The following is a 57,671-nucleotide window of genomic DNA, read 5'->3' as shown; positions in this document are numbered from 1 at the left end:
ATCTTGATGGTCATCGCGGTTCCCAGGACGGACCCGGCGTCAGCTCCGGCGAGGTCGTAGGCCAGAAGGGACAGGGCGACCGTCGCCAGGCCCGTTCCCAGCAAAGCGATCACTTGGGCCGTGAACAACCGCCGGTAGGTGCGGTCGCGCAACACACTGAGCATGGTGGGACACCTTCCCCGCGGCGGAGCAGGACAGCAGCAACCATACGTTAAGTGCGCAAGTGCGCACATGACAATACCCGTTGTCGGACAGACAGCCTTTCCTGGCGGCGCACGACGGCGGCGGCCCAGCCGAGGGCCGAAAAGGCGGGACGCGGGCGGGCTGCCACGTCCGCGTCCCGCACCTCACGGGGCGTCCGAGCGGGCGGGGACGCACCCCAGGGCGACCGCGGTGGCCCCGGCCAGCAGCGGCACCACGGCCAGAGCCCAGAACCCGGCGTGCGCTCCGGTCGCGGCGGCGACCACCACGGTCGAGGCCAGCTGCACGAGGGCACCGAGCAGGTAGATCCGGGCCATCCCCACCCCGCGAGTCCGGGAATCGTGAACGCGGAGACGAGCGAGCCCAGGCACAGCGGGAGCAGCGCGAACCCGGTCCCCAGCGGGGACATGTGGTGGGCGTTCTGTAGGTAGTTGCTCGCCAGGTACAGCGCCCCGAGCATGAGCGTGGCCGCCAGCAGCAGTCCGGATCCGGCCCACGCGTAGGCGCGGTCGCGCAGCGGGAAGACCGGCAGCAGAGGGTCGTCGTCGCGGACCCCGTGCCGTACGAGCAGAGCGATGAGCGTGGCCGAGGCTGCGAGCGAGACCCGCGGCCACGGCCGCTACCATCGAGGTCGCCGCCGCTCCTCCCCACGCGTCCAGCGCGGTCGCCACCGCGGGGGCGGGCACCCGCGGCGATGCCGGACCGCCGCCGGGCAGGCCGGACACCACCCCCATCCTCCGAAAGAACTGCTCATGACCACCGCGTTCGACCCGATCGACCTGGGCGGCGTCCGCCTGGCCAACCGCATCGCCATGGCACCGATGACCCGCAGCCGAGCACACGGTCCGGGGTCCACCGTGACGGAGCTGACGGCCACCTACTACGCGCAGCGCGCGGGTGCCGGCCTGATCATCACCGAGGGCGTCCAGCCATCGGTGGTCGGCCAGGGCTACCCCGACACCCCGGGCCTGCACTCCGCGGCACAGGTCGATGCCTGGCGGCGGGTCACCGACGCGGTCCACGCCGAGGGCGGGAGGATCTTCGCCCAGCTGATGCACACGGGCCGGATCGGCCACCCAGCTCTGCTGCCCGACGGCCTGGTCCCTGTGGGGCCCTCCCCTGTCGCGGCGAAGGGTCGGGTGTTCACTCACCAGGGCCCTCGGGACTTCGTCACGCCGAGGGAACTGAGCCCGGACGAGATCGACGAAACGATCGCCGACTTCACCGGCGCGGCGCGCAACGCGATCTCCGCAGGATTCGACGGGGTGGAGGTCCACGGCGCGAACGGCTACCTCATCCACCAGTTCCTCGCCCCCAACGCCAACCGGCGCACCGACGGCTGGGGAGGCTCGGTCTCCGGCCGGGTACGCCTCGGCATCGAGGTGGCCGAGCGCGTCTCGGACGCGATCGGAGCGCACCGGACCGGCTTTCGGATCTCGCCCGGCAACCCCTTCAACGACATCGCCGAGACCGACCCCGCAGACGTCGAGGACACCTACACCGCTCTGGTGGCCGGTCTGGCCCGCCTGGACCTGGCCTACCTCCACATGATCGAGGGCCCTGACCGCGACCTGACGCACAGGCTGCGCGAGGACTGGCCCGGCGTGTTCGTCCTCAACCCGTTCACCCACCCCGAGCACACCGGTCCGGACGCCCCCGACCTGGTCCGGGACGGCATCGCGGACGTGGTCACCTTCGGAACACTGTTCCTGGCCAATCCCGACCTGCCCGCCCGCCTCGCGGCCGGCGGCCCGTTCAACACGCCCGACCGGGCCACCTTCTACGGCGGCGACCACCGCGGCTACACCGACTATCCCCGCCTGCGACAGGCTCGGTAGGAGCGCACCCGCCATCGCGGCGCCCCCCACAGGCCGGGAAGGCCCCTCCGGCCCTCCCGGCCCCGCCCGATGCCCCGGGCAAAGCGACTGAACCCGTGGTGTCCGCGCGGGTGGAGGCGTCGGACCGCCCGCCGGACATGTGCGGGTGGAGGAGCCGCGCACGCCCCTGCGCCCCACCGCACCCCGATAGCACCGCCGCGCGAGGCAGGCGCAAGGAACGGGTCCTGGACCCCGCACGCGCTGACCCCCGGGCCCGGCGGGTCCCCCGCCGGGCCCGGGGCCCGCACGGCGCGGCCCGCCAGTGCCCTTCACCCCGCCACAGGCCAGCCTCCTCCCGCGCGGCTCGTCCCGGTCGGCCGGGCCCTCCCAGCGGGTCCCGAACGTCGCCGAACCGCGTTCGGGGACGGCGGCCGCCCCCTGCCATCCCGACGCTATCGATGTGCAAGACGTCCTTCGGATGATCGTGTGTGCATTCCACGCCGAAGGAGCGTGGCGCGGGGTCCTCCACGACGAGGAGAACGCGTCGCGCCGCCGCCAGAGACACCGAGCCTCGTGAGCAGGGGACGACAGCCATGCAGCAGGCAGAGCCCAGGGACCAGCCGCCGGACGTTTCCGGTTCCGACGGGGAGACGGACCCCGTCTGGGAGAGCCGCCCACGACTTCGACACGACGTCCTGTTCGCCGATACCGGGGCCGGGGTACTACTCCGGCACGCCGACGCCAGCTTCGTCGTCAAGGGACGCGCGGCATACCGCTTCTTCTCCGCCCTGGCCCCCTTCCTCACCGGCGAGGTCACCGTCGCGGAGCTGGCCGAGGCGATTCCCCAGCAACAGCGGCCGATGCTGCGCAGCCTCATGGGCACTCTGCTCGAACGCGGCTTCGCGCGCGATTCCCAGCCCTCCCCCGAGAACACGCTGGACGAGGGGACCAGGTCCCGGTTCCAGCGCCAGATCGACTACGTCGAGCACTACGCCGACGGTGCGGAGGAGCGGTTCGCGCGCTTTCGCGACCTGCGGGTGCTCGTCGTCGGGGACGGTCCGATCGCTGAGTGGGCCGCGCTCGGCCTGGTCCGCAACGGCGCGGCGGTCGTCGACACGGCGGGCGGCACCGCGCTCGCGGACGCGCTCCTGACCGAGGCCGACCGCCTGAAGGCGGACGGCTGCCCGGTCGAGCTGCGCGCCACCGACCTCTCCCCGTCCACGCTGACCGGAGAGGACCTCTCCGGGTACGGACTCGTCCTGTTCGCCGCGGGCGACCGGTCCCTGCCGGACGTGTGGAGGCTGTGCGCGAACGGCGACACGCCGCCCCTGCTGCCCGCGGTGGTTCTCGACGGCCGCGCGGTGGTCGGCCCGCTCAGCGCGCACAGCACGGACTCCTGCTGGATCTGCGCCGTCCTGCGCTACACCGAGGCCGCCGACGACGCGGCGGCGGCCCGGATCTGGCGCCGCCTCCAGATCGACGACGGACGCCCGGAGGACATCCGGGTGTCCGATCCGCAGGCGGCGATGATCGGCAACGCCCTCGCCTTCGAGGCGTTCCGCTGGGCGACGGGGGTGCTGGAGGGCGAAACCCTCGAAGCGGCCCTCATCCAGGACCTGCGCACCCTCGACAGTTCCTCCGAGAGGGTCCTGCCCCACCCGTCCTGCCCGAACCGCCACGGGACCGGCGTCGACCCCCGGCCGGTGCCGGCGCTGACCGAGATCGACGCCGAGCCCGAGGACGAAGACTCCGTGGGCGAGGCGTACCGGGCCGCCGAGTCCCTGGTCGGCGTCCGGCTGGGCCTCATCCAGGACCACCTGGACCTGGACCTGCCGCAGTCTCCCCTGAAGGTGAGCAGGGTCGGCTTCGCGGGACACGGCCGAGACGGCCTGAGGGTCGCACGGGCGGACCTGCACACCACTCTCCGGGCGCGTCTGCGGACGATGCGCGCCGCGGCCCTGCGCCACGTCGGCGCGGGTGCCGTCAGCGTTCCCCCGGCCGGGGCGACGGCACCGGTCCGGTTGGACGCCGCCCGGATCGCCACGGCCACCGGGGTACCCGACCCGTCGCCCTCGGTGTCACTCGCGCACGGCGTCGGACTGGTCGACCGCGTCGTCTACCAGGTGCCCGTCGCCGCCGTTCACCCCTTTTCGAGCTTCAACTCCGGCGGAGTGTTCGAACGGACCGTCGCGGGCGAGGGCGCGGGCTCCACGGCCGCCCACGCGGTCCATTCCGCCCTGTTCGGCGCGGGCGCCTTCGACGCTCTGCGGGAGGCGGTCTCGGGCCGCCCCGCCGTGCGGATCGAGCCGCCCAGGCCCCCGAACGGGAGCGAACTGGAGTTCCTGACCAGCGTCGCCGCGACGATGGACCTGGAGGTGGAGCTGCTTCGGCTCACCGGCCCGGTCCCCGCGGTCATCGCCCGCCAGTCGGAGGGAACCTCCTGGGCACTGGGGTACGGCGCCTCCCCGACGGAGGCCGTGACCGCGGCACTGCGCGATCTGGTGGCCCGCGTCCAACTCGCGGACGGCGGTGTTCCGGACGGGGAGACGGTCGACACATGGCTGGAGGCCCTCGATCCGCGCTCCCTCGTGCTCGACGACCAGGTTTCGCGGGACGCGCTGGATGAGGAGCCCACCACGCCCGCGCAGGTGTGCGAGGCCCTGTCCCGGGACGGCCGGGACGCCGTCGTCGTCCCCACCAGCACGTCCGACCTGGAGCGCTGCGGTGTCCACACCGTCAGGGTGCTGTTCACGGTGACGGACGAGACCTCTCCGGACGACGCGGCCCAATGACGGGAACGGCGGAACGGCGGCACATGAACGGCGAGGCGACCGCGGGGGAGGACCCGTTGGAGTGGACGCGGGCGCGGTTGGAGGAGGCCCTGCGCGGGTCCCGGACCGCCTCCGCGTCCGGGATGGACGTCGCGGTGCGCACTCTGGGCGAACGCGATCTCCTGTGGGAGCCGCACGCACGGTGGTGGGAGGGCCTCGACGGGGACTCCCCCCTGCTCCCGGTCCTGCTCCACGACCGGTCCGTGCTGGTCGGACCGGTCCGGCGGGCCCCGGCCCTGGCCTCCGGCTGCCTCGTGTGCCTGGCGCGCAGGTGGCAGCAGCTGCGCCCGGACGAGTACCGGGACACGCTGGAGAAGGGTTCCCGGATGCGGGCACGGCACCCGTCCCCGTACCTGACCGGATTCGCGGTCGACGCGGTTCGCTCGTTGGTCGAGGCGCTCTCGTCCGACGGGTTCCCGGACGCGACCGACGACGGCGGCAACCCGTACGTCTACCGCCTGGACCTGACGGACCTGCGGGTCGGCCGCCACCCCCTGGTCCCCGACGCGCACTGCCCGGCCTGCTCAGGCTTCACCCCCGACGGGCCCGGGAACACCGTGGCGGGGCTGCGTCCGCGCCCCAAGCCCTCCGCTGACGCTATGCGCGTGCGGTCGGTGTCCGAGTACCGGATCTCCGAGGCCGCCCTGGCCAACCCCGTGTGCGGGGTCCTCGCGGCGCGGGGCGTACTGCGGCTCGAGAACACCACGACCGCTCCGGCGGTGGGATACGCGTCCGTGCGCGGCTCGGGCTACCTGCACGCGTCCTACTGGGGCGGCCACGCCGACACCTACCGCGACAGTCTCCGCCTCGGCCTGCTGGAGGGGCTGGAGCGGTCAGCGGGTCTCGCGCCGAGGAGGTACGGACCCACGGTCAGGGGTTCCCTCCGCGAGCTCGCGGCGGACGCGCTCGACCCCCGGAGGCTGGGAACCTACGACAGCGTCTTCTACGAGCACAACCCCGACTACCAGCCCTTCACGGAGGACACCCGGCTGACCTGGTTCTGGGGGTACTCCCTGGGAGAGCGCCGCCCGGTGCTCGTTCCCGAGGTCTCGGTCTACTACCACGGGCTCGGAGGCGACCGGAAGATCGTCCAGGAGTGCTCCAACGGGTGTGCGACCGGGGGCAGCGAGGAGGAGGCGATCCTGCACGGGCTCTTCGAGCGCGTCGAGCGGGATGCCTTCCTCCTGGCCTGGTACGGGCGGTTCCCGCTGACCGAGATCGACGCCGACAGCTGGGAGTCCCCGTCGATCCGGTGGATGGTACGGCGGCTCGCGATGTACGGGTACCGCGCGCGGTTCTTCGACGCCCGTGTGGCCTTCGCCATCCCTGTCGTGGTCTGCGTCGCCGAGCGCGAGGACGGCGGCCCGGGAACCCTCTGCTTCGGCGCGGGGGCCAGCCTGGACCCCGAGTCCGCGGCGGACTCGGCACTACGCGAGGTGGCCTTCGAGGTTCCCAACGCCGAGGCCTACGCCACGCACTCGCGGGAGCGGCTGCTCGGAATGGCCGCCGACTTCCGGCGCGTGCGGGAGCTGGCGGACCACCCACGGCTGTACGGGCTGCCCGAGATGCGCCGCCACGCGGACCACCTCCTGGGGCCCCGCGGTGCCCCCCGGACGACCGCCCCCGCGGACCGGGTCTATCGGGAGTGGTACCGGGACCGGCCACGCCACGACGACCTCACCGACGACCTGCGCTACTGCCGGGACGAGCTCGCCGAAGCCGGAATCGACTGCGTGGCGGTGGACCAGACGTCCCCCGAACAGCTCCAGAGCGGTGTGCACACGGTGTGTGTGCTGACTCCCGGACTCCTGCCGATCGACTTCGGCTGGGACCGGCAGCGCGCGCTCCTCATGCCGAGGATCGGCCGGGTCGCACGGGAGCGCGGCTGGCCCCGGTCCCGCGTCGAGGAGGCCCTGGACGCCGCCGTGCCCCACCCGTTCCCGTGACCCGTCCGCGGTGCGCCCGCCACGTACACAGCCAGGAGGAGCCTGCCATGACAGCAGTGGATACCTACGTCGACGCCATCGTGCGTCGGGCGAGGGAACCCATGGAGCCACGGGGGTTCGAACCCGACTGGGGCGACCAGCCCCGTCGGCACAAGTACTACCCGACGGCACCGCACCACCCGCTGCCGTCCGCCGAACCCCTGACCGGGACCGTCCGCGGCGGTCTGACCACCGGAGGCGAGGGCGAGGGGGCCTGGTCCCTGCCGGAGCTCGCCTCCCTGCTCCGCGACTCCTACGGTCTGACCGGTCGGCGCCTCGCCGTGCACGGAAACCCCGACCTGCGGGGAATGCCGTGGTTTCCGTCGGCCACCTGGTCGCGGGGCGTGGCCTCCGGCGGCGGTCTCTACCCGCTGGAGGTCTACTGGGTCACCGGGGCCTCCGGTCCCCTGACTCCCGGGGTCTACAGCTACAGCACCCCGCACCACTCCATGCAGAGGCTGCTAGCGGGCGACGTCACCTCCGAGGTACGCGCGGCGCTGCCCGAGGAGGCCGGGGACACCGACCAGTACCTGCTGGTCAGCGTCAAGTTCTGGAAGAACTCCTTCAAGTACAACAGCTTCTCCTACCACGCCGTCACCATGGACGTGGGCACGCTGATCGGTTCGTGGCGCATCGCGGCCCGCGCGGCCGGGCTCGCGTTCAGTCCCCGTTTCTGGTTCGACGAACCGGAGCTGGACCGGCTGCTGGGCCTGGACCCGCAGGACGAGAGCGTCATGGCCGTCGTACCCCTGCCCTGGGCGGGGAGCTCCCCGCCGTCCGACGGAGTTCCGGCGGGACGGCCCTCGGTCTCGGCCCCGGAGTCCGAGCGCTCGCGTGAGGTCGTCCGCTTCCCCCAGTGGTCCGGGGTCCACCGGGAGATCTTGTCGTCGCGACGGGAGGAGCCCGGTGACGACGAGCTCGCGGACGCCCGCGCGCTGCCCCCGACCCCCTCCATGTCCCCCCGGCCCCTGCCGTCCCCGCACCCGCTCGACGTCCCCGTCACGACCGCGCTGCGGGAGCGGCGCAGCAGCTTCGGGAGGTTCAGCGCGAACCAGCCGCTGGCGCAACGCGACCTGTCGACGATCCTGTCGGCGGCGAGCGACGCGTCGGGTCTGCTCAACGGGGTGGGCCTCAGCCGCCTCTCCGTGTTCGCCAACCACGTCGCCGACCTGCCCGCGGGGAGCTACGACTTCGCTCCGCAGGAGGGGGAGCTGCGGCCCGTGCACGAGCAGTACGTGGCTGACTTCCTACAGCGCAACTACTTCCTGAACAACTACAACCTGGAGCAGTGCGCCGCCGTGATCACGGTGGTCGCCCGCCCCAAGGCGGCGACGGCGGCGGTGGGGCCGCGCGGCTACCGCCTGGTGAACGCCGAGGTCGGCGCGGTCACGCAGAGCGCGTACCTGGCCTGTGCGGCGCTCGGTGTCGGCTGCGGCGCGGCCCTCGGGTTCGACAACGTCTCGTACCAGGAGGAGCTGGGGATCACCGACGAGGCCGAGTGGCCGCTGCTGATCCTGATGATCGGCCACGAGCGCGGCGGCCAACCGGAGTTCGTGTACCGAAATGTCTGACGCAATCGACGGTGGAGTCTCAATGACCGAGAACGCGACGGCGGCGCCGGCCCGGCCGCTGGTCGAGGACGGCTGGACCAACACGGACGTGTTCATGCTCAGGGTGGGCGGGCTGCCGTGGTCGGCCGTACAGCCGCTCTCCTGCGACACGACGGCCGAGTGGGCGACCTCGGCCCTGAGCAGCGAGGCCGGACTGCGGGACCGGGCCCAGCCGGTCAGCGACATGATCGGCCCCCTGGTGACGGAGTACGACAACGACGCCCGGCGGGTGCTCCTGTCCCTGCGGCGGGACATCTACAACTTCCGGGTCCCCCGGAACCGGTCCCGGCTCGCCCCGGTGCTGGAGCGGTTGCCAGGCGCCGTGCGCGAGGCGGTCGGCGGCTGGATCGAGGAGCGGGAGGCGCTGGAGCGGCAGCTGGCCGAGGGCGACGCGCTCCTCGCCGACGAGCTGTCCCGCCAGCGCGACCACCTCAGGGAGCTCGCGGACGACCCCAGGCTCCGGCACGGGCTCCTGCTCGCGTCGCCCTCCCTGGAGCGGTACCTGCCCGCCTACCTCGACGCCGCTCCCGGCCCCCTGCCCAAACGCGCGCGCAAGATCGAGCGCTCGCTCCTGGAGTACGTGTTCCGCACGGCCTGCAAGACCAGCCCGTTCAGCAGCCTGACCACTGTGGCGGCCGGGACGTTCGGTTCGCTGGGGGGCCGGCCGCTGAGCGCGAACCCGCACGGCCTCACTGGACGCAGCCACGTCAGGGTGAACATGGGCGCGCTCGGCAGGCTCGCCTCAGCCGCCAGCGACGACTGGGACCGGCTCACCGACCTGCCCGTGGTCCTGTCCTCGGGACACAGCCTGGACCGCGAGCGGGTCCGGTACGTGCGCCGCACCAAGTCCAACGGTGACGCCGACGACCCCGTCGCCTTCGAGTCGCTGCGCGAGGAGCTCTTCTTCATCTCGCACAGCGGACTCCTCAACGAGGTCATGGAGGTCCTGGAGGGTGAGCCCGGCATGCGCCTGGGGGAACTCCTGGACCGGTTGGCCGCCCCCGGGGACAGGAAGCGCGAGGAGCTGCGCACCTACCTCCAGGCCCTGATCAGGTTGAGCCTGCTGACGCTGCCGAGCCTGGACATCGACATCCACAGCGACGACCCGCTCCGGTCCTTCCGCGACGGCCTGGCCTCGCTCGACCGCTCGTGGGCGGACACGCTCGTGAAGGAGCTCGACCAGGTCGACGAACTCGTCGCGGCCTACCCCGGTGCCGGGACGGACGAACGCCGCGGTCTGCGCGACGCGGTCCACGCCTCGCTGAGCAGGGCACTGGAATCGCTCGACCCGGACTCCGCGCCGATCCCCGCGGGGGTGCTCTACGAGGACGTCTCCCTGCCCGAGCTCGACGTTCGCGCCGACAGGGAGCTCTGGGACGACACGCTCCTGCGCGACCTGCGCAAGCTCACCGGCATCCTGCCGCTGTTCGACATGCTGCTCCCGCACCGGCTCGTCCTGCTCGGTTTCTTCCGCGCGCGCTACGGGGACGAGGGGGCCTGCGACGACGTCCTGAAGTTCGTCCACGAGTTCCACCTGGACATCTACGACCAGTTCCTCCAGGCCAGCGCCCGGCGCAAGGACTTCGACGAGCAGGGCGACTACGTCCCCCTGGACAACTGGCTGCGCATGCCGGAGATCGACGCCCTCAACGACGCGCGCACGGAGCTGATCGGCCGCATGCGCGGGGCGTACGCGGCGCTGCCCGACCCCGACGGGGAACTCGTCCTCGACGACGACTTCATGGAGTCCGTCGCCGAGCGGCTGCCCCCGGCGGTCCACCAGCTCGACTCGCGCAGCTTCTTCCTCCAGGCCGCCATGCGGGAGGACCGGGCGCTGGGTGTGGTCAACCGCTCCTACAGCGGCCTGACGCTGCTGTACTCGCGTTTCCTGCACTGCTTCCAGCAGACGCGGGAACCGGCGCTCGTCGACGAACTCCGGGAGACCCTGTCCCGGGTGTGCCCGGAGGACGCGGTCCTCGCCGAGCTGACGGGGGGATACGACAGCACCAACCTCAACCTGCACCCGCCCGTCACCGAGTTCGAGATCGTCTGCCCCGGTGAGTCCAGCTCACGCCCCGACGCGGAGTGCATCCGGGTCGAGGAGCTCCAGATCCGGCACAGCGCCGGGAAGGGCCTGTACCTGTACTGCCCTCGGATCGACCGCACCGTGGTCCCGGTGTACCTGGGCTTCCTCATGCCCCTGGCGCTCCCGGAGGTACAGCGGGCGCTGCTCCTTTTCTCCCCCACGGCGATGGCCCCGCTGGACCTGTGGCAGGGCACCGACAAACCCCTTGGCGACGCACCGATCGGCGGCCACCCCCGGGTGCGCTACCGCGACCTGGTCCTCGCCAGGCACACGTGGAAGATGACGCCCTCCCACCTGCCGCGCAGGGAGAAGGGACAGGGGGACGCCGACTGGTTCCTGTCCTGGCAGCGCTGGCGCAAGGAGAACGGGCTCCCCCGGAGGGTGTTCGCCGCCGTCGACTCGGGGCGGGGCGGCGAGGGCGACGACGCCGGGGAGAACGAGGCCACGCACCCGACGAAGCCCCAGTACGTGGACTTCGACAGTTTCTTCTCACTGCAGCTGCTGGACTACATGACCTCCGGCGCGGAGCGGCGCGTGGTGATGACCGAGATGCTCCCCGGCCCCGACGAACTGTGGCTGCGGGGAGAGGACGGCGCGTACGTCACCGAGCAGACCGTGGAGATCACCAGGACTCCGAGGGCCGGGTCCGACCGACGCGAAGGCGAGGCGTGAACGATGAGAACAGCCGACGGCGGCGCCGAGTGGATGGCCATCCACATCTTCTACGCGGCCGACTCCCGTCCCGTGCTGACGGAGTGCATCCGGCCCCTGGTCCGCGAGCTGCGTGAGCGCGACCTCCTGGAGCGCTTCTTCTTCATCAACTACTGGTTGGAGGGGCAGCACGTACGGTTCCGCGTCAAGCCCCGTACACCGGAGCTGGCGGAGGAGGTACGCGGCACCGTGGAGGAGGCCATCGGGGCCTACCTGCGGCGGCGGCCCGCGCTGTACGACTACGACTCCGAGTTCCTGCTCGACATGTACGAGGACATGTTCCGGCTGGAGTACTCCGAGGAGGAGCGGGTCGAGCGCTACGGCAGCGACGGACCGATGCCGCTGCGGGAGAACAACTCCTACGCCTTCCTCCCCTACGATCCCGAGTACGCCAAGTACGGGGGACCCCGGGGGATCGAACTCGCCGAGTGGCACTTCGAGCACTCCAGCGACCTCATCCTGCAAATCGTCGACCAGGCGAACACACACCTGCGCACGGTCCTACTCGGCATCGCGTCCCAGCTGATGATGGTCATGGGGACGACGTTCCTCCCCGAGCGCTCCGACCTGCGGGACTTCTACCACAGCTACCACGAGTTCTGGCAGCACGCCTTCAAGATCACCGACCTGGCGACCGTCGACAAGTACGAGGAGAACTTCGGCCGCATGTCCGAGCGGCTGTCCCAGCGCTTCCACGACATCGAGACGGTCGTCCACGGGATCGGGGACTCCCGGCTGAGCTCGTTCGCCCAGGCGTGGGCCGACCACTGCCGGGAGCTGCGCGCCCGGGTGGTCGACCTCTCCGAGAGGGGCGAACTGCTCTTTCCCTCATGGGACCCGGAGCGGCTCCGCCACTCACGCACCGACGACGACTTCCACCCGGTGACCGATCCGGACATGGCGCTGCGCATCCTGCTGTCGCCCTACATGCACATGACCAACAACCGCCTGGGCGCGACCATCGTCGATGAGGCCTACCTGTCCTATCTGCTCGGGAGGGTCGTCGGCGACCAGCGGGCCGTCGCGGAGCCAGCGCCTTGACCTCCGGAACCGACTTCGCCTCCGCGCGCCCCCGGGTCCGCGGCGACGTGGTCGTCGGTCCCGCCCTGATCAGGGGCGGGAAGGACGTCCACGTCGTCAAGGACCCGGTGTCGGGGCGGTTGATGGCGGTGGGCGGCCGCGAGCACTTCATCATCTCCCGCCTGGACGGCGAGCGCAGTCTGGCCGACATCACCTCCGAGTACAGGACGGAGTTCGGCCGGATCCTCGACGACCGGGCGTGGGGCGCCATCATGACCACGCTGGCCCAGCGGCGCCTCCTGGAGGGGACGGCTCCCGAGCCCGGTCCGCCCGCCGCCAGCACGCGGAACCCGGCCACTCCGCTGCGGGCCAACCTTCCCCTCTTCTTCCCGGACGCGTGGATGGGGCGCATGGCGGCGCGGATGGCCCCGGTGTTCTCGCCGGGCTTCGTCATCCCCGCGCTCACCGCGGTCATCGCCGCGTGCGCCGTCATCGCCTGGAACCTCCCGTCGCTGGTGGAGTCCGCCCTGGAGGCGTGGGAGCGCCCCTGGATCGGAGGCCTCGCCCTGGCGGTCCTCTGGGGGATCGTCGCCCTGCACGAGATGGGGCACGGCCTGGCCGCGAAGCGGTTCGGAGCGCGGGTGGGCGACATCGGGATCCGCTGGCGCTTCCCGCTCCTGGCCCCCTACTGCTCGGTCGAGGAGATCCAGCTCCTGCCCAGGAGGCGTCGGGTGTACATCGCCTTCGCGGGGGTGTTCGTCAGCCTGCTGGCACTGCTGCCGGTGCTGCCCTTCTGGCTGGCGGCGTCCGAGGGCACGGCGGCGCACACGTTCACCTCGGCACTGCTGCTCTTCGGAGCAGCCGCCGCGCTGGCCAACTTCGTGCCGTTCCTGCGTCTGGACGGCTACGCGATGCTGAACCACGTCCTGGGCATGGAGAACCTGGCGCGCGACTCCGCCGCCCACGTGACCGCCTCCCTGGGCGCGGCCCTGCGCCGCCGGGATCCGGCGCCCCGGCCTCCCCGATGGGTCCGGAGCGTCTACGTCACCTATGCCGTCCTCGCCGCGATCTTCTACACGGCGCTGGCGGCGCTGGCCCTGGCGTGGTGGTTCGCACTGCTGGAACACCTGTTCGGCGCGCTGGCGGCGACGCTGGTCCTCGTCGCCACGGCCGTACTGACCACCGCCCTCTACCGCCTCGTCGCCGTACGGCAGCGCAGGCGCGCGGCGGACGGAGCGGCGGCTCCGAAGGACCAGGCGGGGGAACACGACACGCGACACCGGTTCACAGGCAAGGAAGGAACATGACCAAAGAGAACGACGGCGACACGGTCGCCGTAACCGTACATGGCCTGTCCAAGGCCTACGGGGGCAAGACGGTGGTGGACGACGTGTCGTTCACCGTCCGCGGGGGCGAGTTCTTCGGGCTCCTCGGCCCCAACGGCGCGGGCAAGACCACGACGCTGGAGATGATCGAGGGCCTGCGCCGGGCGGACGGCGGCTCGGTGTCCCTCCTGGGGGCATCACCCTGGCCGAGGAACACCGCGCTCCTGCCGAGGATCGGGGTACAGCTTCAGTCCTCGGCCTTCTTCGAGCGCCTGACCGCACGCGAGCAGCTGGTCACCTTCGGCGCGCTCTACGGGGTCGGCGGCGACCGGGCCGACGACGTGCTCGCCCTGGTCGGGCTCACCGAACAGGCGGGTATCCGCGAGGACAAGCTCTCCGGCGGCCAGCGGCAGCGGCTGTCGATCGCATGCGCCCTGGTGCACGACCCCGAGCTGCTGTTCCTGGACGAGCCGACGGCGTCCCTGGACCCGCAAGCGCGCCGCAACCTGTGGGACGTGCTGCGCGGCATCAAGGAACGTGGGAAGACGATCGTCTACACCACGCACTACATCGAGGAAGCCGAGCGCCTGTGCGACAGGGTCGCGATCCTCGACAACGGCCGTGTGATCGCGATGGACACACCGGGCCAGCTCATCAGCGGGCTGGGGCGGCCGACGAGCATGGAACTGCCCAAGCACGTGATCGGGCCCGACCAGGTCCGGGAACTCCCCGGGGTCGACACGGTGACCGTGGAGGGCGACCAGGTGCGTTTCAGCGCCTCGGACCCGGGCCCCGTCATGAAGGAGCTCACCGACCGGGGGGCGGCAGGCTCCCTCCAGATCCGCGCGACCTCCCTGGAGGACGTCTTCCTCGAACTCACCGGAAGGGAGTACCGGTCGTGACCGCCTTCCAGCAGCTCTCCGTCGCCGTCTCCAAGGGCTTCGTCAGGGACCGGGCGGCCCTGTTCTTCACGTTCCTCCTGCCCCTCTTCTTCCTGGTCCTGTTCGGGATCCTCTTCAAGAACATGGAGGGCGGGCAGGGCACCCTTGAGTCGATCCAGTACATCGCCCCGGGCATCCTCTCGTTCGGCATCGCGATGTCCGCGGTCACCGCCTCCGCGCTGGCCCTGGTCAACTGGCGCCAGAGCGGCCTGCTGCGCCGACTCCAGCTGGCCCCCGTGAACCCGTCGGTCATCATGACGTCGCGGTTCGCGGTGACGGTGGTGGTGGCCGTCATCCAGGCGGCCCTGTTCCTCGCCGTGGCCTTCCTGCCGTTCTTCGGCCTGCGCCTGGAGAGCGGGTGGTGGATGGCGATCCCGCTCTTCCTCCTCGGCGTGCTCTCCTTCTTCTCCCTCGGCATCCTCATCGGTTCCCTCTTCCAGACCGAGCAGGCGGCCTCCGCCGCCACCAACCTGCTCGTCCTGCCGCTCGGCTTCCTCTCCGGGACCTTCTTCCCGCTGGACTTCGCGCCCTCCTGGATGGACACGGTGTCGATGGTGAGCCCGCTCCGGCACATGAACGACGGAATGCTGGCCCTCATGGTGCGCGGCGAGGGACCGGAGGCACTCATCACCCCCAGCATCGCGCTCCTGCTATTCATGCTGGTAACAGCGGGCCTGGCGAGCTTCTTCTTCTCCAAATCGGAGAAGTGATCCCCTCCTGGAGCCCTCAGGAAGGCAAGGACACTGCCAGGAGAGTGCAAGCCGCCGCCGACATCCTCTGTATCAGGGGTCACGGCTCGGTCCCCACGAACCACAGCCGGGCGGGCCCCCGCCGGACAAGCAGTCACACAGAAGGAGAGACATATGCACAACGGCAACAAGCCGTCCGCGCTGGCCAGTCTCCAGGGCGAGCTCGAGCTCCTGGAGTCGGAGACCTTCGAGGTCCTCGACCTCGTGGAGGCCCGCGAGGAGATGCTGGGCAGCACCACCTCCACCACGAGCTGCTGCTCCAGCTGCTCCAGCAGCAGCTGCTCCAGCACCAGCTGCGCCTGATCCGGGAAAGGCGGACGACCATGGCTGGCAACATCCACGCGCTCCGCAACGAGCTCGAGCAGCTCGAGTCCGAGACCTTCGAGGTCCTCGACTTCGCGGACTCCCCCGAGGAAATGCTCTCCGGCACCACCTCCACCAGCAGCACCAGCTGCTGCTCCAGCTGCACGAGCTGCACCAGCACGGCCAGCAGCTGCGCCTAGCTCACCACCGCCGTGCCGGCCTCCGGGCCGGCACGGCGCCTTCGCCCCACCACGAGTCCGAGCCGAGGAATAGGTGCACAGCATGGGATCCGCCGCGAGCGGGAGCGGAGCGTTGCTCCAGGACGGGCTGGACCGGCGGTGGTCCGACACGGGCAGACCCGGCGAACAGCGTCCGAGGGTCCGCGTGCTCGGAGTGCTCGACGCGACCGGGACCGACGTCGGAACCGACCGTCCCGCGCTCTTCCTCACCCCCCGCTCGGTCCTGATCGGCCCGGTCGGCGACGGGGGCCGCGGACCGTGCGCGCGCTGTCTCGTCTCCCGCTGGCAGCGGCTCCGCCCACAGGCCGAACGCGCGGTCCTGGAGTCCGGCGGGAGCTTCGCGGGCCGCTTCCCCGCTCCCTACCTCACCGACTTCGCCGTCGACGCCGTCCACCGCCTGTACACCGAGGTGGCCGACGGGCGCCGGCGGACCTCCGAGGGCTCCGGGACCGCCGAGGTGGTCGAGCTGTCCCTGGCCTCCCTCACCGTGCGGTCCTTCCCCCTGCTGGCCGACTCGGGCTGCCCGCGCTGCGCCGATCCCGTGCCCGCCACCGCCGAACGGGGCCTTCCCCCGCTCGTGTCGAGGCCCAAGCCGGACCCCGACGGTTTCCGGCTCCGCCCTGCGAGCGACCACGACACGGACACCGCCGTCTTCGCCAATCCGGTCTGCGGTGCCCTGGGGGACGGCATCCACCTGGACCTGACGTCCCCGACCATGGCACCCGCGACCGGGAACATGCGGATCTCGGCGGGCGGACAGCTCCTGGACGTGGGGTGGTCCGGCCAGACCGACTCCTACCGCAGGAGTCAGCTGTCCGCCGTCTTCGAAGGGCTCGAACGGCACGCGGGCACCCAGCAGAGGCGGCACGCGAAGCTGGTGACCGGAAGCTACCGGGGGCTCACCGGCCAGGGGCTGCACGTGCTGGACCCCCGGGAGTGCGGGACCTACGACAGCGCCTTCTACGCCGAGTCCGAACGGCTGGTCCCGTTCGACCCCGACCAGGAGATGGCCTGGGTCTGGGGCAGGTCACTCCGTGACGAGCGCCCCGTCCTCGTACCGGAGCAGCTGGTCTACTACGTCCGAGACGGCTCCCCCGGCTCGTTCGTGGACGAGTGCTCCAACGGGTGCGCGGTCGGCAGCGTCCCGGAGGAGGCGATCCTGCACGCCCTCCTCGAACTGGTGGAGAGGGACGCCTTCGTGCTCGGCTGGTACGGCGCCGTTCCGCTTCCCGAGATCGCCGTCGACTCCCTGCGCTCGCCGAGGACGCGCCACATGGTGGACCGCATCCGCCTGCACGGATACGACGTCCGGCTCTTCGACAACCGGATCGACCTGCCGTTCCCGGTGGTCAACGCGGTGGGGATACGCCGTGACGGAGGACTGGGCAATCTCTGCTTCGCCGCGGGCTCGGACATGGACCCCGAGGGCGCCGTCCACTCCGCGCTGTCGGAGATCGCGACCTACATCCCCTCGCTCCCCACGCGCGCCGATCGGCGCGGGCGCGAACTGGAGGCGATGGCGGACGACTACGGCCTGGTGAGGGAGCTCAAGGACCACCCGCTGCTGTTCGCCCTTCCCGGGATGGCCCCGAGCGCGGACTTCCTCCTCAGGGACGGCCCGGCCGGCTCCCTGCCGGACATGTACCAGGACTGGGACGACAGGCGCCCCCGCAACGAGGACCTGCTCGACGACCTGCGGTTCTGCGTGTCGGTGCTGACCGACGAGGGATTCGACGTGATCGCCGTGGACCAGACCTCGTCCGAGCAGGAGTCCGCCGGACTCTCCAACGTCTGCGTCATCGTCCCGGGCCTGTCCCCCATCGACTTCGGCTGGAGCAAGCAGCGGGTCCTGACGATGCCGAGGTTCCACGACCTGGTGGAGCGCATGACGGTGGGGGCGGCCCCGGCGGGTGTGCCCAACCCGGTTCCGCACCCCTTCCCCTGACCGCCTCCGGAAGCCCTACCCCCTGCGCCGTCGCGCCATGGTGACGGCGAAGGCGGGGATACCCCAGAAACCGCAGAACAACGCCCAGCCGAGCAGGCCCATGGGGTAACCCATGACCAGCGCGGGGACGGCCCATACGACGAACATGACCGCGGTGAAGATGCCCCAGACCGCCATCGGGTTCATCTGCGACTTCTCCGAACTCTCCGAAGGCGGCTCGGGTGCCGTCTCCGCCCGGTCAACGGTCGCGGGGAGATCGCCGAGCACGACCTGGAGTTCCCCCCGGGTCTGTGCGCCGAACGCCTCGGCGACCCTTCTCTCGTGCTCTTCCTGGTCCAGCCTTCCTTCCTCGAAGGCGGTACGCAGCCGTGTCACGGCCTCGTCCCGTTCTCCGTCCGAAGCACGCTGCCGGCCTTCGGGCAAATTCTGCGTCACGTGTCATCCTCCTGTTTCGTTGGGTATCAGTAGCGCGGCGGTTCTGTCCACGCATTCGGAGGCGACGTCCCGCAGCAGCCGGAAAACACCGAGGCGACCGGCTCCGCAGTGGTGGATCAGGGACGCGTCGTACAGCTCGCCCAGCGCCTGGTCGAACTCGGTCGGCGTACCGGAGAAGCCATCGAAGAGCTCCGTCACCAACCTCCCCTGCCGCTCCGCCAGGGCGAGCTCCCGGAAGATGCGCTGCGCGGTCACGCCCACCTCCTCATAGCACTGGCGCAGCTGCTCGCGCATGGAGAACTCCGACTCCGAGGCCGCGGAGAGCTGGTCGAGCGGGGACAGCTCCAGCAGAGCCGCGAACTGGGACAGGGTGAGGTGCGGGGTGGACACGTACTTCGCCCCGGCCAGGCGCAGCGCTCCGGGAAGCCCGCCGCAGGTGTCGGAGATCCGTTGCAGGGTCTCGGGCTTCTCGTCCTCCGCCTCGGCCCCGATGATCCTGGTGATCAGCTGGACCGAGTGGAACCGGCTCAGCGGGAAGACGCTGTGGGGACGGGCGCCGTGGAAAGCGATCAGACGTGGCAGGAAGTTGCGGCTGGTGACGATCACACGCGACTCGGGTGACCGGGGGAAGAGGGGAACGCAGTCGGTGAAGGTCCTGACTCCGTCGACGACGACGAGGCACGGGCGGTCCACCATGACGGACTTCCAGTGCCGCAGGAGCTGTGCCTCCAGACCGCCGTCCCCCGCCGGATGGCTCTCCGGCGGCTCGGCTCCCGCCTGGAGGAGAAGGTCCCACAGCACCGCCGACCTGTCCCGGCGTGTTCCGTCCGGTTTGAGCAGCTGCGCGAAGTAGACGCCCCCCGCGAACCTGTCCGAGCACCGCTTCGCCGTCTGGAGCGCGATCTCCGTCTTGCCGACGAGGGGAGGACCGGAGAGGGTCAGCACCGGGGTGTCCGAATCATTGATCTCCTCGACCAGGGTCTCGACGATCTCGCTCCTGCCGACGAAGTCCTGGGCCAGCGGCAGGTACGTCGCCGCCCGGCCCGTCTCCGGCGCGCTCACAGCGGCCGTCTCGGGCCTGTTGACCTGGGTGCCCCTCGGTACGGCGCGGACCGGTCCGACCTGCTCGGGCGTGATCTCGGCCTGTCGGAGTACCTGAAGGTGCAGGCGTTGGAGGCTCGTGCGGGGCTCGATCCCGAGTTCGCTCGTCATGTACTCGTGGACCTTGCGGTACTCGTTCAGCGCCTCGGTGGTCCGCCCGGTCCTGTAGAGCGCCTCGATGAGCTGCTCCCAGTAGCGCTCGCGCTCGGGCCTGTGCGCGATGGCCTGTCTGACCTGGGGTGCCATCCCGTCGATGTCCCCCAGGGAGAGGTCGATGGTGAAGCGGCGCTCCAGTACGTCGAACCACTGGTCGTTCAGCCGGGGGGTCTCCTCCCTGTGCAGGGTCTCCGACGGGATATTGGACAGGGCGGGGCCCTTCCACAGTTTCTCCGCCCTTTGGAGGGCCGAGCGCTCGTTCTCCACCTCCCCGGAGGAGCGGTAGTTGGCGGCTTTACCGAGGAGCCGTTGGAACACCAGGAGGTCGAGTGCGTCGCTGTTCGGGGGGAAGGCGATGCGGTATCCCCGCGGCATGGTGTCGATGGGGTCGGATCCGTTGTCGTACTTCCGCAGCAGACGACGGAGCCGGAGTATGTACGTCGGCAGGGTCACGTCCGCGTTGACGGGCGGTTCCTCGCCCCACAGCGCGTACTTCAGGTACTCAAGGGAAACGAAGGCGTTGCACTTGAGGAGGAGGCTCGCGAGGATCGCGCTCGGCTTCGTCGAGGGAAGGACGGCGTCCTCACCGTCCGAGACGATGGTCGCGGGACCGAGGACTTCAAATCTGTAGTTCATACCGATCCGGTACCGTACCTTTTAATTCGGGGGTCAGCATTGCCGGACAACGACCACACAATTCCCCTGTGAGAGCAAAATTGCATATGGCAGGGACAATGGCACTCGATTCCGGTTACCGGGATACGTCAGCCGGAAATTACGGGGTCTCCACGTGCTCGGCTTGACTTGAACAGGAAACTGGTCGCCCAACACCTCACACGGACTCATAGGGAAGAACAATACTACGGTCAAATCATCAAGTATCCTATCCACTTGGTGTTGAGCTAACCCTTGTATCCACAGGTGTTCCACGTGGGCCGAAACAGTCGGCGCGGGGCGCGGGGCGCCTCCAGGACTTGGGGACAGAGCCTGGATGCACGCCTGAGGCTACCGATCCGGTAGAGAACAAGCGGTTGACTCCCGGTGACGTAGACATGACGGAGTAAAGGGCGTAACCGCAGATCGCGCACAGCCGGACCGAATACTCCAGGTTAGTTTCCATGCTCGTTCCGTCGCCTTTGCAATTCCCATCCCACCTCATCAGTCGGAAACCCATTAACACGTAGTGGGACGCCACCGGAAGGATATGGGTTCGCGCCCGTTCACCGTATTTCCCGGCGGCTGGCCGGACACGCGTCCACCTCGGAGTATCTCCGTCCGGCCATACTGGCGAACGCCCCCCGTCACCTGCGAAAAAGCTGTGGCGGAGCCCGGCACCGCACCGTTTACACGTTCCCCCCGCGGGTAGCGGCAAGCACGTTCTTCGCAGCGGTGAGAGAGGTGGTGTCGGTGCCGTCGAGAGATCGAATCGCTGACCCGTGGGGTTCCCGGACTCCGTACGGGCCGGGGCAGGAGTGGCCGACCAGGGTGGACAGCCACCTTGCCGAAGGAGTGGAACCCGACCAGGTGGACCGCTGGGTGCAGTCCGCGACGATCCTGCACTCCAACGGCGACGCGCTCGACATCGCGGTCAGGGACGGACAGATCGTGGGGGTACGCGGCAGGGAGGACGACCGGGTCAACCACGGGCGCCTCGGGCCCAAGGACCTCTACGGGTGGCAGGCCAACAACTCACCGGACCGGCTCACCCGGCCGCTGGTCCGCCGGGACGGCGAGCTGGTCGAGACCGACTGGGACACCGCGATGGACCTCGTCGTGCGGCGCAGCGGGGAGCTGCTCGACGAGCAGGGGGCCAGCGCGCTGGCCTTCTACACCAGCGGACAGCTGTTCCTGGAGGAGTACTACACACTCGCCGCCATCGGCCACGGCGCGATCGGCACCAACCACATGGACGGCAACACCCGGCTGTGTACGGCGACCGCGGCCGCGGCGCTCAAGGAGTCGTTCGGATGCGACGGCCAACCCGGCTCCTACACCGACGTCGACCACGCCGACGTCATCGCCGTCTACGGCCACAACATCGCCGAGACGCAGACGGTGCTGTGGGCACGTATGCTCGACCGCCTGGCCGGACCCGATCCGCCCCGGATCCTGTGCGTCGACCCGCGGACGACCCCGGTGGCACGGGAGGCCACGGTGCACCTCGCTCCGCGCCTGGGGACCAATGTCGCTCTGATGAACGGCATTCTGCACGAGATCATCCGCATGGGCCGGGTCGACCACGGCTACGTCGACACCCACACCGTCGGCTACGACGCACTGGTCGAGAGGGTCTCCGAGTACACGCCCGAGCGCGTCGCTGACGTCTGCGGCGTTCCTGCGGAGAGTATCCGCGAGGCGGCGGAACTGCTCGGGAGCGCCGAACGACTGTTGTCGACCGTGCTGCAGGGCTTCTACCAGTCCCACCAGGCGACCGCCGCCTCCGTACAGGTCAACAACACCCACCTGATCCGCGGCATGCTCGGCAGACCCGGAGCGGGCATCCTCCAGATGAACGGACAGCCCACGGCGCAGAACACACGTGAGTGCGGTGCCGACGGCGACCTCACGGGCTTTCGCAACTGGAACAACGACGAACACATCGAGGACCTCGCCGCGCTGTGGAACCTCGACCCGATGCGGATCCCGCACTACGCCCCGCCCACCCACGCGATGCAGATCATGCGCTATGCCGAGAAGGGCTCCGTGCGGTTCCTGTGGATCAGCGCCACCAACCCGGCGGTGTCGCTGCCGGAGTTGAAGCGGATCCGCTCACTGCTCGCGCGGCGGGGCCTGTTCCTGGTGGTGCAGGACATCTTCATGACCGAGACCGCCGAACTCGCCGACGTGGTGCTGCCCGCCGCGACCTGGGGGGAGAAGACGGGCACGCTCACCAACGCCGACCGCACCGTCCACCTGTCCGAAAAGGCCGTCGACCCGCCCGGCGAGGCCCGGCCGGACCTCGACATCCTCCTGGACTACGCGCGGCGGATGGACTTTCGCGACAAGGACGGAGCGGCGTTTCCGCAGTGGCACGACCCGGAGTCGGCCTTCGAGGCCTGGAAACGGGCCAGCGCCGGCCAGCTGTGCGACTACACCGGCATCACCTACGCCAAGCTACGCGGCGGCAGCGGCGTGCAGTGGCCCTGCAACGACGACAACCCGGACGGCACCGAGCGGCTCTACGCCGACGGCCGTTTCTGGGCCGCGCCGGATGTCTGCGAGAGCTACGGCCGGGACCTGGTCACCGGCGCACCGACGGAGCCCACCGAGTACAAGGCGATGAACCCCGAGGGCAAGGCGCTCATCAAGTCCGCCGAGTACCTGCCCCCGCACGAGGCGCCGGACGCGGAGTACCCCTTCGCGCTCACCACCGGCCGCACGCTGTACCACTTCCACACGCGTACCAAGACCGGGCGCGCCCCACAGCTACAGCGGACGGCCCCCGAGGTCTGGGTGGAGGTCTCGGCCTCCGACGCGCGGGAGGCCGGGGTGACCGAGGGCGACCCCGTGGAGGTGGCCTCGCCGCGCGGAATGATCCGGGCTCGGGCACGGATCAGCGATATCCGGCCCGGGGTGCTGTTCGTCCCGTTCCACTACGGCTACTGGGACACCGGCAAGGAAGAGGACGGGGACCGGGACAGGGCGGCCAACGAGACGACCGTCACCGACTGGGATCCGGTGTCCAAACAGCCTCTGTTCAAGACCTCGGCGGCCCGGCTGCGGCCGCTGGGCTCGGGCAACGGCTCACCAGCACCCGCGCCCACGACGGCCGCGTCCCGACCGGTCAGCGCCGGCGTGCCCAGAACCCGGGGCGGACCCGACGCCGCGGCCGAGGAGACCGTTGGAGGTGGGCGATGAGGATCGGCGTGGCACTGCGCGAACTGCACGGCTCGGAGAGCGCTCTGGCGGGTGAGCTGCTCAGAGTGGCCGACCGGCACGCGAAGGAGCACGAGGTCCACCACGTGGCCACGGACCTGGCCCGGTGGTCGCGGGAGCACGTGCGCGGGCTCGCCGAGGCCGGGGGCCGCTACGGCCTGGAGCTGGACGGCTCCAAGGCGGAGAACCCGGACCCGCCCACCGAGGAGGCGGGTGAGCTGCCAGGGGACGGTTCCGACCAGGACCTGCTGCTCCTGGCGGACCTGCGGCGGCTGCACCGCATGGCCGCGGGCGTCTCGCTGGACTGGGACCTGCTCGGCCAGGGCGCTCAGGTGACCGCGGACACCGAACTGTTGGCGCTCACCAAGCGGTGCCACCCGCAGTCGCTGCGCCAGATGAACTGGGCCGACGCGATGCTCAAGGCGGTCTCTCCCCAGGTCCTGGCGAGCTGAGGCCCGGGGTCCCGGGGAACCGGCGGGGGCTGACACGGCCGTTCCGTGCCCGCGATGCCCGGAGGCTGGTGCGCTCCGGCGTTCCCGGCCCGGGCCCCCTGGCCGACCAGGTGGCCCGTCAGGTGGCCCGGTCGGTTCTGTCGGCCCCGGCCTGGCCGGTCGCCCCAGGGCGTCATCGGCGTCCTGGCCCTCACCCTGAACGTGGCGGTGCTGGTCGACGCCCACACCGGTCCGGGGATCAGCGGCCTGCGCTGGATCAATCTGGCCGGGGTCGCGTTCTTCGCCTTTCTGCTGTTCGTGCTGCTCCCGGCCACGGTGCACCAGCGCAGGAGGGCCCGGTCCTTCCTCGACAACACCCCGCCCTGTCCCCCACCGCCCGGGGCGCGAAGCCGCCGGAAGCGGAGCGGGGTCACGGGCGGCCGACGCCACCGATGACGTGTGGGTCAGGCCTGGGGACATCATCCCCCTCAAAGGGCATCTCGACGACTGGCACGTACCTGCCGGCCGCCTCCCCGCCGTGCTCGTCGCTGTAGCTGAGGGAACCGCCGCCCGCACGGACCTTGTAGGCGCTGTTGAGCAGCATCAGCTGGGAGCTCACCTCCTCCGCGGTGGGCGGACTGCCCTCCAGGTCCATCGCGTTGGTCATCCGCACGGCGCTGGCCGCCACGGCGAACGCGTCATGGTTGACCAGGGCGTATCCGTTGTCGAGGGCGGTGTTGTCACCGTCGGAGTCCTCGTCGGTGGCACCGTCCCCGACGTACTCGCGGAAGGCGTTCACGAAAGACGCGTAGTGCGGCGGCCTGTCAGCCGAGGCATCGCCCGTGTCCCAGCGGGGGTCGGTGGCCGAGGCGTAGACCAGGGTGATGTCGCCTTCCTCCAGGTATCCCATCACCTCCTCGTCGCCCAGGGCGGTCAGGCCGATGGCGGAGAACAGCACCCGGAAGGGCCGGTCGGTACAGGGCCGGTGGGCGAGGGAGTCGAGGAACTCCTTGAGGTCCGGGGCGCGTCCCGCGAAGAACACCGTGTCGGCCGCCGAGGCGCACACGTTGAGGACCACCGTGTCGAACAGGCCCGCCTTGGGAGGATTACCGATGGTCGTACCCGCGTACGCCTGGGAGTGCCCGGTGATGTAGACCCCGAGCTGGTCCTCGTAGGCCTCCTTCAGTGAGCTGACGAACAGGTCGGGATCGTTCTCGTCATAGACCAGGCTCGCCCTCACCGGTTCCTCCAGGCCGTCGAGGTAGGTGCGCAGCGCCCGCACGTACTCGGTGTTGCTGGGGGCCGCGCGCATCAGGCCCGGCGTCTCCGGATGGGCGAAGCCGTCAGCGGTGACCGCGGAGGACACCATGGGGATGCCGTGCGTGTCTAGGCGGGCCGCCACGTCACGGGTGGAGTCGATACTCACCCCCATGCCGATGACCGCCACGAGGGGGTTCTCCTCGTCCTCGGCCATGGCGACCAGGTCGGACACGACCGGTTTCCACTGCTCCTGCTGACCGCCCATGTTGGCGAGGTACAGCTGGATCCCGGGACTCTCGTCACCGAAGTGGGGAGAGTGGTTGGCTCGCATCTGGGCGGTGTAGGCGCCCTCCAGGGACCTGACCATGCGCTCGGGGTCCATGGGGCTGACTGAGCCGAAGGTGAGCGTGCCCAGGAGCGCGATCCGGACGACGTGTCCGTCGGCGTCGTCCGCCACCCGTTCGTTCTCCTCGGCTATGTCGGCCTGCACGTCGGCGTAGTCCTGGTGGTAGACGTACGAGCCGTCGGTGACACCGGCGCACTGCCCGCCGACCAGCCGCACACCGCTGGTGGGTCCACCGCAGGTGAACACGTCCCAGTAGAGGACGACCGGGACCACGAGCAGGAGGGCCAGAACGGGCACGACCAGCTTCCACCACCGCCTCAGCCATCTCCCGAAGAGGGAACCCGGCCTGCCGGGCACGTTCGCGGACAGGGGTGCGTTGCTGGGATCGGTCATGGTCGTCCCCTCTCTGGCGTGCGGTCGCTCATGCCTTGGCACCGAACTTGGCGACCAGCCGCAGGTGCCAGGCCGCCTCCTCGAAGATGTGGGCCGCTCCTCTGGGGGCCCGTCCGGCGAGGTCGTTCAGCGCCATGTGGCAGACCGAGTGCAGGGACCCGGACCGGAAGTGGTCGGGGTCGTTGAGGATCTGGCGGGCCGCGACGAGCTTGAGGATGGTCCCGGTCTCCTCCGCGCCCTCCGTCTCCTCCGCGGCCGCGTGCCGCTGCCAAGTGTTCGTCCACGCGTCCAGAAGCGGAAGCGGCGGGCGGGCCCGCAGGGGCGCCGCGGTGATCCCCCGGAGCAGCCGGACCCACTCCTCGCCACCGATGTCGGGGGTCTGGAGCCAACCCTGGAGGTGCCAGGCCACGCGGGAGAGCTGTCCGGCGCAGAGACGGTGGTAGAGCTCGCACTCGGTGGAGCGCCGGTTGTCGGCCTGCCCGCTCTGGTAGTAGTCGGCGAGCTTGAGGTGGACGGCGTCCCAGTTCCCGGGGGCGCCGGTCGAGCGCCTGGCCAGGCGCCGGAACAGGAGGCGGCGCAGCACCGTGGCCGCATCCGGGTCGGTCCGGTCCCACAGCGGATAGGCGAGGAGGCGGTCCTCCTCGACGCGTTCGGTGAGCTCACCCGACCGGTTCAGCCAGAGCCCCGCGTCGGGGTCCCTGGCAGCGGAGCAGGTGACGAGCGCCTCCTTGAGGCGGTGGTCGAGCAGCTCGGGGTCGACGCCGAGTGCCGTCGCGAGCATGTGCTCCTCGACGGTCGCGGTGGACTCAAGCTTGGTGGCCGGGTCCACGGGGCGGTGGGAGAGCGCGCCGTGCAGGCTGTTCCCCTGGACCGCGACCCAGGCGTCGGTGAGCTGGGCGGTGGTCCCCGGGTGGCCCCCGGTGAAGTCCACCAGGAGGTCGACGATCTCGTTCGAGACGTGGCTGCTGCCCCTGACCCGGGAACGGGCTCGGGAGAACAGTTCGCCGACGTCCCGTCGGCCCAGCGGGGCCAGGGAGGAGAAGCGCATGTACGGCCGGGTGTCCTCGTAAAACCGCTCGAAGGGCACTCCGTCGACCGTCCCGGCCGTGGTGGCGACGACGGTGAGCGGCTCGGGGAAGCTGGCTCCACCGAAGAGGGCCGTTCTGGTGAAGGGCGCCGGCACCTCGGCCAGGGACCTGAGGAGCACGGGTCCCACGCCCTGGTCGGCGTTGTCCAGCAGGATGACGGGGGTGGGCTGGTAGCCCACGCTCCTGGACGTGCTCTGGAGGTCGGCGAACAGGGCTTCGCCCAGGAAGCGGCTCACCTTCTCCCGATTGGAGATGCGGGACACGGCGTCCACGGCGCCGGGCTCCCGCGCCTGCCACCACAGGTGGTAGAGGGAGTCGGCCACCTGTTCCTTGGCCTGCCCGCCCTGGCCCTGGGCGCGCATCCACTCGAAGACGCCCTCAAGGACGCGGGCGCCCACCCCGGAGACCGCGGTGACCCACTTGGCGATGTCGACGGGGAGGGGGTCGGCGCCGATCAGCTCCGCGGGCGGGATGAGGTTGCCCGCGTCACCCAGGAACCTGCTCAGCCGACCCATGCCGGTGGGCCAGACCTCGTTCACCAGGCCGGTGATCTGGGCGTGCGCGTTGTCGTTCCTGCTCTTGATGTCTCCCTCGTCGCCCGGCTCCCCGTCCGGGTCGATTTCCAGGCGGATGGTGATCAGGGCGATCCAGAGCCGGGGGAACTGGAGGCGCCCATAGTACTTCAGGGCTCGGGCGAGGCCTTTCTCCTTGTGGGAGGTGATGGCGGTGAATGCGTCGGGGACGCTGGAGTGGTATCTGGCGTCGGCCAGGTCCAGGTGGGCGTAGGGAATGCCGAGTCTCTCCAGCTCCCGGGCCTTGTGCAGGACGAAGTGGGACTTTCCGTAGCCCTGCGGACCATGGACGACCAGGATGGGGCGCCGGCGCCCCGCCGGACCGGACCATCGGGGGTCGACGAGCTCCGTGTAGCAGTCGGACTGCACCTCCTGTCCGACTGGTGTCTCATGCCCCTCGGGGTCTTCCGCACCACTTGTCACGCCCTAGTCGCCTCCTGTTGTCCGCGCTCGTTTCGGCCTACCAACGACATATGATGCGCGCTCTTCGCGGATTTATGGCCGCGAACGTTTTTTGTGACGCACGCGTTATGATAATTATCCTATCCCTGGAGAAATGTCACCCTTTGCGAAGTTTGTTAATAAGGGTGCTTGTGTTGCTGGTGGGCAACGATTCCGATTGATGAAGCGGAGCGCTCCGAGGTTTTCCGCAGAAGAGGACGCGCCCTTCATCCGATGAGTCGGCCCTGGTTTCATGGGATGAGATTCCCCCGATTCGAGCGGAGAGTCCTGTGGCGGTCACCGGTACGACGGCGGACGCGGGCACGCGTGAGCCCACCCTCGCGACACGCCCGCGGCTGCCCTCACCGGGGACGCCGGACGCCCGGGGCCCGTGGCGCTACCTGTGGTGGCTCATCGCCTCACAGCCGCGCAGAGTGCTGGCCGGCTCGTTCTGGGGCACCGTCTGGATGATGGGCCTGATGGTGTCGCCCTACCTCCTCGCCCGCGCGGTGGACGACGGCCTGCGAGCCGGGGACCGCGGCACCCTGCTGCTGTGGGCGTCCGTGCTCGGGCTCGTCGGGGTGTTCAACGCGGCCGTGTCGATCATGCGGCACCGCACCATGACGTTCGTGCGGATGGACGCCTCGCTGCGCACCATGCGAGTGGTGGCCAGACACGCGGCGCGCCTGGGCGCGGCCCTGTCCCGGCGGTCCTCCCCCGGCGAACTGTCCACCGTGCAGGTCCTGGACGTGGGCCGGATAGCGCGGATGCTCACCATGACCGGTCCGGGTGTGGGCGCTGTCATCGCCTACACGGGCGTCGCGGTGCTGCTCTTCACCGTCTCCCCGATGCTGGCGGCCGTCGTGGTGGTCGGTGTGCCGCTGCTCGCCCTGGCCGTCGGACCGCTGCTGCGCGGCCTGCACGGACGGCAGAGCGTCTACCGGGACGGGGAGGGCGCGCTGACCACGCTGGCGGCCGACATCGTGACCGGGCTCCGGGTGCTGTGCGGGATCGGCGGCAAGGACCGTTTCTCCGCCCGGTACCGGGAACGCTCGGCGGCTCTGTTGCACCAGGGGTACCGGCTGGGCGCGGCCACCAGTTGGTTCGAGGCGGTCAGCGCGTGCCTGCCGGTGGTCTTCCTGGCCACGGTCACCTGGATCGCCGCCAGGTTGACGCTGGCCGGCGAGATCACCGTGGGCGAGATGATCGCCGTGTACGGCTACGTCGCGGTCCTCATCGTCCCGGTGTTCTTCCTGGTCGAGGCGGCCAACGACCTCACACACGGGTACGTGTCGCTGAACCGGGTGGCACGGCTGCTGCGGTCCGAACCCTCGCTGTCGGGCGGCGGCACGGCTCCCCCGGAGGGACCCGCCGAGCTGGTGGATCCGGTGACCGGGACACGGGTGCCGCCGGGGTCGATGACCGCCCTGGTCTCCACGGGCCCGGGGGAGGCGGCCGGGGTCGTGGAGCGGCTGGGCCGGTACACCGACTCCGACGCCTCCTGGGGAGGGGCTCCGCTCCGCGACATGGCCCTGGATGCCGTGCGCGACCGCGTCCTGGTCGGCGACAACGAGGCCCACCTGTTCGCCGGTTCGTTGCGCGAGGTGGTCGCGGCGCACGGCGGCCGGACTGACGAGGAGGTCTCGGAGGCGCTGTGGACGGCCGGGGCGCTGGACGTCGTCTCCGCCATGTCCGGCGGACTGGACTCGGTGGTGGAGGCCCGGGGCCGCAACCTGTCCGGCGGGCAGCGCCAGAGGGTGCGGCTCGCCCGCGCGCTCCTCGCCGAACCGGAGACGCTCCTGTTGGTCGATCCCACCTCCGCGGTGGACGCGCACACCGAGGCGGTGATCGCCGCGCGGCTGTACGAGGCCCGCCGGGGACGCACGACCGTGGTGGTGAGCACCTCTCCGCTGCTGCTGGCCCGTGCGGACCGGGTGGTCCTGCTGGCCGACGGGCGGGCTACGGCGGTGGGCACGCACGGGGGACTGCTCAACACACGGCCGGACTACCGGGCACTGGTGCTGCGCGGAGCGGACGAGGAGGCCGGGGCATGAGCACGGAAACCGGGGGAAGGGCGGAGCGGCTGCCGGTGGCGGATCCCGCGACGGTACGCCGGGACGCCTGGCGGCTGCTGCGCGCGGACCGCCGGAGCCTGACCTGGACCGTCGCGCTGACCTGTCTGGCCAGTGCGGCCGGGCTGGCCGGCCCCTACCTGCTGGGACGGATCATCAACCTGCTGGAGGCGGGGGAGGCCACCGTCGCGGCGATCGACGCGTTGGCCGTCGGTGTACTGGGGTGCGCGCTGGCGCAGCTGGTACTGACCCGGTACGCGCAGCTGGGCGCGTTTCGCTTCGGGGAACGGGCGCTCGGGCGGCTGCGCGAGGAGTTCGTGGACCGGGCTCTGGCTCTGCCGACCCGGGTGGTGGAGCGCTCGGGCACAGGCGACCTGACCAACCGGGCCTCGGGGGACGTGGGCGTGGTCGGCACGACCCTGCGGACCGCGGTCCCCGACGCGTTCCTCGCCGTGTCGCAGATCCTCTTCCCGCTGGCAGCGGTGTTCTGGCTCAGTCCGCTGCTGGGGACCCTCGTCCTGGTGGGCGCGCCCCTGGTCTGGTGGACGCTGCGCTGGTACCTTCGCCGGTCGCGCACCGCCTACCTGGCCGAGGGAGCGGCCAACTCGACCGCCCTGGAGGGGGTGGCCGCCACCGCCGAGGGCGCACGCACCGTGGAGGCGCTGAACCTGCGGGACGGGCGGGTGGCACGGACCGACCGGGACGCCTGGGAGGTGCACGAGGCCCGGCGGCGGACCCTACGCCTGCGCTCGGTGCTGTACCCGGTCAGCGACGTCTCGTTCGTCCTGCCCGCCGTGGTGGTGCTGTCGGTCGGCGGACTGCTCCATCTGGACGGCAGGATGAGCCTGGGCCTGGTGGTGGCCTGCTGCCTGTACACGCAGCAGTTGGAGGCCCCGGCCAGCCGGATCATGTACTGGGTGGAGCAGCTCCAGAGCGGCGGGGCCTCGTTCGCCCGGGTACGCGGGGTGGGGGAGGCCGCGGCGGCCCCCGTCCCCGGGGCTCTGGCCCCCTCCGGCGACCGGATCGAGGTACGCGGGGCCGGCTACTCCTATGTGGAGGGCCGGGACGTCCTGCGCGGGGTCGACCTGACGGTGCGGCCGGGCGAACGGTTGGCGATCGTGGGGCCTTCGGGGGCGGGCAAGACCACGCTGGGTCGGCTGCTGGCCGGGGCGGACGCACCCCGTTCGGGGAGTGTGCTGGTGGGAGGGGCACCCGTGGCCGACCTGGCCCCGGAGGAACTGCGGCGGCGGATCGTCCTGGTCGACCAGGAGCACCACGTGTTCGCGGGGACGCTGCGCGAGAACCTGGCCGTCGCGTCCGGGGACGCCGACGACGCCGCCCTGCTAGCCGCGTTGGCGGCCGTGGACGCGGACTGGGTTCGGGAGCTCCCGAGGGGATTGGACACCCTGCTGGGCGCGGGCGGCACGGTGCTGGACGCGGCCCGCGCCCAGCAGTTGGCCCTGGCCCGGGTGGTGCTGGCCGATCCGCACACGGTGGTGCTGGACGAGGCGACCTCGCTGCTGGATCCCACCACCGCGCGGGATACGGAGCGGTCGCTGGCGGCGGTGCTGGAGGGGCGGACGGTGATCGCGATCGCGCACCGGCTGCACACCGCGCACGACGCCGACAGGGTGGCGGTGGTGGAGGAGGGCAGGATCACCGAACTCGGCGACCACCACGCGCTGGTGAACGCTGACGGCCCCTACTCCGCCCTGTGGAGATCCTGGCACGGCACCTCCTGATCCCTGGCCGGCGGACCGGCTCATGGCTCCGGGGAGAGGAACTCCAGGCGGTTGCCGTTGTTGTCGTGAACGTGGAACCGCCGATAGCCGGGGAGGAGGCCGTCCCACTTGAGACCGTGCCCGGCCTCGGTGAGGCGCTGGGCCAGGGCGTCGATTTCACGGACGAGGATGCCGGGGTGCCCCTTCCTGCGGGGGCGGAAGTCCGGGTCCACGCCCAGGTGCAGCTCCAGGGTGTCGGCGCGCAGCCACAAACCGCCGCGCGCGGCCAGGGCCCGGGGTTTGGGGACCTCCACGAGGCCGACGGTGTCGACGTAGAAGGCACGGCACGCGTCCTCGGCGCCGACGGGGATATCGATCTGGACGTGGTGGAGTCCGAAGCCGAGTGCGGTCGTCGGAGCCGTCACGTACACCTCCCGGAGGGCTGGTCGCGGCGACACGGGGACCTGGATCCGGCACCCCGCAAATGTACCTTGACATCGAGATACTTCCGTCATCCTATACCGGGGACCGGGTCCCGCGCGTGTCCGGTTCCGGCCACGACGGCTTCCCTCCCCTCGCAAGCCCGCCGGTGGACGCGCTCCGAACTGTCACCGGGTTCCGCCACCATGGACGGGACCACCGCCTTCAGCCCGAGGAGTGCCATGCCCGACCAGATCTGTGCCTGGGCGCGGGGATCGTCCGACCTGATGAGGGCCTACCACGACAAGGAGTGGGGCAGGCCCTCCCGAGACGACGCCCACCTGTTCGAGATGCTCGTCCTGGAGGGCGCGCAGGCCGGACTGTCCTGGTCCACCGTGCTCAACAAACGGGAGAACTACCGGCGGGCCCTGGACGGATTCGACCGGGACCGGATCGCGGAGTACGGCCGGGAAGACGCCGACCGGCTCCTCCAGGACGCCGGGATCATCCGCAACCGCCTCAAGGTGGCCTCGCTTCCCCGCAACGCGCGGGCCTTCCAGCAGGTGCGCGCGGAGTTCGGCACCTTCGCCGACTACCTGTGGGGGTGGGTGGACGGTGCGCCCTTGGTCAACCGCTTCACCGAGCAGGCCGAGGTGCCGGCGAGCACCCCGCTGTCGGACCGGGTCAGCAAGGACCTCAGAAAGCGCGGCTTCAACTTCGTCGGCACGACCATCGTCTACTCCTACCTCCAGTCCGTCGGCGTGATCGACGACCACCTCGTCGACTGCCCCGCCAAGCCCGCCTGAGCACCGCTGGAGACGCCTGCGCGTTCCGGTCAGCCGGCCCCCGGCACCTCCACCGGGGCACGCCCGCGCGCGGTCTCCCACCAGCGGGTCACCCCGACGTCCCGCAGGAACGCGTGGTCGTGGCTGGCCACGAGCAGCGCGCCCCGGTAGTCCGCGAGGGCCTCGGCCAGCTGCCGCTGGCTGTCCAGGTCGAGGTTGTTGGTGGGCTCGTCCAGCACCAGCAGCTTGGGAGGGGTGTCCGCCAGCAGCAGCCGGGCCAGCGCGACCCGGAACCGCTCGCCCCCGGACAGGTCGCCCGCCAGCCGGTCCACCCGGTCACCCCTGATGAGGAAGCGGGCCAGGCTGGCCCGCACCCGGTGCGGCGTGGCGGACGGCGCCGCCGCGCGCACGTTGTCCAGCACGCTCAGGCCGTCCTCCAGCACGTCCAGCCGCTGCGGCAGGTAGCCGATTCGGCCGACCGCGTGCACGACCTCGGCCCGCGGATGGCTCCCCCGGCCGACCACCGCCCTGAGCAGGGTGGTCTTGCCCGACCCGTTGGGGCCGACCAGCGCCACCCGCTCGGGTCCGCGCACGTACAGCCGCCCACCGCCGGGGGCGCGCAGCTCCAGCACGTCGTGTCCGGCCGGGACCTCGGTGCCGGGCAGGGCGATCCTGATGGTGTCGTCGTCACGGACGGCCTCCTCCGCCCGGTCCAGCTCCTCCCTGGCATCGGCCAGCTTGTCCTCCTGCATGATCCGGTGCTTGCCCGCCGCCACCTGGGCGTCGCGCTTGCGCTGCTTCATGACCACGCGCGGCTCGCGCTTGGTGTCGTACATCTTCTTGCCATAGCGCGCCCGCCGGGCCAGCTTGACCTGGGCGTCGGCGAGCTGGCGCTTCTCCCGGCGCACGTCGGCCCCGGCCGCGCGCACCATGCGCCGGGCCGCCTCCTGCTCGGCGGCCAGCTGCTCGGTGTAGGCGGAGTAGTTGCCGCCCCACACGCGTATGCGTCCGTCCCGGAGTTCGGCCGTCTGGTCGACCCGGTCCAGGAGTTCGCGGTCGTGGCTGACCACGATGAGCACTCCGTGCCAGGAGGCGACCGCCTCGTACAACCGCTCCCTGGCACGGCGGTCCAGGTTGTTGGTGGGCTCGTCCAGCAGGGTGACGGCGGGTCGGCGCAAGGCCAGCCCGGCGAGCGCGGCCAGCATGGCCTCCCCTCCGGAGAGGGTGCCGACGGAGCGGTCCAGCGGGGCGACGTCCCCCGTCAGGGCGACACCGAAGCGTTCGAGCTGGGCGAGCGCGCGCTCCTCCACGTCCCAGTCCTCGCCGACGGCGGCGAAGTTGGCCTCAGTGGCCTCACCCGCCTCGATGGCGTGCAGTGCGGCGCGAACCCGGTCGATCCCCAGCAGTTCGGCGACGGTGCGCCCGGTGTCCAGGATGAGCCCCTGGTCCAGGTAGCCGACCTCGCCGTCCACCGACACCGTGCCCGAGGCAGGGGTCAGCCGCCCCGCGACCAGGCTGAGCAGGGTGGACTTGCCGCTGCCGTTACGGCCGATGAGCCCGGTACGGCCGGTGCCGAACGCGGCGTCCAGCCCGGTCAGGACGGGTGTGCCGTCGGGCCAGGCGAAGGCCAGCCGGGTACAGACGACGGAAAGTGGCATGCGGGCCTCCGAAGGGCGGTGGAGAGCTTCTGTGGACATGGGGTCACGCGTCCTCGGCCCATCGCGGCCTCCTCCTTCGGCATGCTTGATGCGACAACTGTCGCAATAGCGAGCATGACAGGTGGAGCCATCAAATGCAACTACAGTTGCGTTATGACCTCCGACACGGACGCGCCCGGAACCGCCAGACCCGGCGGCCGCACCGCGCGCAACACCTCCGCCGTACTCCAGGCCACACTCGACGAGCTGGGCGAACGCGGCTACTCGGGGCTCAGCGTGGAACGCGTCGCCACGCGCTCCGGGGTGCACAAGGCCACCGTCTACCGCCGCTGGGGAGGGGTGGACGGGCTCCTGGCCGCCTCGCTGGAGTGGTCCGCCACTCGTGCGTGGGAACCCGAGCGCACCGGCTCCCTGAGGACCGACCTGCTCGCCCTGGCCGAGACCGTGCTCCACGGCTTCACCGAGGCCCCCGAGGGCGCCGTGTCCGCGGCCTCCGTCGCCGCCGCCTTCGACTCCCCCCGCGTGGCCGAGGCTCTGCGCGTGTTCATGGCCGACCGGCACGAACGCGCCGCCGTGGTCGTGACCGAGGCCGCCGCCCGGGGCGAGGTTCCCGAGGACACCGACTCCGCGCAGGTGGTGCGCTCGGCGGTCGCGCCCGTCTACTACCGGCTCTTCGTCAGCCGCGAACCCGTCACCCGGGCCGACCTGCGCCTGGCCGCCCGGGTCACCGCCGATTCCGCCGCCCGGGGCGCCTTCGTCCCCGGCATCTGAACCGGCCGAGACGCGCGGGTGCCCCGCCCTGCCCTAGACTGGCCGACACCGGACCGAGAGCAGGACGGCCGATGACCACGCGGTACAACAGAAGCGGCGACCCCGCACGCAGCCTCGCCCTGCTGTGGCGGACCCGGGAACCCGTCAGCCGCCGGAGCAAACCGGATCTGAACGTGGACCGGATCGTGGCCGTGGCCTCGGAGATGGCCGACGCCGACGGGCTGGCCGCGCTGTCCATGCGCAAGGTCGCCGAACGGCTGGGTGTGGGGACCATGTCGCTGTACACCTACGTCCCCGGCAAGGGTGAGCTGGTCGACCTGATGCTCGACGCCGCGTACGCGGACCTGTACGGGGACGACGAGCGGCCCGGGCACTGGCGGGGCCGGCTGGGCGCGGTCGCGTACGCGAACTGGCGGCTCTTCCTCCGCCACCCGTGGATGCTACAGACACCGCGTAGCCGCCTGCTCGGCCCCCACCTCATCGCCAAGTACGAGTACGAGCTGTCCGCGGTGGACGGGCTGGGCCTGACCGATATCGAGATGGACTCCACGGTCAGCCTGGTCAACAGCTACGCGGAGGGCGCCGCCAGCCAGGCCGTGGCGGCGGGTGAGACCGAGAGGTCCTCGGGGATGACCGACGGGCAGTGGTGGCGCACCCACGGTCCGCTGCTGGCGACGTTCGTACGGGACAGCGACTACCCGCTCGCCTCGCGCGTTGGCAGCGCGGTGGGCGGCGCGCACCAGGCGGTGTATCCCCCCGAGCACGAGTTCGCCTTCGGCCTGGAGCGCGTTCTGGACGGAGTCCAGGCCCTGGTGGACGCACGCTCCCCGCGGGACCGCCCCTGACGGTGTCCTCCACCGGCCACGTGCGCCCCCTTTCCGTGAAGGAATACCAAGGGAATTCCTTTTTCTGATCCCCTGGTCCGTCAGTCGGTGAGGCATCCGTTTCCGGCGTCCTTCGCCCCTGGAGGTGAATGGCCCTGCGGGAGCCCTGGCCCCAGGACGCCTCCCCTTGGGGAGAAGGCCTGGGGAATGGTCGCATACACGCGGGGCAACCGTGGGATCCACCCGGCTGGGGGTACGGTAAAGCCCGCATTCACGCCGCGCGCGATGACACCGGAAGGGGACGATATGGGGGACATCGACCTGTCGTTGATCGGAGACCTGTACCGCAAGTACCGGGATCCGCTGGCCAGGGTTCGGGACGCGCAACGCGACTTCCTCCGGCGAACGCGCGAGCGGATGACGCCGCAGCTCGACGACCTGGAAGCGGAGATCACCTACATGCTGCTGCGTGAGACGCGGCCGGACACGGTGATGGAGCTGGGCACCTTCCACGGATGGTCCACCACGTGGCTCCTGCACGCGCTGCGCGACAACGGTGAAGGGACGCTGCACTCCTTCGACATCGTGGACAACGTGGTGGCGAACGTGCCCTCCGACCTTGCCCTGGGCAGGTGGGAGTTCCACAAGGGCGACATCCGCGAGAACATGTCGCAGGTCCCCGAGGAGGTCGGGTACCTGTTCGTGGACGCCGCGCACAACGGCCGGTTCGCGAGGTGGTACCTGTCCGAGCTCTTCCCCCGAATCGCTCCAGGGACCCCGGTCAGCGTCCACGACGTCTTCCACGGTAAGCGTGCCCTTCCCCTGACCGAGGGCGCGGCGGTGCTGTCGTGGCTGCGCCGCACCGGCACGGACTTCTTCACCCCCTCACGTAAGCGGGCGCCCGCGCCCCACACCGCCCTCCTGGAGCTGCGGGACGAGCTGGGGCTGGGTGAGCCGGTGCGCACCAGCACCGACAACCCGATGATCTACTTCCGGATGCCTGAGAACGGTGCCCCCGGGACCACACGCTGAGTCCGGGCCGGGACCGGGCCCGCCGGACCGGACGCGGAAAGGAAGGCCCCCCGGCCACCGCTGCGGGGGCCGGGGGACTCGAAAGGGCGTTCGCCGGGGCGTGTCCGCCTAACACGGCCTAGAGGGCCGCGGCCTCCCGAGCCAGTCCGGTGATCCGGTCCCAGTCGCCCGCCGACACCAGGTCGGCCGGGGACAGCCAGCTGCCGCCCACACAGCCCACGTTCGGCAGGGCCAGATAGGTGGAGGCGGACGCGGCGGTGATCCCGCCGGTCGGGCAGAACCGCACCTGGGGCAGGGGGCCCGCCAGCGACTTCAGGAACGCGGCGCCGCCCGCGGCCTCGGCCGGGAAGAACTTCATCTCCGACACCCCGCGCTCCAGCAGCGCCATCGCCTCGGACACGGTGCCCACACCGGGCAGGAAGGGCAGGCCGGTGTCGGCCATCGCCGAGGCCAGACCTCCCGTGCAGCCGGGGCTGACCAGGAAGCGCGCACCGGCCTTGGCCGCGGCCGACGCCTGGTCGGGGGTGACCACGGTGCCCGCGCCCACCACGGCCTCGGGTACCTCGGCGGCGATCCGCTCGATGGCCTCTACCGCGGCCGGGGTCCGCAGGGTCACCTCGATGCCGGGCAGACCGCCCGCCACCAGCGCGCGGGCCAGCGGCACGGCGGTCTCGGGCTCCGAAACGACCACCACCGGCATCACCGGGGCCAGCGCGAGGATGTCCGCGCCCGAACGTGGGCTCGTCGTCATGTCGTGTTCTCCAGGATCGCTCGAAGGTTCGGGGTGGGCGCGCCGCGGCTGCGAGGCCAGTCCCCCGGCGCGCCCGGAGGGGTCAGAATCCGAAGATCCCGGCGCCCGTCTCGGCGGGTCCGACCGCGCCGCGCATAGCGGCGAAGAGCTCGCGACCGGTGCCGCTGGAGGAGTTCGTTCCGGGGCGGGCGGGCTCGCGGCCGGACAGGTCGGCCAACACCTCCAGTGTGCCCGTGGTGGCGTCCAGACGGATGGGGTCGCCGTCGCGCACGTAGGCCAGCGCGCCGCCCGCCTCGGCCTCGGGGGACACGTGGATGGCGGCTGGCACCTTGCCCGAGGCGCCGGACATACGCCCGTCTGTCACCAGCGCCACCCGCTGACCGCGGTCCTGGAGCACCGCCAGGGGCGGGGTGAGCTTGTGCAGCTCGGGCATGCCGTTGGCACGCGGCCCCTGGAAGCGGACCACCGCGACGAAGTCGCCGGTCAGCTCATCGGCGGTGAAGGCCTCCTGAAGCTCGGCCTGGTCCCCGAAGACGCGGGCGGGGGCCTCCACCACCTGACGCTCGGGCTCCACGGCGGACACCTTGATGACCGCGCGGCCCAGGTTGCCCGAGAGCATGCGCAGACCGCCGTCCGAGGCGAAGGGGTCGTCCACACCGCGCAGCACGGTGGTGTCGCCGCTCTCCTTGGGGCCGTCACCCCAGGTCAGCTCAGTCCCGTTCAGGCTCGGGGTCTGCCGGTAGCGGCCCAGTCCCCCGCCCATCAGGGTGCGCACGTCCTCGTGCAGGAGCCCGGCGTCCAGCAGGGAGCCGATGAGATAGGCCATGCCGCCCGCCTCGTGGAACTGGTTCACGTCGGCGGCGCCGTTGGGGTACATGCGGGTGAGCAGCGGCACCACCTCGGACAGGTCCGCGAAGTCGTCCCAGGTCAGCTCGATCCCGGCGGCACGGGCGATGGCCACCAGGTGCAGCGTGTGGTTGCTGGACCCGCCGGTGGCCAGCAGGGCGACCACGGCGTTGACGATGGCGCGCTCGTCGATCTGGCGGCCGACGGGATTGTAGTCCTCCCCCAGGGCGGTCCGGGTGAGCACACCGCGCCCGGCCTCGGCGGTCAGGGCCTCGCGCATCGGGGTGCCCGGCTGCTCGAAGCTGGCACCGGCCAGGTGCAGGCCCATGACCTCCATGAGCATCTGGTTGGAGTTGGCGGTGCCGTAGAAGGTGCAGGTGCCGGGCGAGTGGTAGGAGGCCGACTCGGCCTGGAGCAGCTCGCGGCGCTCCACCTTGCCCTCGGCGTACTGCTGCCGCACGCGGGCCTTGTCCTTGTTGGGCAGGCCCGAGGGCATGGGCCCGGCGGGCACGAACGCCACCGGCAGGTGGCCGAAGGACAGGGCACCGATGAGCAGGCCGGGCACGATCTTGTCGCACACGCCGAGCATCAGGGCGCCGTCGAACATGTCGTGGGACAGGGCCACGGCGGTGGCCATCGCGATGACGTCCCGGCTGAACAGGGACAGCTCCATGCCCGCGCGGCCTTGGGTGATGCCGTCGCACATCGCGGGCACGCCGCCCGCGAACTGGGCGACGCCGCCCGCCTCGGCCACGGCGGCCTTGATCAGGGCCGGGTAGGACTCCAGCGGCTGGTGCGCGGAGAGCATGTCGTTGTAGGCGGAGACGATCGCCAGGTTGGGCGTGACGTCACCGGACAGCTTGAGCTTGTCCGAGACGCCGCAGGCCGCGAACCCGTGAGCGAGGTTGGCGCAGCCCAGGGAGGTGCGGGAGGGCCCCTCCGCCGCCGCCTCGTCGATCCGCGCCAGGTAGGCGGACCTGCTCCCGGCGCTGCGCTCGGCGAGGCGCCGGGTGACGTCGGCGACGACGGGGTGGACGGCTGGTCCGTGTCCGGCGTTGTCGGTGTTGTCGGGGGTGTGCGCGGTCATCGTGGTCGCTCCTCTTCATGCCATGTCCGGCCGGTACGGCCGAGGAGCCGGTGCGCGCCCGCGGGGCCGGCGCTTCCGGCTGGATAGGTCTCGGGGGTGGTGCTCAGGCCGTTCCACGCCTCGATGACGGGGTCCACCCAGCGCCAGGCCGCCTCGACCTCGTCGCGGCGCATGAAGAGGGTGGAGTCCCCCGCCAGGACGTCGGTCAGCAGCCGCTCATAGGCCTCGGGCGAGCGGACGGCGAAGGTGTCGGCGAAGCTGAGCTCCAAGGGGACTGGCCGCAGCCGCAGCGCTCCGGCACCGGGCGTCTTGGCCAGCATGGTCAGGTGTATGCCCTCGTCCGGCTGGAGCCTGATGACGAGGCTGCCCGCCCCGGGCAGGTTGTTGGTGCCGGGGAAGATCGTGTGCGGCACCTCCCGGAAACGGATCACGATCTCCGAGCGGGCGTGCGACATGCGCTTGCCGGTGCGCAGGTAGAAGGGAACGCCCGCCCAGCGCCAGTTGCCGACCTCGGCGCGCATGGCCACGAAGGTCTCGGTGTCGCTGGTGGCGGGCCCGCCCGGCTCGTCGAGGTAACCGAGCACCTCGGTGCCCTGGACGGTGCCGCGCCCGTACTGGCCGCGCACGGTGTCCTCGGCGACGCGGTCCCCGGTCAGGGGCCGCAGGGACTGTAGGACCTTGAGCTTCTCGTCGCGGACGGCGTCGCGGTCGTAGCTGGCCGGAGGCTCCATGGCGGTCAGGCAGAGCAGCTGGAGCAGGTGGTTCTGGACCATGTCGCGCATGGCGCCGGAGGTGTCGTAGTAACCGCGCCGTCCTCCCACGCCGACGGTCTCGGACGCGGTGATCTGGACGTGGTCGATCCAGCGGGAGTTCCACAGGGGTTCGAGGAAGACGTTGGCGAACCGCAGCACGAGCAGGTTCTGCACGGTCTCCTTGCCCAGGTAGTGGTCGATCCGGTAGATGCGCGACTCGTCGAAGACCGCGCCCACCGCGTCGTTGACGGCTTGGGAGGAGGCCAGGTCGCGGCCCAGGGGCTTCTCCATGACCACGCGGGAATCGGCGGTGACGAGCCCGGCTTCGCTCAGGCCGCGGCAGATACCGCCGGAGATCATCGGCGGGACGGCGAGGTAGAAGACACGGTCACGGCCGGTGCCGAGAACCGTGGAGAGTGCGTCCCAGCCGGAGGGATCGCCGCCGACGTCCACGGTGACGTGGTGGAGGCGCTCCAGGAAGCGGCGGAGCACTCCGGGCTCGGTGACCTGGACGGCGTGGTGGCCGCGGACCGCGGAGGCGGCCTTGTCCCTGAAGTCGGCGTCGGTGAGGCCGTCGCGTGAGACGGCGATGACGCGGGTCCTCCCGTCCAGGTGGCCGTCGCGGTCCAGCAGGTAGAGGGAGGGGAGGAGTTTGCGCATGGACAGGTCGCCGGTGCCCCCGAAGACCACCAGGTCGGCGGGGTGGGGCGCGGACTGCTGCGGCATCTTCGGTCTGCTCCAGCGGAGGGGAAGGGGATGGGGGCCGGGGGGTGGAGTGTGACGCGACGGGGGGTGCGGGAGAGCGATGCGGACCGGCCGGTTCCGCTCTCCTCTTTTGACTCTAAGCCTGACTATGGTAAAAAACCAAGCACACTTGAGAACAATTCTTTACATAACCTCTCAGCCTTCCCGGCGTAACCCCATGGTTGAATGAAGTATGGCCAGAACCCCGGGACGCCTGTCCTCCGCTGCCACCAGCGGCCACATCCTGGAGCTAATCCGTTCCGGCACCGCGACCAGCCGTACCGAGATCGGCCGGGTCACGGGCCTCTCACGCCCCTCCGTCGCCCTACGGGTGACCGAGCTGCTCAACAGCGGTCTCGTCACCGAGGGCTCTGGAGCGATATCCAGCGGCGGCCGGCCGCCCACCCTGCTGGAATTCAACGCCGACAGCGGCCTCATCCTCACCAGCGCCCTCGGCATGGTCCGCAGCCAGGCCGCGGTGTGCGACCTCAACGGCGACGTCCTGGCTCGCACACCGGGCTCGCCCGACATGGAGCAGGGCCCCGACACCACCCTTCCCTGGCTTCTGGACACCTGGTCCGAGCAGATCGCCGCTCTGGGGCGCGACCCCGGTGACGTGCGCGGCGTGGGCATCGGCCTGCCCGGGATCGTCGAGTTCCACGCGGGCCGCGCCGACGACCGCCCCTTTCTGGGCAAGTGGGCCGGGGTGGCCCTGGCCCCGCTGGTCGCCGAGCGCTTTCCGGTGCCGGTGACGGTCGACAACGACGTGAACGTGATGGCGCTCGGCGAGCACATCGCGGGCGGGCACGGGCATCCCGACGACATGGTGTTCGTGAAGGTCTCCACCGGGATCGGTGCCGGGCTGCTGTCCGGCGGGCGGCTGCTGCGCGGCTCGCTGGGCGCCGCCGGGGAAATCGGGCACATCCCGGTGCGTGACGGCGGCGGGCTCCCCTGCCGCTGCGGCAACACCGACTGCCTGGAGGCGGTCGCGGGCGGATGGCGGCTGCTGAGCAGCGCCGCCGAGCAGGGACGCCGGGTGGACGTACTCAAGGACCTGGTGGCACTGGCCGTCGGGGGCGATCCGGTGGCGGTGACCCTGGTCCGGTCCGCCGGGCGGCGGCTCGGCGAAGCGCTCGCCGGAGCGGTGAACCTGCTCAACCCCGAGGTGATCGTACTGGGCGGCGACCTGTCGGAGGCCTACGACCACTTGGTCGCGGGCGTGCGCGAGGTGGTGTTCCAGCAGTGCACCGCCCTTGCCACCCGACAGCTGCGTGTGGTGGCCAGCTCCCTGTGGGACGACGCGGGCGTGCGCGGCTGCGCCGCCATGGTGACCGAGGAGATCCTCTCACCCGAGGCGGTGAACAAGCTCCTGGCCGGTTGATGAGGACGCCGCGACCCCTCCTGTGTCCACAGACTGAGGACACAGGAGTTACCTCTCCGCCTGACCGGGAACCCCAGGAGGAAGAGACCTTGGCCCCCCGACCAGCACCCTCTCCCCCCATACACCGACCCGCCACCCCGACCATCCAGCTGACCTGCGATGATGCGTCGGTGACAAGCGTGCTCTCCCCTTGCACACTTGACAACCGCCCCCGATGTGGCGAATAGTCGCCCAGCACCGTTCCCGCCCCGCCGCACACCTCCGTCACCCCCGTGACCGCGCCCGTGCGGAGCCCCGCCCGGAAAGGTCCCTGCCGTGCTCCTAGAGAACCCCCTCGTCCTGATCCTGTTGGGCGCCGGAATCAGCCTGACCGCCAGCGTCGTCGTGACCGGCCTCCAGGCACGCCTCGTCAGGCGCGACGACGTCCGCACCGCCTCCCGGGCCTCCGCGCGCACCCTCACCAGCGCCTTCATCGCCGAACGCGACGCGGGCGGCAGCAAGGAGAGCTACCTGTCCGAGGCGGAGCTGACGGTCATGTCGATGACCGACCGCAAGACACGCGAGCGGCTGCGCGACGTCATCCGCATGCTGCGCGAGCGGTCCCTGCCCGAGGTCGAGGAACTCAGCGGGGTCAGGTCCGAACGCGCCCGCCAGCTGCTGTGCGACCACGCGCTGGAGGTGCTCGGCGCGCACCTGCGCTCCGAGCGGCTGCCCGAGGTGTCCGACCCGGTCCGCAGGATGCTGTCCGTGGAGGAGGAGGCGCTGAGCATCCACTCCGGGGAGACGCCGCGCTCCAGTGAGCCCATCGCCAAGAGCGCGGTCACCACGCGCCCCCGGCACACCGACGGCGAGGCCAAGACCGCCTCCCCCGCCCGCAGGACCGCCAAGGGCGGCAGCAAGTCCGGCACGAAGCCAGCGGCCAAGAGCGGACGCCCCACCGCCACCGTGGAGGAGGAGCCCAAGAAGGAGAGCGCCTTCTGGGACGACTGATCCGGACAACGCCGGATCATTGCGCGGAAACCCGTTGTCTCGGCTCCGAATATGCACTGGCACCACGGGCCGGAAAGGTTTCATGCGCCCCGTGAGGGGAAGATCAGGCGCACAGGCTCCACCGGACGACCATGGGGCTGAGGAATTGTGCTGCGCAATTGTGGTCAGGACCCTCACTCAGGAACAATCCGTGTGCGCGGCCGGGGAGAACTTCACCTAGGATCACAGCCACGAGCGGATTTCCCGCGTCGTTGGCAGTACCCGCTTCCCGGCACTGCCGGTGCCCCGCGGGCCACCCCCGGTCCCCCAGCAGGCCCCGGACTCGGCGACCACCCGCCTCCGCCGGCCCCGTGCGGTCCCCGCCCCCCCCGGACGCGGACGCGTGAGCCTCCGGGCCGGTGTCCGACCGTTGGCATGCCCCGCTGTCCGAACTCACCGAGATTGCACGATGCCCGCTGACGAGAACTCCGCCGCCGGTTCAGGCGCGGACCACACACCAGACGAGACGCCTGAGAACGGCGCCGACACCAACGCGGACGGGAAGGCTTCCGCGAAGGAACCGACCTCTGACAGCGGCGCGAGAGCCGCCGAGGAAACCGGGGAGGCCGGGGGCGACGCTGCCGCGGCCCCGTCACCGGATACGCGGGACTCCCCGGACGACACTGACGAAGGCGCCTCGGGCGGCGAGACCGCTGCGACGGCCGGGGACGGTGAGGCCGCCGCCGAGGCCGACGCGTCCAGCGAGGCGGTCGGGGCCGAAGACGGCGCTCAGTTCGGTGAGGAGTCCGCCGACACACCGGACTCCGAGAGCGGAGGCGGCGCACAGGACGCCGAGGACGCCGGGAACGGCAAGGTCGCGGCCGCCGTTTCCCCGGGCCGCGGGAAACCGCGGCGTGTGCGCCGGATCCTGGTGTGGACCGCCGTGGGCCTGGTCCTCACCCTGGCCGCCGGGGTCGCCACCGCCTACGGCTACTACCACTGGCTGCGCTCGGGCGTGGTCCAGCACGATATCGACGCGGCCCTCGGCGAGGGGGAGCGCCCCGAACGGATCAACGACGCGGTCAACATCCTCTTCATGGGCACCGACGGCTACGAGGAGGGAACGACCGCGTACCAGAACGAGTTCGAGGGAGAGCGCTCGGACGCGGTCATGCTGGCACACATCTCGCCGGACAAGCGGGTATCGGTGATCAGCTTCCCCCGGGACTCCCTGGTGAACCTGCCCCAGTGCGACCCCTACGGCGAGACCGAGGGCACGCAGGGCTACTTCGGCATGATCAACGCCGCGATGTACCACGGTGGCCCGCCCTGTGTGGTCCGCACCATCGAGACGCTCACCGACATCCGGATCGACCACTTCGTACACCTGAGCTTCATGAGTTTCCGCGACGTGGTGAACGCCATCGGGGGCGTGGACATCTGCATCCCCGAGCCGATGCAGGACAGCCGTTCCAAACTCGACCTCGACGCGGGGCAGCAGACGCTCAACGGGGAACAGGCCCTGTCCTTCGTCCGGGCCCGGTACGAGATCGGCGACGGCGGAGACATCGGCCGCATCGACCGCCAACAGATGTTCATGGCCGCTCTCGCCGACCAGGTGACCAGCAGCGACGTGCTGAGCAGTCCGACCAAACTGAACGGCGTCCTTCGGGCCGTGTCCCGGAACAGCGCCACCGACCAGAGGTTCACGCTCGACAGGATGCTCTCGGTCGCCGTGAGCCTCTCGGACGTGGACCTGGCCGACATCGAGTTCCACACCGTGCCCTGGTACCAGGCGCCCTTCGATCCCAACCGCGTCATGTGGTACGAGGAGGAGGCCGCCGAACTGTTCACCGCCGTGCGCGAGGACCGTCCCCTGCCCGTGCCGATGGCCGACGACGCGGCGGCCCCGCAGGACCCGCCCGGCGCCTCGCCCTCACCGGTGGACGTGGAGTTCGCGAACGCGTCCCCGCCGCCCGAAGCCGCGGAGTCCGCCCGTGCGGGCGAGGGACGCGATGCCACGTCCGACCCGTGCTCCGACGGTCTGGGCTTCGGCACGGAGGAGGAGTAGGCGGAGGCGTCCTCTCGGCGCCGCCCCGGACCGGCCACTCCCACGGACTCCGTGAGCAGGTGGAACCGGAGGGGCAGCGCCTCCGCCGGGACCGGTGGTCACGGCGGGACGGCGAAACCAGCGAACGGGCCCCGAGGGCCGGTACAGGCGTCACATCCGTACCAGCTCTCGGGGCCCTTCCCCGTGGCCGGGCCGGAGCCCTGGCCACGAGGGGACCGCGGCCCGGATCCCCCCAGACCGGAGCCGCGGTGTACCTCGGGCGGCGGGGACTCGGCTTCCCCCCGCCGGTACGCGCCTGGAACCCCCACAGTTCCGTTCGGCGCCCCAGTCAGCGGGGGTGGTCCCGCTCACCGCCCGAGGTCTGGTGCGCCCGCCACGATCGGCGGGCGCACGTTCCAGGAAGGTCAGACGAGGTCGCCAGGCAGCGTGTCGTCCAGCGCACCGGTGTCGACGCCGGGCTGACCCAGCGCGGGCATGCCCTCCACACCGACCAGGTCGTTGCCCAGCGAGTCGCCGCCAGGAGCCAGCTGCGTCGTGCGCACGGTGTCGGCGACCATGTCGGTGGCGGCGGCGGCCTCGGGGCCGGCCACGGGCAGGGCGTCCTCGGGCACCGGCAGCAGCTCGATCGGCGTGTCGCCGACGGGCTGGGGCAGGGGGTTGCTCCCGGCGGACATGGGCAGCACGTCGTCGGACAGCACCAGCTCGGAGACGATGTCACCGGTGCCGCCGGTCAGGTCGGTGTTCTGGCCGTTGACGGGGGCGACGGGGCCGTCCGTGGCCGCGGCCAGGGGAAGCGGCTCCCCGGGGGTGGGCAGGGTGGCGTCGAGACCGCTCAGGTCACCGCTCACCTCGTGGGTACCCCGCTCGACCGCCGAGCCCAGCTGGTTGAGATTGTCGTCGACCTTCTCCGTGGAGTCGGTCGTGTGCGGCTCGGCGTGGCTCAGCGGCAGGGTGCCACCACCACCCAGCCCCAGGCTCTCCAGCACACCAGTCCCACCCAGCAGACCGGAACCGCCGAGCACATCAGAAACAGGGTCAGCGGGAGCAGCGTGGCTCAGCGGCAGGGTGCCACCACCACCCAATCCCAGGCTCTCCAGCACACCAGTCCCACCCAGCAGACCGGAACCGCCGAGCACATCAGAAACAGGGTCAGCGGGAGCGGCCTGCGACAGCGGCAGGGTGTCGGTCGCGGTGTTCAGGTCCAGCGGGCCGACGTCGGCGGCGTTGTCCTCCCCGGTCTCGATCGGGGCGTCCGCGGAGACGGTGTCTCCGACCGTTCCACCGAGGGGCTGCTCGGGCGCGGACTGGTGGCGCACGTCCGGCTGGGCGGAGATCTTGCCGGGCTCGACCTTGGCCAGATCGCCCAGGGGCGTGGAGACGCCCTCCGTCAGCGATGCCGGGACCTGGCTGCCCAGGTCGTTCAGGGGCAGCCCGTCCGTGACGCCACCGAGAGTGTCCGCACCCGCGATCCCGGCGCCCAGGGCGACGAAACCTGCGGTGCTGGCGGCCACCAGCATGGTCCTGGCGGAGGCGCGGGCGGTGTTGAACATGTGTGGTCCTTCCGGAGTGTCATGTGCGGCTGTCGTGTGGACGGCGGAAGAACGTCGTTCCCGCCGCCCGACGGCTCCGCTCCCCTGGCCGGGAGGAGGGCTCCGCCTGGTTCGAGCTTTCCGGTGGAGGAGCCTGTCGCACCTGGAGGGAGCGGGGGCTCGGCCGGTCATCAGTCGTGGGTCTGGATGGCCACCGACTGACGTGAACCCCGCTGTCGGGGTGCGCGGCTCACGTCAATCCCCAGAGGCGTCCGGGTTCATGGCTCAACGTGGTCGTACGTGAGCGTCCCGGGGCTGGGAGGGCGTGCAGAACGGGTCGCGGGGCGACCGGACTGGAGAAGGCCCGCTAGTCGGGCGAGAAGGTCGGCTCGTCGGCGGACTCGGCGGGAACCGAGCGCAGGACGTGCCGGGCGGCCTGGATCTGGCCGGGTGCCGGGGCAGGCGCGCCGGTGGTGGGCAGGTAGCCCGCCACTCCGCTGCCGCCGGTCGCGCCGCCCGGTGCGGAACCGGTGGCGGTGGTGTTCGGCGTCGAGGAGGCGACGGCCTCGGCCGCGAAGGGCGCGAGGGTCTTCTCGGCGGCTCGGTCCGTGGAGTACCGCGCCGCGGTGTCCGGGGCCGGGCCGGGTGTGGTGGCGGACGCGTCGGCGCCGTCGCCCGGATCGGCCGGGACGGCGCCGCCGTCCCGAATCCGCACGTCCTCGTCGGCGTCGGTGTCCTCGGCGAGCGGCTCCTCGGCGGTCGGTGCCGTACTGAACGCGGCGTCCGTGGCGAGGTGGTCCTCCACCGAGGCGGACGTCCCGTGAACGGTGTCACGGACCTGCTGTGCGACGTCGCTGCCCCTGACTCCGATGGCCGGGGCGACGGCGGTGGAGGTGTCGAACACCATGCGGGTGGTGTTTCCCCCCACGGCGGCGACCGCTCCGCTCAGCGGCTTACCGAGCCCGGTGGGAACCTCCGGACCATGGCGCCCGTTGTCCGCGCGCCCGGTGCCCGTGTGTGCGGTATCGGTCCGACCACGGGGAGCCTGCGCGGGCTCCGCCGCGGTGCTCCGCACCGTGTTCGTCCGACCCGCGTTCGTCTGGTTCTCTTCCGACCGACCCGCGGTCGGCTGACCCGCGTTTGGCCGGTTCGCGTTCGACTGGCCCGCGTTCGACTGGCCCGTGTCCGGGCGAGCCGCGCCGTCGGGCTGTCCCGGTGACGCCTGCCCCTGGGGAGCCTCCGGCCGTCCGGCAGCGGCTCCGGTCTGGTGCGGTGGGGTTTGGGCCCCCTGCACCAGGGTGGTGACCGGCGGGTTCTCCTCCGCCCTTACGGGGTCGGAGGCCGCCAGCCAGGCGCTGACCAGTACCCCGGAGACCAGGGCGGCGAGCAGTAGTGCCCGCCCGACCGGTGCGGGGAGCACGGCGGAACGAACGCCGGAGGCGTTCGTGAGACCGTGGACTCCAGACACCAGGGGTTCCTTCCACCGTGGGGCTCGGGCCGACACGCGGGGGTGGTCCGGGACCGGTAACAGTGCCGTGGGCAGCGTGTTCCGGACCGCGGAACGTAAGGTCGGGGACCTTCGTGCGTCCGCTGATCGCGACGTTAGCATGAATTAGACGACCGGAACCCCGAATCCCCGGTAATTACCACGCTCCGGAACCGTCTTCTGAGCAGCGAGATGTGGCAAACCGGAGAAAAACCAACGACAATTCGACCATTACGCCCCAGGAAAAGCGCGCATTGCCAGACCGTCCGACCGGCTCTGCGGAGGTTGACCGACACATGACCGAGTTCCCCCAGAGCCATTCACCGTCCCCCAAGGGCTTGGGCGACCTACTGACCGAGGTGCACTCGCTGGACTCGCGCCTTTCCGCGCACGGCCAGGTCCGCTCACTGCTCCAGGCGGTCCTGACCATCGGCGGCGACCTGGACCTGGCGACCGTGCTGCGCCGGCTGACCGAGGCGGCCGCGCAGCTGACCGGCGCGCGGTACGCGGGGCTGGGCGTGGTGGACGAGGACGGCGGTTTCAGCGAGTTCATCCCCGTGGGGCTCAGCGAGGAACAGGCCGCCCGGATCAACCGGTTCCCGCACGGAAAGGGCGTTCTGGGGGTACCGCTGTACGAGCGGGCCTCGCTGCGCCTGACCGACCTGAGCGAGCACCCTGACTTCGAGGGGTTTCCCGAGGGGCATCCGCACATGGGCAGTTTCCTCGGCGTGCCCATCCAGGTGCGGGACGAGGTGTTCGGCAACCTCTACCTCACCGAGAAGGCCAGCGGCGGGGAGTTCAACGAGGAGGACGAGGCGATGGTCACCGCGCTGGCCACCGCGGCCGGTGTGGCGATCGAGAACGCGCGCCTGTACGAGGAGGCGCGGCTGCGGGAGCGGTGGCTGGCGGCGTCCACCGAGATCACCACCCGCTTGCTGTCGGGCGCCGACACCGACGAGGTGCTCGCCCACATGGCGGCGCAGGCCCGGGAGATCGGCGGTGCGGACACGGCCGTGGTCATGCTGCCCGATCCCCGAGCCCGGGGACACCTGTTCGCGGAGATCGCGGACGGGCCCGTCACACAGGAGATCCTGGGGACGCCGGTCGAGATCCACGATTCCGTCTGCGGATGGGTGTACGAGACGGGCGAGGCCAAGGGCATCCCCGACCTGGGCCAGGCGAACTGCCCCATGCTCACCCACCGCGGCTACGGCCCCGGTCTGGTGGTGCCCCTGGGAACACCGGGGAACACGCGCGGGGTGCTGCTACTGGGCAAACTGTCCGACCGAGTACCGTTCACCGCGTCGATACGCCGCATGCTCCACGGGTTCTCGGTGCAGGCCGCGGTGGCCCTCGAACTGGCCGAGGCGCGGCGCGACACCGAGCGCCTGGTCGTGCTGGAGGAGCGCGACCGGATCGCCAAGGACCTGCACGACGTGGTGATCCAGCGGTTGTTCGCGTCGGCGATGACCCTGATGAGCACGGTGCGACTGATCACCTCGCCCGAGGCCGAGGAGCGGGTGCAGCGGACTATCGACGAGCTGGACGGCACCATCCGGGAGATCCGCTCAACGATCTTCGACCTCCAGAACCCGCCGAGCCGCATGGACACGTCGCTGCGCGAGCGCATCCTGAAGCTGGCCGAGAACACCGCGCACAGCCTGGGCTGTCATCCGGGGGTGAGCCTGGACGGACCGATCGACGCCTCCGTGTCCGACGACATCGGCGAGCAGCTGCTCGCGGTGCTCGGCGAGGGGCTGACCAACGTGGCCCGGCACGCTCGGGCCACGGAGGTGCACGTGTCCGTGGCGGTGGAGGAGACCGCGACCTCGGGCCGCCCCACGACCCTCACGCTGACGGTGACCGACAACGGTGTGGGGCTGCCCGAGGAGGGTCGGCGCAGCGGACTACGCAACCTGGAGCAGCGGGCCCAGGCGCTGGGAGGCGGTTTCACCGCGAAGAGGAGCGAGGGCGGGGGCACGGTGCTGGTGTGGAGGGTACCCGTCCCCGACGACGCCGTACCGCCTCCCAGCAGCTTCTGAACCACCGCCGGGGGACCGGTCGGGCCCGAACGTCACCGGGCGGCCGGGGCGACCAGGCAGAACTCGTTGCCCTCCGGATCGCGCAGCACCTGGAACGAGCCCTGCTCGTCGGTGGCCACGGCGCCCACCGGTACGGCTCCCCGCCCGACCACGGCCTCGGTGGCGTCGGCGATGTCGGCGACACGCACGTCCGGGTGGATCCGGTTGCGCCCGGTCCTGGGACCGGCATCCGGTTGGAAGGAGACGCGGGGGCGGCCGGTCTCGGCATCCCCCTCGACGAAGGACCATCCGTCGGCCCTGTCCACCGGCTCGCCTCCGAGGACGAAGGCCCAGAAGCGGGCAAGGGAGGCGGGCTCGGCTGCGTTGACCACCCACTGGTCGACGGTTCCCATAGTCATGCCGCCCGAGCCTACACAGCGGGTGGCCCCGGGGGCCGACGGCCCCGCGGCCGAAAGGATCGTCCGGTGGTCTCCGCGTCCGCCGGTGCTCCCCGCCCTCCGCGGGAGGGAGCCGAACCGGGAACCGGCCCCAACGGAGCCGCCTCCACCGGTTCCCGGGATACGCGCACCGGTGTCAGTAGCGGCGGCCGCGCAGCTCGGCGACGAGCACCGCCGCCTGCGTGCGGCGTTTGAGGTCCAGCTTGGACAGCAGGGCGGATACGTAGTTCTTCACGGTCTTCTCCGCCAGGTACAGGCGCTCGCCGATCTGCCGGTTGGTCATCCCCTCGCCGATGAGGTCGAGGATCTGCCGCTCCTGCGGGGTCAGTTCGGCCAGCGGGTCGGGCTCGGCCTGGGCACCGCGCAGCCGCTCCAGCATCGCGCCGGTGCTGCCCGAGTCCAGCAGCGAACCGCCGGAGGCCACGGTGCGCACCGCGCCCACGAGGTCGGCGCCGTGGATCTGCTTGAGCACGTACCCGGCCGCACCGGCCATGACCGCGTCGTACAGGGCGTCGTCGTCGGCGAACGACGTCAGCATCAGGCAGGCGATCCCGGGATGGTCCGAACGGATCTCCCGGCACACCTGCACACCCGAGCCGCCGGGCAGTCGCACGTCGAGGACGGCGACGTCGGGCAGCACCACCGGGATCCTCGACAGTGCCTGCTCGGCCGTCCCGGCCTCACCGACGACGGTCATGTCGTTCTCGGTATCCAACAGAGCGGCCACACCGCGGCGGACCACCTCATGGTCGTCCACCAGGAACACCCTGATCTGCTTGCGAGCGCCCTCGGCTCCACCGCCCGTCATCGGCCCATCCTCATCCCTACGTCACCATGATCCAGACACCGCTCCGAGGAAGACGGTAATACGTGCGAAGGGCAACGTGCGGGCCGTTAGGCACCGAACTGCCCCGACGAAGGTCCCGTAAAGGGATAATTCGCCTTCGTCGGGGGACAAAACACCTGTTCACCACGGGTACGGACATGATCACCCGCATCTGGGATCACAGCACGAATCCGGCGTCACGGCCTCCGATCCGCCCAGGGACGGGCGATCTCGAACGCGCGGCAGGCCGCCAGCACCCGGGTGTCGGCGTGCCGGGGCCCGACCACCTGGAGCCCCACTGGCAGGCCCGCCGGGGTGAACCCGCACGGCACACTCGCGGCGGGCTGCTGGGTCATGTTGAACGGGTAGCTGAACCCCGCCCACGAGGTCCACCGCTCGCCCTCCAGCTTCGGTGGCGACTCCAGCCCCGCCTCGAACGCGGTGATCGGCACCGTCGGGGTCAGCAGCAGGTCGTACCCGGTGTGGAAACGACCCATCCGGGTGCCCATCTCCATCCGCAGGGCCATCGCGGTCAGGTAGTCCTGCGCCGAGTAGGTCAGCCCCTCCTCGACGACCTCACGCAGCCCCGGGTCGAGCAGGTCCCGCTGCCGGTCGGTGAGCTTGTCCGTGGCCTTGGCCACTCCGGAGTACCAGAGCACATGGAACTCCTCCCGGCAGTCGGGCAGGTCGGGCTCGACCTCCTCCACCCGGGCACCCAGTGTCTCGAACACGGCGACCGCGTCGGCCACCGCCCGGGCCACCTCCGGCTCCACGTCCAGCCCGCCCAGAGTGGGGCTGTAGGCGATCCGCATGCCCCGCACCAGCTCCTCGGCGTCCGTGCGCAGCCGCACGTCACCGATGCCGGGCACGGGCGGCGCCAGCGCGGCCCAGTCACGCGGGTCGCTCCGGGTGATGACCTCGAGCATCAGCGCCATGTCGCCCACCGTGCGGGCCAGCGGACCGGTGTGCGCGAGCGACCCGAACGGACTCGCCGGATAGTGCGGCACCAGACCCCACGTGGGCTTGATGCCGCAGACGCCGGTGAAGCTGGCCGGGATGCGGATCGAGCCGCCACCGTCGGTACCGGTGGACAGCGGACCCATTCCAGCCGCCACCGACGCCGCGGAACCGCCGCTGGATCCGCCCGGGGTGGTGGACAGGTCCCACGGGTTGCGGGTGACACCGGTGAGCGGTCCGTCGGTGACGCCCTTCCACGCCAGCTCGGGCGTGGTGGTCTTGCCGACGAGGACCGCGCCGCTCTCCCGCAGCCGAGCCGTCACCGGGGAGTCCTCCTCCCATGGCCCGCTCTGGGAGCTGGTGACCGACCCCTTCAGGGTGGGCCACCCCTTGGTGAGGTGGATGTCCTTGATCGCGGCCGGTACCCCGTCCAGGGCGCCGGAGGGCTCACCGAGGCGCCACCGCTCGGCGGACTCGCGTGCCGCCTCTCGGGCCTCGTCCGGGCACACCAGGCAGAACGCGTTGAGCGCCGGGTTGTCCTGCTCGATGCGCTCCAGAACAGCGTCGACGGCCTCCACCGGGGACAGGTCCCCGGTGGCGTAGGCCGCGATCAGCTGCTCGGCGGACATGTCGGCCGGTGTACCGGGATCGCCGGATCGCGCGTGCGGAACCGAGGCCGCCCCGAAGGCGCCCTCGGCCGTACCGACGGCCGCTCCCGTGCCCTCGGTCCCGGCCCGGTCAGAACGGATCGTCACTTCAGCCTCCCATGTCACGCCATCAGGGGTCAGCCGGGCACATAGCCCCGGCTCTTGTCGACCACGTTGAGCAGTTCCCGCCCGTCCAGGTAACGGGCGAGGTTGTCGAGGAACAGGTCCATGAGGTCGTCGCGCCAGCCGACGACGTCGCCGGACATGTGCGGTGAGACCACCGAGCCCGGCAGCCGCCACAGCGGGGAGTCCGCTTCGAGCGGCTCTTGCTCGAACACGTCCAGAGCGGCACCGGCGATGACGCCGTCCTCAAGGGCGGCGACCAGGTCGGGCTGGACCACGATGGGTCCGCGCGCCACGTTGATGAACCGCGCGGTGGGTTTCATCAGCTCCAGGAAGCGGCGGTCGACCAGACCCCGGGTGCCGTCGGTGAGCGGTGCCGCGACCACCACGTAGTCGGCCTCGGGCAGCTCTTCGAACAAGGTCGGACCGCCGTCGGCGCCACGCTCGGCGAGGCTGGACTCGACCACGGTGCCGAAGTCGGGGTCGCCCTCGCGCGCGTGGCTGCCGGAGGCGCGCACGTCCATGCCCACGGCCGTCAGCTTGCGGGCGATGTGGCGGCCGATCGGCCCGGTCCCCACCACGAGGGCCCGCCTGCCCGACACCCGCTCGGTCTCGCGGTGCTCCCAGCGGTGTTCGCGTTGGTGGTCCCAGGTCCGCTGGAAGTCCTTGGCGAACGCGATGACCTGGCCGAGCACGTACTCGGCGATGGGCTCGTTGAAGACCCCGCGCGAGTTGGTGACCGAGGCGGCGCTGTCGATCAGGCCGGGGAACATGAGGTTGTCCACCCCGGTGGTGGCGGCGTGCACCCAGGCCAGGGAGTCGGCCTTGGGCCAGGCCGCGGCGAGCGCCTCGGTGAACAGGTCCCACACCAGCAGCACGTGCGTACCGGGCAGCTTGGCAGGTAGTTCGTCGGCGGTGGCGTAGACGACCTCGCCGAGTCGTGGGTCGTCGTCGATCCGCTCGTGGCCGGGCGGTAGGTCGTCGCCGTGGAGGACGAGGAGTCTGGGGCTGTTCGACTGGCTGGAACGGTTCACGGGCGTGTGCACTCTCCGGTTGGCTGCGGCGGTTCAGAGAGGTCGTCGGGAATGCGGGGATCGCCCTGCATGGGAAACGCTAGGGAGCCGACATAGGATTGTCAACAATCAACAAATCGGTCGTTTCCCTTGAAACGGCACCTCTCGTACCACCCCTGACACGCCCGGGATACCCACTCGCACCAGGGTTATTGCCGCATCCCGCCCGTGGAACATAGGATTGTCGACAATCAACAGCCCTGTTGCCGGGACTGTTCTCGCAAGGTCCCCGTGCCCGACGTCGAAGGGACATCCCCATTGCCCAGGTACATGACCCTCACGCTGGCCAAACGCGGGGTCTCCTGCGTGGCCGAACTCCTGGACAAGGACGCCCCCCGCACCTGTGAGGCGGTGTGGAACGCACTACCGCAGGGCGACGCCGTCCAACACGCCAAGTACGCGCGCAACGAGGTCTACACGATGGTGCCGAGGTTCGCCGAGGCCGAACCCGGACAGGAGAACCCCACCGTCACGCCGATCCCGGGGGACGTCGTCTACTTCTCCTTCGACGGCGGCATGCTCGACCGCACGTTCAAGGAGGACAAGGGGATCGACCACCTGCCCGGCGTCATCGACCTCGCGCTCTTCTACGGACGCAACAACCTGCTCCTCAACGGCGACGTCGGCTGGGTTCCCGGCAACGTGTTCGCCACCGTCGTCGAGAACCTGCCCGCCATGGCCGAGGCCTGCAACGACGTCTGGCGCTCCGGGAGCGTCGGCGAGCGGCTGCTGTACGAGCGCCTGGAGCGCTAACCGGCCCCGAGAGAACACACGGTGTCTCCGCGTCCGCGTACCCGCGTACAGGCGGCACCCGTAACGACCGCACCACCGGCGACACGGGCGGTACCCGTGCCCCGACGCGGGAGGCCACACCCGTACCGACGGAAAAACGACAACGCATTCCCGGGAGGTGAGTGACCGATGCGGACCAATGGAGACCACATGAACAGCCCCGCGGCGGAGCACCAGGTCGTCGAACTGGCCGCCAGTACGCGAACGCCATGGCAGGCGGGGGTCGGTGTCATCGCGCCCTACGACTTCGCGCTCGACCGCGAGCTGTGGCGCTGGACGCCGGACGACGTCTCGTTGCACGTCACGCGGTTGCCGTACGTACACGTACCGGTAACGGTGGACCAGGCCGCCGCCCTGTGCCAGGAGGAGCACGTGGACCCGGCGGTCCGCGCGCTGCTCGCCCCCGAACCGCTGGCCATCGGCTACGCGTGCGCCTCGGGCAGTTTCGTGCACGGCCTGGAGGGGGAACAGAGCCTGCACCAGGCCATGGTGGACGCCGGGGCACCCACCGCCGTCACCACCTCCGGGGCCCTGATCCGGGCCCTGGACGCGCTCGACGTCAACCGGATCGCGGTCGTCACGCCCTACGTGGACAGCGTGACCGACCGGCTCCTGGCCTACCTGGCCGAGCACCGCGTCACCGTGACCTCCAGTGTGGGGCTGGGCCTGCTCAGCCACATCTGGCGGGTCACCTACGCCGAGGTGTCCGCGGCGGTGCACTCGGTGGACCGGGCCGACGCCCAGGCGGTGTTCATCAGCTGCACCAACGTACTCACCTACGACATCATCGCGCCGTTGGAGCGGGAGCTGGGAAAACCCGTGATCGCGGCCAACCAGGTGACCATGTGGGCGGTGATGAACGCCGCGGACCGCCAGGCCGTAGCCCACGGACAGAGCCTGATCGACGTCGCCGCACCGAGCGCCGCGTGACCCCGCGGGCCGTGACCAGAAGGAGAGCCACATGACCCGCGTCGGATTCCTCTACCCCGGACTCAGCGCCGAGGACGACTACAAGGCCTTCGCCGACCTGCTCGGAGGGGACGTCGAACTGCCCGTGGTGCACACGCTCATGCGCGAGGACGCGCACCGGGTGGACGCCCTGCTCGACGTCGGCAGCGAGGGGGTACTCACCAAGGGCGCCCAGGAGCTGGCCGTGATGGAGGCGGACGCGGTGGTGTGGGCGTGCACCAGCGGAAGCTTCGTATTCGGCTGGGAGGGCGCCCGCAGACAGGTCGAAGGGGTGCGCCGGGTGGTCGGGGCACCGTCGTCGAGCACCTCGTTCGCCTTCGTGCACGCGTTGAGCCAGTTGCGCGTGTCACGGGTGGCGATCGCCGCCACCTACCCCGACGACGTCGCCCAGAGGTTCGTGGAGTTCCTGACCGAGGCCGGGGTGACCGTGCTGTCGCTGGCCAGCCACGGCATCGCCACCGCCGCCGAGGTGGGCGGCCTGGACCCGGACGACGTCCTTGACTTCGTGATCTCCAACGACCACCCGCGGGCCGAAGCCGTCCTGGTGCCGGACACCGCCCTGCACAGCGCCCACCTGATCGAGCCCCTGGAGGCACTGCTCGGCAAGACCGTGCTCACCGCCAACCAGGTGAGCGTGTGGGAGGGGCTGCGCCTGGCCGGGGCGACCGCGGGCCGGAGCGCCGGCCCGGGCGCACTGCTGCGCTCCGGTTCGGCCGCCGTCAACGACGCTCTGGCCTCCCGTTAACCTCGACGACGTGCTCGCCGTTTCGTCCCGCTTTCGTCCCGAACCGAAAGGAAGGCAGAACATGCCCGCCCCAGGTCCGCTCAGACCCGTGCCCCGGCGCTCCACCGCCGAACTGATCGCCGACCAGCTGCGGTCGGCGATCATGTACGGCTTCCTCGCCCCGGGTGACCAGCTCGGCGAGTCGGAGCTGGCCGGACAGCTCGGGGTGAGCCGCGGTCCGCTGCGCGAGGCGATGCAGCGCCTCATCCAGGAGGGACTGCTGCGCAGTGAACGGCACAGGGGCCTGTTCGTGCGCGAAC

The 57,671-nt window shown here is 70.9% G+C and carries 46 protein-coding genes (2 of these 46 cut by a window edge); 29 read left to right on the top strand and 17 right to left on the bottom strand.

The genetic code is table 11. From position 1 onward, the window contains the following. On the bottom strand, window positions 1–164 hold the 5' portion of the coding sequence (locus tag AC0T5L_RS11210) for an MFS transporter (RefSeq protein ID WP_476165358.1). The gene continues 1,195 nt to the left of window position 1, outside the view; only the first 164 of its 1,359 coding nucleotides appear in the window; it begins with the start codon at window positions 162–164; the stop codon falls past the left edge of the window. A 183-nt stretch (window positions 165–347) separates the two neighbouring features. Further along, window positions 348–518, bottom strand: a complete 171-nt coding sequence (locus AC0T5L_RS11205) for a hypothetical protein (RefSeq protein ID WP_476165357.1) — start codon at window positions 516–518, stop codon at window positions 348–350. Between the two features lie 435 nt (window positions 519–953). On the opposite strand from AC0T5L_RS11205, the gene AC0T5L_RS11200 reads away from it, so the two are divergent. The 12 genes from AC0T5L_RS11200 to AC0T5L_RS11145 all read left to right on the top strand — a co-directional run bounded on the left by AC0T5L_RS11200 (window position 954) and on the right by AC0T5L_RS11145 (window position 17,763). Beyond that, window positions 954–2,039 carry an alkene reductase gene (locus AC0T5L_RS11200; RefSeq protein WP_476165356.1) on the top strand — a complete coding sequence of 362 codons (1,086 nt, stop codon included), beginning with the start codon at window positions 954–956 and terminating at the stop codon, window positions 2,037–2,039. Between the two features lie 572 nt (window positions 2,040–2,611). Beyond that, window positions 2,612–4,810, top strand: a complete 2,199-nt coding sequence (locus tag AC0T5L_RS11195) for a TOMM precursor leader peptide-binding protein (protein ID WP_476165355.1) — start codon at window positions 2,612–2,614, stop codon at window positions 4,808–4,810. A gap of 23 nt (window positions 4,811–4,833) precedes the next feature. Further along, entirely contained in the window at window positions 4,834–6,795 is a 1,962-nt protein-coding gene (locus AC0T5L_RS11190; protein WP_476165354.1) for a TOMM precursor leader peptide-binding protein, read from the top strand. Between the two features lie 47 nt (window positions 6,796–6,842). Next, entirely contained in the window at window positions 6,843–8,405 is a 1,563-nt protein-coding gene (locus AC0T5L_RS11185) for a nitroreductase family protein (RefSeq protein WP_476165353.1), read from the top strand. Window positions 8,406–8,427: 22 nt separating this feature from the next. Continuing rightward, entirely contained in the window at window positions 8,428–11,202 is a 2,775-nt protein-coding gene (locus AC0T5L_RS11180; RefSeq protein ID WP_476165352.1) for a lantibiotic dehydratase, read from the top strand. A 3-nt stretch (window positions 11,203–11,205) separates the two neighbouring features. Beyond that, the gene (locus tag AC0T5L_RS11175) at window positions 11,206–12,282 is read left to right on the top strand and encodes a lantibiotic dehydratase C-terminal domain-containing protein (protein WP_476165351.1); all 1,077 of its coding nucleotides are present in this window, start codon (window positions 11,206–11,208) and stop codon (window positions 12,280–12,282) included. After that, entirely contained in the window at window positions 12,279–13,568 is a 1,290-nt protein-coding gene (locus AC0T5L_RS11170) for a site-2 protease family protein (RefSeq protein WP_476165350.1), read from the top strand. Before AC0T5L_RS11175 ends, AC0T5L_RS11170 begins: the two co-directional genes overlap by 4 nt. Beyond that, the gene (locus AC0T5L_RS11165; RefSeq protein ID WP_476165349.1) at window positions 13,565–14,488 is read left to right on the top strand and encodes an ABC transporter ATP-binding protein; all 924 of its coding nucleotides are present in this window, start codon (window positions 13,565–13,567) and stop codon (window positions 14,486–14,488) included. Before AC0T5L_RS11170 ends, AC0T5L_RS11165 begins: the two co-directional genes overlap by 4 nt. After that, entirely contained in the window at window positions 14,485–15,237 is a 753-nt protein-coding gene (locus tag AC0T5L_RS11160) for an ABC transporter permease (protein ID WP_476165348.1), read from the top strand. Before AC0T5L_RS11165 ends, AC0T5L_RS11160 begins: the two co-directional genes overlap by 4 nt. 153 nt (window positions 15,238–15,390) lie before the next feature. Further along, on the top strand, window positions 15,391–15,579 hold the full coding sequence (locus AC0T5L_RS11155) for a lantibiotic protein (protein WP_476165347.1): 189 nt from the start codon (window positions 15,391–15,393) through the stop codon (window positions 15,577–15,579). A gap of 20 nt (window positions 15,580–15,599) precedes the next feature. Next, window positions 15,600–15,779: a thiazolylpeptide-type bacteriocin gene (locus AC0T5L_RS11150; protein WP_476165346.1), complete on the top strand. Its 180-nt coding sequence runs from the start codon at window positions 15,600–15,602 to the stop codon at window positions 15,777–15,779. Window positions 15,780–15,861: 82 nt separating this feature from the next. Beyond that, on the top strand, window positions 15,862–17,763 hold the full coding sequence (locus AC0T5L_RS11145; RefSeq protein ID WP_476165345.1) for a TOMM precursor leader peptide-binding protein: 1,902 nt from the start codon (window positions 15,862–15,864) through the stop codon (window positions 17,761–17,763). Between the two features lie 15 nt (window positions 17,764–17,778). On the opposite strand, the gene AC0T5L_RS11140 is transcribed toward AC0T5L_RS11145, so the two are convergent. Both AC0T5L_RS11140 and AC0T5L_RS11135 read right to left on the bottom strand, forming a co-directional pair. Then, entirely contained in the window at window positions 17,779–18,198 is a 420-nt protein-coding gene (locus AC0T5L_RS11140; protein ID WP_476165344.1) for a DUF1707 SHOCT-like domain-containing protein, read from the bottom strand. Between the two features lie 3 nt (window positions 18,199–18,201). Further along, window positions 18,202–20,091, bottom strand: a complete 1,890-nt coding sequence (locus AC0T5L_RS11135) for an AfsR/SARP family transcriptional regulator (protein ID WP_476165343.1) — start codon at window positions 20,089–20,091, stop codon at window positions 18,202–18,204. 849 nt (window positions 20,092–20,940) lie between these two features. Between AC0T5L_RS11135 and AC0T5L_RS11130 the strand changes: the two genes are divergently transcribed. From AC0T5L_RS11130 to AC0T5L_RS11120, 3 genes are read left to right on the top strand one after another with little or no spacing between them, the layout of a single operon-like run. Beyond that, window positions 20,941–23,313, top strand: coding sequence for a molybdopterin oxidoreductase family protein (locus AC0T5L_RS11130; RefSeq protein WP_476165342.1), 2,373 nt, complete (start codon window positions 20,941–20,943; stop codon window positions 23,311–23,313). Then, entirely contained in the window at window positions 23,310–23,783 is a 474-nt protein-coding gene (locus AC0T5L_RS11125) for a hypothetical protein (protein WP_476165341.1), read from the top strand. The genes AC0T5L_RS11130 and AC0T5L_RS11125 overlap by 4 nt, the downstream gene beginning before the upstream one ends. Window positions 23,784–23,828: 45 nt before the next feature. Continuing rightward, window positions 23,829–24,218: a hypothetical protein gene (locus AC0T5L_RS11120; protein ID WP_476165340.1), complete on the top strand. Its 390-nt coding sequence runs from the start codon at window positions 23,829–23,831 to the stop codon at window positions 24,216–24,218. On the opposite strand, the gene AC0T5L_RS11115 is transcribed toward AC0T5L_RS11120, so the two are convergent. After that, window positions 24,193–25,761, bottom strand: coding sequence for an ABC transporter substrate-binding protein (locus AC0T5L_RS11115; protein ID WP_476165339.1), 1,569 nt, complete (start codon window positions 25,759–25,761; stop codon window positions 24,193–24,195). The genes AC0T5L_RS11120 and AC0T5L_RS11115 overlap by 26 nt on opposite strands. A 28-nt stretch (window positions 25,762–25,789) precedes the next feature. Beyond that, a complete protein-coding gene (locus tag AC0T5L_RS11110) occupies window positions 25,790–27,844 on the bottom strand; it encodes a hypothetical protein (protein WP_476165338.1) in 2,055 nt (684 codons plus the stop codon). A gap of 308 nt (window positions 27,845–28,152) precedes the next feature. Here AC0T5L_RS11110 and AC0T5L_RS11105 point away from each other — a divergent pair, with 308 nt between their 5' ends. Both AC0T5L_RS11105 and AC0T5L_RS11100 read left to right on the top strand, forming a co-directional pair. Then, a complete protein-coding gene (locus tag AC0T5L_RS11105; protein ID WP_476165337.1) occupies window positions 28,153–29,916 on the top strand; it encodes an ABC transporter ATP-binding protein in 1,764 nt (587 codons plus the stop codon). Further along, window positions 29,913–31,676 carry an ABC transporter ATP-binding protein gene (locus AC0T5L_RS11100; protein WP_476165336.1) on the top strand — a complete coding sequence of 588 codons (1,764 nt, stop codon included), beginning with the start codon at window positions 29,913–29,915 and terminating at the stop codon, window positions 31,674–31,676. The genes AC0T5L_RS11105 and AC0T5L_RS11100 overlap by 4 nt, the downstream gene beginning before the upstream one ends. 20 nt (window positions 31,677–31,696) lie before the next feature. Here the strand turns inward: AC0T5L_RS11100 and AC0T5L_RS11095 are convergent, their stop codons facing one another. Continuing rightward, window positions 31,697–32,080 (bottom strand): VOC family protein, encoded by a 384-nt coding sequence (locus AC0T5L_RS11095; protein WP_476165335.1) that lies wholly within the window; start codon window positions 32,078–32,080, stop codon window positions 31,697–31,699. A 237-nt stretch (window positions 32,081–32,317) separates the two neighbouring features. On the opposite strand from AC0T5L_RS11095, the gene AC0T5L_RS11090 reads away from it, so the two are divergent. Further along, window positions 32,318–32,881 carry a DNA-3-methyladenine glycosylase I gene (locus AC0T5L_RS11090; RefSeq protein WP_476165334.1) on the top strand — a complete coding sequence of 188 codons (564 nt, stop codon included), beginning with the start codon at window positions 32,318–32,320 and terminating at the stop codon, window positions 32,879–32,881. Window positions 32,882–32,910: 29 nt separating this feature from the next. Here AC0T5L_RS11090 and AC0T5L_RS11085 read toward each other — a convergent pair whose 3' ends face one another. Continuing rightward, window positions 32,911–34,518, bottom strand: a complete 1,608-nt coding sequence (locus AC0T5L_RS11085) for an ABC-F family ATP-binding cassette domain-containing protein (RefSeq protein WP_476165333.1) — start codon at window positions 34,516–34,518, stop codon at window positions 32,911–32,913. Window positions 34,519–34,671: 153 nt separating this feature from the next. Here AC0T5L_RS11085 and AC0T5L_RS11080 point away from each other — a divergent pair, with 153 nt between their 5' ends. The 3 genes from AC0T5L_RS11080 (at window position 34,672) to AC0T5L_RS11070 (ending at window position 37,145) form a co-directional block, all read left to right on the top strand. Continuing rightward, entirely contained in the window at window positions 34,672–35,289 is a 618-nt protein-coding gene (locus AC0T5L_RS11080) for a TetR/AcrR family transcriptional regulator (protein ID WP_476165332.1), read from the top strand. Window positions 35,290–35,360: 71 nt separating this feature from the next. Further along, complete coding sequence (locus AC0T5L_RS11075) at window positions 35,361–36,134, top strand: TetR/AcrR family transcriptional regulator (RefSeq protein ID WP_476165331.1); 774 nt, start codon at window positions 35,361–35,363, stop codon at window positions 36,132–36,134. A gap of 285 nt (window positions 36,135–36,419) precedes the next feature. After that, window positions 36,420–37,145: a class I SAM-dependent methyltransferase gene (locus AC0T5L_RS11070; protein ID WP_476165330.1), complete on the top strand. Its 726-nt coding sequence runs from the start codon at window positions 36,420–36,422 to the stop codon at window positions 37,143–37,145. Between the two features lie 118 nt (window positions 37,146–37,263). On the opposite strand, the gene eda is transcribed toward AC0T5L_RS11070, so the two are convergent. The 3 genes from eda to zwf form a co-directional block, all read right to left on the bottom strand. Further along, window positions 37,264–37,896 (bottom strand): bifunctional 4-hydroxy-2-oxoglutarate aldolase/2-dehydro-3-deoxy-phosphogluconate aldolase, encoded by a 633-nt coding sequence (gene eda / locus AC0T5L_RS11065; RefSeq protein ID WP_476165329.1) that lies wholly within the window; start codon window positions 37,894–37,896, stop codon window positions 37,264–37,266. Window positions 37,897–37,978: 82 nt separating this feature from the next. Further along, window positions 37,979–39,829 (bottom strand): phosphogluconate dehydratase, encoded by a 1,851-nt coding sequence (edd, locus tag AC0T5L_RS11060; RefSeq protein WP_476165328.1) that lies wholly within the window; start codon window positions 39,827–39,829, stop codon window positions 37,979–37,981. Next, a complete protein-coding gene (gene zwf, locus AC0T5L_RS11055) occupies window positions 39,826–41,307 on the bottom strand; it encodes a glucose-6-phosphate dehydrogenase (RefSeq protein ID WP_476165327.1) in 1,482 nt (493 codons plus the stop codon). Before zwf ends, edd begins: the two co-directional genes overlap by 4 nt. Before the next feature lie 211 nt (window positions 41,308–41,518). On the opposite strand from zwf, the gene AC0T5L_RS11050 reads away from it, so the two are divergent. The 3 genes from AC0T5L_RS11050 (at window position 41,519) to AC0T5L_RS11040 (ending at window position 45,746) form a co-directional block, all read left to right on the top strand. Further along, entirely contained in the window at window positions 41,519–42,706 is a 1,188-nt protein-coding gene (locus tag AC0T5L_RS11050) for an ROK family transcriptional regulator (protein WP_476165326.1), read from the top strand. Between the two features lie 315 nt (window positions 42,707–43,021). Continuing rightward, complete coding sequence (locus AC0T5L_RS11045) at window positions 43,022–43,696, top strand: hypothetical protein (RefSeq protein ID WP_476165325.1); 675 nt, start codon at window positions 43,022–43,024, stop codon at window positions 43,694–43,696. 448 nt (window positions 43,697–44,144) lie between these two features. Next, entirely contained in the window at window positions 44,145–45,746 is a 1,602-nt protein-coding gene (locus AC0T5L_RS11040) for an LCP family protein (RefSeq protein ID WP_476165324.1), read from the top strand. Window positions 45,747–46,150: 404 nt separating this feature from the next. Here AC0T5L_RS11040 and AC0T5L_RS11035 read toward each other — a convergent pair whose 3' ends face one another. Beyond that, window positions 46,151–47,296, bottom strand: coding sequence for a hypothetical protein (locus AC0T5L_RS11035; RefSeq protein WP_476165323.1), 1,146 nt, complete (start codon window positions 47,294–47,296; stop codon window positions 46,151–46,153). Between the two features lie 346 nt (window positions 47,297–47,642). Continuing rightward, entirely contained in the window at window positions 47,643–48,743 is a 1,101-nt protein-coding gene (locus tag AC0T5L_RS11030; RefSeq protein WP_476165322.1) for a DNA polymerase III subunit gamma/tau domain-containing protein, read from the bottom strand. A 314-nt stretch (window positions 48,744–49,057) separates the two neighbouring features. On the opposite strand from AC0T5L_RS11030, the gene AC0T5L_RS11025 reads away from it, so the two are divergent. Further along, window positions 49,058–50,803, top strand: a complete 1,746-nt coding sequence (locus tag AC0T5L_RS11025; protein WP_476165321.1) for a GAF domain-containing sensor histidine kinase — start codon at window positions 49,058–49,060, stop codon at window positions 50,801–50,803. Window positions 50,804–50,835: 32 nt separating this feature from the next. Here the strand turns inward: AC0T5L_RS11025 and AC0T5L_RS11020 are convergent, their stop codons facing one another. The 4 genes from AC0T5L_RS11020 to AC0T5L_RS11005 form a co-directional block, all read right to left on the bottom strand. Then, complete coding sequence (locus tag AC0T5L_RS11020; RefSeq protein ID WP_476165320.1) at window positions 50,836–51,201, bottom strand: VOC family protein; 366 nt, start codon at window positions 51,199–51,201, stop codon at window positions 50,836–50,838. Window positions 51,202–51,376: 175 nt separating this feature from the next. Continuing rightward, complete coding sequence (locus tag AC0T5L_RS11015) at window positions 51,377–52,048, bottom strand: response regulator (RefSeq protein ID WP_476165319.1); 672 nt, start codon at window positions 52,046–52,048, stop codon at window positions 51,377–51,379. Between the two features lie 215 nt (window positions 52,049–52,263). After that, window positions 52,264–53,778 (bottom strand): amidase, encoded by a 1,515-nt coding sequence (locus AC0T5L_RS11010; protein WP_476165318.1) that lies wholly within the window; start codon window positions 53,776–53,778, stop codon window positions 52,264–52,266. A gap of 29 nt (window positions 53,779–53,807) precedes the next feature. After that, the gene (locus tag AC0T5L_RS11005; protein ID WP_476165317.1) at window positions 53,808–54,827 is read right to left on the bottom strand and encodes a D-2-hydroxyacid dehydrogenase; all 1,020 of its coding nucleotides are present in this window, start codon (window positions 54,825–54,827) and stop codon (window positions 53,808–53,810) included. A 309-nt stretch (window positions 54,828–55,136) separates the two neighbouring features. On the opposite strand from AC0T5L_RS11005, the gene AC0T5L_RS11000 reads away from it, so the two are divergent. The 4 genes from AC0T5L_RS11000 to AC0T5L_RS10985 form a co-directional block, all read left to right on the top strand. Then, window positions 55,137–55,619, top strand: a complete 483-nt coding sequence (locus AC0T5L_RS11000; RefSeq protein WP_476165316.1) for a DUF3830 family protein — start codon at window positions 55,137–55,139, stop codon at window positions 55,617–55,619. A gap of 168 nt (window positions 55,620–55,787) precedes the next feature. Next, complete coding sequence (locus AC0T5L_RS10995; RefSeq protein WP_476165315.1) at window positions 55,788–56,588, top strand: maleate cis-trans isomerase family protein; 801 nt, start codon at window positions 55,788–55,790, stop codon at window positions 56,586–56,588. 31 nt (window positions 56,589–56,619) lie between these two features. Then, window positions 56,620–57,372 (top strand): maleate cis-trans isomerase family protein, encoded by a 753-nt coding sequence (locus tag AC0T5L_RS10990; RefSeq protein ID WP_476165314.1) that lies wholly within the window; start codon window positions 56,620–56,622, stop codon window positions 57,370–57,372. Window positions 57,373–57,433: 61 nt separating this feature from the next. Beyond that, window positions 57,434–57,671, top strand: the start of a protein-coding gene (locus tag AC0T5L_RS10985) for a GntR family transcriptional regulator (protein WP_476165313.1). It continues 452 nt past the right edge of the window; the window shows 238 of its 690 coding nt (coding positions 1–238); its start codon is at window positions 57,434–57,436; its stop codon lies off the right edge, out of view.

It is taken from the genome of Nocardiopsis sp. TRM 82005 (genome assembly GCF_056312425.1).
This window is presented reverse-complemented; position numbering and strand designations above follow the sequence as displayed.

Coding starts and splice junctions, on each gene's coding strand:
- AC0T5L_RS11115 (WP_476165339.1), bottom strand. CDS start 25,761: ATGACCGATCCCAGCAACGCACCCCTGTCCGCGAACGTGCCCGGCAGG.
- AC0T5L_RS10990 (WP_476165314.1), top strand. CDS start 56,620: ATGACCCGCGTCGGATTCCTCTACCCCGGACTCAGCGCCGAGGACGAC.
- AC0T5L_RS11155 (WP_476165347.1), top strand. CDS start 15,391: ATGCACAACGGCAACAAGCCGTCCGCGCTGGCCAGTCTCCAGGGCGAG.
- AC0T5L_RS11015 (WP_476165319.1), bottom strand. CDS start 52,048: ATGACGGGCGGTGGAGCCGAGGGCGCTCGCAAGCAGATCAGGGTGTTC.
- AC0T5L_RS11205 (WP_476165357.1), bottom strand. CDS start 518: ATGGCCCGGATCTACCTGCTCGGTGCCCTCGTGCAGCTGGCCTCGACC.
- AC0T5L_RS11090 (WP_476165334.1), top strand. CDS start 32,318: ATGCCCGACCAGATCTGTGCCTGGGCGCGGGGATCGTCCGACCTGATG.
- zwf (WP_476165327.1), bottom strand. CDS start 41,307: ATGCCGCAGCAGTCCGCGCCCCACCCCGCCGACCTGGTGGTCTTCGGG.
- AC0T5L_RS11035 (WP_476165323.1), bottom strand. CDS start 47,296: ATGTTCAACACCGCCCGCGCCTCCGCCAGGACCATGCTGGTGGCCGCC.
- edd (WP_476165328.1), bottom strand. CDS start 39,829: ATGACCGCGCACACCCCCGACAACACCGACAACGCCGGACACGGACCA.
- AC0T5L_RS11040 (WP_476165324.1), top strand. CDS start 44,145: ATGCCCGCTGACGAGAACTCCGCCGCCGGTTCAGGCGCGGACCACACA.
- AC0T5L_RS11190 (WP_476165354.1), top strand. CDS start 4,834: ATGAACGGCGAGGCGACCGCGGGGGAGGACCCGTTGGAGTGGACGCGG.
- AC0T5L_RS10995 (WP_476165315.1), top strand. CDS start 55,788: ATGCGGACCAATGGAGACCACATGAACAGCCCCGCGGCGGAGCACCAG.
- AC0T5L_RS11180 (WP_476165352.1), top strand. CDS start 8,428: ATGACCGAGAACGCGACGGCGGCGCCGGCCCGGCCGCTGGTCGAGGAC.
- AC0T5L_RS11020 (WP_476165320.1), bottom strand. CDS start 51,201: ATGACTATGGGAACCGTCGACCAGTGGGTGGTCAACGCAGCCGAGCCC.
- AC0T5L_RS11050 (WP_476165326.1), top strand. CDS start 41,519: ATGGCCAGAACCCCGGGACGCCTGTCCTCCGCTGCCACCAGCGGCCAC.
- eda (WP_476165329.1), bottom strand. CDS start 37,896: ATGACGACGAGCCCACGTTCGGGCGCGGACATCCTCGCGCTGGCCCCG.
- AC0T5L_RS11185 (WP_476165353.1), top strand. CDS start 6,843: ATGACAGCAGTGGATACCTACGTCGACGCCATCGTGCGTCGGGCGAGG.
- AC0T5L_RS11175 (WP_476165351.1), top strand. CDS start 11,206: ATGAGAACAGCCGACGGCGGCGCCGAGTGGATGGCCATCCACATCTTC.
- AC0T5L_RS11100 (WP_476165336.1), top strand. CDS start 29,913: ATGAGCACGGAAACCGGGGGAAGGGCGGAGCGGCTGCCGGTGGCGGAT.
- AC0T5L_RS11085 (WP_476165333.1), bottom strand. CDS start 34,518: ATGCCACTTTCCGTCGTCTGTACCCGGCTGGCCTTCGCCTGGCCCGAC.
- AC0T5L_RS11000 (WP_476165316.1), top strand. CDS start 55,137: ATGACCCTCACGCTGGCCAAACGCGGGGTCTCCTGCGTGGCCGAACTC.
- AC0T5L_RS11075 (WP_476165331.1), top strand. CDS start 35,361: ATGACCACGCGGTACAACAGAAGCGGCGACCCCGCACGCAGCCTCGCC.
- AC0T5L_RS11025 (WP_476165321.1), top strand. CDS start 49,058: ATGACCGAGTTCCCCCAGAGCCATTCACCGTCCCCCAAGGGCTTGGGC.
- AC0T5L_RS11080 (WP_476165332.1), top strand. CDS start 34,672: ATGACCTCCGACACGGACGCGCCCGGAACCGCCAGACCCGGCGGCCGC.
- AC0T5L_RS11150 (WP_476165346.1), top strand. CDS start 15,600: ATGGCTGGCAACATCCACGCGCTCCGCAACGAGCTCGAGCAGCTCGAG.
- AC0T5L_RS11070 (WP_476165330.1), top strand. CDS start 36,420: ATGGGGGACATCGACCTGTCGTTGATCGGAGACCTGTACCGCAAGTAC.
- AC0T5L_RS11195 (WP_476165355.1), top strand. CDS start 2,612: ATGCAGCAGGCAGAGCCCAGGGACCAGCCGCCGGACGTTTCCGGTTCC.
- AC0T5L_RS11200 (WP_476165356.1), top strand. CDS start 954: ATGACCACCGCGTTCGACCCGATCGACCTGGGCGGCGTCCGCCTGGCC.
- AC0T5L_RS11165 (WP_476165349.1), top strand. CDS start 13,565: ATGACCAAAGAGAACGACGGCGACACGGTCGCCGTAACCGTACATGGC.
- AC0T5L_RS11145 (WP_476165345.1), top strand. CDS start 15,862: ATGGGATCCGCCGCGAGCGGGAGCGGAGCGTTGCTCCAGGACGGGCTG.
- AC0T5L_RS11135 (WP_476165343.1), bottom strand. CDS start 20,091: ATGAACTACAGATTTGAAGTCCTCGGTCCCGCGACCATCGTCTCGGAC.
- AC0T5L_RS11125 (WP_476165341.1), top strand. CDS start 23,310: ATGAGGATCGGCGTGGCACTGCGCGAACTGCACGGCTCGGAGAGCGCT.